The organism is Flagellimonas sp. L-11 (assembly GCF_056857735.1).
Map to the genome: position 1 here is coordinate 1 of NZ_JBSXNR010000074.1, position 57,671 is coordinate 57,671.

Sequence of the window (57,671 nt, forward strand, 5' to 3'; positions counted from 1 at the left end):
TGGATGGACAGCTTCCGATCGCTGCTCAACAGGTTCGATACGACGGTCGAAAGCTGGAAAGGGTTCAACTATCTCGCGTTCATCGTAATAGCTCTTAAAAAATTCAACAGGAAAAAGAAGAAAAAAGTTTAAACCACTTCATGTTTTTAAAATCAACTTAATCAGTTAAAATATCTTATGGAGCAGGATTTGTTTTAGTTGTCCTTTCTTTTGTTGATAGGATGGTTCCTCAGCCAAGTTATGGTCTTCTTCCGCATCTTTGGCTGTATAGCATAGCCTTTCTTGGGATTTTAACCGACACAAATGCAAAAGAACCTTCCACCGGAATTAAAATAAAAGGACAAAAGCGGCTTAAATCCAATTTAAATCCTTTCCTTTATTGTGCATTGCGGATAATGGACAATCAGTACTCCAATCCTTAAATATCAAGACAGCTTTCTCCCTATTAATTCCTAGTTCAGAAGAGGCTATTTCTTAGGTTATTTTTTGTTTGAATATTCATCTTTTTGATGCTTGCATGGCTAAAGTCCCTATATGCATTTCCAAGGATCAAACATATCCTTGGACAACAGGCCTATGTTTTAGATTGCCTGTAATTACATGAACCCTTAAAGCACAAAACATATGCTAAAAATTAAAATAGTTCCCGGTGAAAATATTGAAAGAGCCTTGAAAAGATATAGGAACAAGGTGCGGAACACCCAACAGTTAAAACATATTAGGGAAAACCAAAGGTTTACCAAAAAATCCAAAGAGAAAAGGGAAGAACTTGCAAAGGCCGTCTATAAGAATGAATATTTAAAAAGAAACGAGGAGTAATATTTATTATGGATAAAGATTTAAGCCTTGCCGTACTAATAGATGGCGATAACATTCCCTCCAAATATGTCAAAGAAATGCTGGAGGAAATTGCGAAATATGGAAACCCCAGCATTAAAAGAATCTACGGAGACTGGACCAAGCCAAGTTTGGTAAAATGGAAGGATGTCCTTCTTAAAAATGCGATAACACCTGTTCAACAATACGGATACACCACCGGCAAAAACGCCACGGACAGTGCGATGATCATAGATGCGATGGACATCTTGTATACCGGGAAGGTAAATGGTTTTGCCCTGGTGTCGAGCGACAGTGATTTTACGCGTTTGGCAATACGATTAAGGGAGGCCGGTATGACAGTTTTTGGAATTGGAGAACGAAAGACCCCAGATCCCTTTATAGTGTCCTGTGATAAGTTTATATACCTTGAAATATTACATAAAGCCCCTGTAGGCGATGCCAACGACACAGAAAAAAATAGCAAGAGTAAAATAGATAAGATCACTCCCAAAGTGATAGACCTTATCCTAACTACCATAGCAGATGTGGAGGATGAGGAGGGGTGGGCCTTTTTAGGTGAAGTTGGTACACTCTTGCAAAAAAAACAACCCAATTTTGATGCCAGGAACTACGGGTTCCGAAAATTGACCCCTTTGGTCAAATCCTTGAACCAAATTGAAATTGGCTCCAGAAAAAACCCAAAGGGCAATGGAAACTTGATTTACGTAAGGACGAAGTCCTAATGAGACAGATAAGCTATGAGACCACTTTCAATATCAAAACTGATAACAAACAGGGATACCCCATCGCTTACACGGTACTTAAACGACATAGCCCGTATCCCGATGATCACGGAAGATGAAGAGGTGGCTCTAGCTATACGAATAAGACACGGGGACACATGGGCCATGGAAAAATTAGTGTCTGCCAATTTGAGGTTTGTAGTATCCGTTGCCAAACAATACCAATCAAGAGGGCTTAACCTCCATGACCTTATCAACGAGGGCAATCTCGGATTGGTCAAAGCGGCTACAAAATTTGACGAGACCCGTGGCTTCAAATTTATTTCCTACGCGGTTTGGTGGATACGGCAAGGCATTATTCAGGCACTTTCCGAAAAATCGAGGATGGTTAGATTGCCCCTGAATAAAATAAATGTCATAAATAAAATAAAAAAAGCTTCTTCCCATTTTGAACAATTGCACCAAAGATCGCCCACCGCAGAGGAAGTATCGGAACTTATTGATTTCTCATTATCCGAGATTCAGGTTTGTATGCAGCACGTTTCATGGCCTATTTCAATGGACGAATCATTGCAAGTCGGGGATGGGGAGCTAAATCTGTACGACATTATTCCATCAAACCAGTTGGAAAGTCCTGAACAAAACATGATAGGCCAATCGTTACATGCCGAAATAGATGGTATTTTGAACATGCTGGATTACAGGGAAGCCTTTGTGATCAAAATGTTTTTTGGCGTTGGCAATAGCGAATCCATGGGAATTCAACAAATTGCTTTAGAGTTAAAACTGAGCGAGGAAAGAGTTCGACAAATAAAGGTAAAGGCTTTGTGCCGTCTAAGAAAATCTTCAAATATTGGGTTTTTAAAGGAATACATGGTTTGAACACCCTAACTCTATCAAGAGTCTTCAAAGACAAAACCTCCTTTTTAATTTTTGATTAGGAGGAATGGGGATTGGATTCCTTGGTACTGTCAGTATTTAGGTTAGTTTTTCTCAATTAGATAGGAAACAATGGTTTTGACACGGCTTCCTTTGGCACTTGTAAATTCGTAGAAATCGGAAAAACCGAATACACTCCCATCTTCCATCAACATTTCACCATTTATGGCGGCTTCCTTTCCGTGGGTGATTATGCTGTGAATTGTTAATTCGCACACTTTGTTTTGACGCATTTCCTGTAATACTGTTCTAAATTGCCCTTTTCCATTTACGGTTTTTTTTCCGACTAAAGTCCATGTGATATGGGTATCCAAAAACTCCACGGCCTTTTCTATATCGTTGGAGGCAAAATAGCAAGTAAGGTGTTTGACCAGCTCTTTTTTTGGGGCATTTCCACAGTCGGGCTTTATATTCAATTTCACTTTAGATGGATTATTGCAGTTATCAGTAGTCAATTTTAAGCAATTGTATTGTAATGGTCATGGAAATTAGATGTTCCATTGGGGGTATCAGTGCCCTTTACAGGGATTTCATCAGGTAAGATTTGTATATCCTCTTGATATTTTTTTACCAACTTAATAATTGGAGCAGTGTCCATTGTACTTCCTGCTGTGGCTACCCGAAGTATATTGTCACAATCTTCCAAATCAAAATTAATTTCACAAGAAGGAAATTCCTTTTGGAGTTTGCCCAAAAGGAATTCCGCTTTTTCAATAGTGGTTACCGAGGTACAAAACACCTCTACAATTGTTGTTTGTTGTCCATTGAAACTGTTGCCCATATTGCGGTTTATAAAATTGATGGGGTTACTAGCTTTGTGGATTATAGTTTACCATCCAGTGAATACCGAACTTGTCAACAAAACTCCCGAAATAATCGCCCCAAAATTGATTGGCCATTGGCATTTCAATTTCTCCTCCTTTTGATAGACCATTGAACAAACGGTCTGCCTCTTCCTTGCTCTCCGGATGAATGGAAATGTAGGAGTTATTGCCTTTTTTTAGGGAATGTCCCATGGAGGGAACAATGTCCGATGCCATTAAAATAGTATCGTTTGATAGTGGCAATGAGATATGCATGATGCGATTTTTCTCTTCTTCAGATAGTTTCTCGGCATCAGGGGCATCTCCCATTTTCATATTTGCTATAAAATCCCCGCCAAATACTGTCTTATAAAAGTTAAATGCTTCCTCTGCATTTCCGTCAAAATTTAAATACGTGTTTACTTTCATTGTTTTTGATCTTTAGTATTAATGTTTTTAAAAATTCATTGTTTGTAATATTTCTTTTGTACGTCATTCCGAATTCCTATCCATTGGGCAGTCAGTCAGGGTATTTATAAATCTCATTACACTGAAAATCAGATTACCCGGGCATTTTTTCCAGGTCCATATACAACATACTCCATCGGTGTCCGTCCAAATCTTCAAAACCAAAAGCGTACATCCAACCATCGGATTCACCAGGTTCGGCAAAGATTTTGCCACCGGCTTTTTGTACTGTTTTAGCCATTGTATCCACTTCCGATTTACTCTGGGCATCTATATTGATCAATACTTCCGTTCCTTTTTCGGTGTCACTGATTTCATTCTGCGCAAACCCTTTAAAAGTGTTCTCTGGAAATAACATCAACACAAAATTGTTTTCCCCTATATAGAAACTTCCCAAATGCTCGGCATTTTTATGCCTTGGGTTTTCTTTAAATCCGATGGCTTTAAAAAATTCCTTCGATTCTTTAATGTCCTTTACAGGTAGGTTCAACCAAATAGTTTTCATGTTTTTTAGTTTAAGTTATGTTCTCCGCCTGCTTGATGCAGGGATTATTTGTTCAAATTGCAGAAGAGGTTAAATAAGTGCCCATCCAAATCGGCGAAGACACCAACGTAATAACCGTTATCGTCGTAAAAACTTTTTCTGTCCTTCCTAGGGTCAAAACGAATGGTTCCCCCTATCTCTTTAACTTTTTCTATGCACTCGTGGATTTCTTCCTTGCTTTCCGCGGAGAGGGTGAACATAATTTCATTGCCTTGGCTTAGGTCGGACACCTCTCCTTCAAGACTTGTTTTTAGCTTTTCTTTTTTAAAAAAGTGAATAACAAACGCATCCTCTCCGAACAAAAAGCTTACCAAATCTTTTGAGGGAGTTCCGTTTTGCTTAAACCCCAATGCCAGATAAAACTCTTGTGTTCTTTCAATATTTTCTACGCCCAGATTTGCCCAGATTTGTTTAGGTGTCATTTTTTATGGTTTTAATGATTTGTTGTAGTTGATGGATGTGGCGCTGTGTATGTACGGTATTAAAGCCGATCCATTCAAGGCGGGTAAATGGCCCATATTCTGGGATTTCAAAATCCAGACAGGTTTTTGACAGGTCCATATTCTTGGAATTTGTATTGACCCATTGAATTTTCTCTTCCAAACTAGTAAGAAGACGTTTTTTGTCAATGGGGTCATTTGTTGGAACAATCGCTTTGGGCGAATCCATTTTGATGTCAAAATTTAAAAACAACGCACGTATTTCAGCTAGTTTTTGGTCTGGGGGGCGTTGGGTATCTTCAACTTCTCCCAGCAAAATTTTGGATACTTCGTATGATTTCTCCAAATGATCACCGACCTGCCCGGCGGTCCAACTATTTTTGGTGGGCTTTATATTGAGTTGCTCATTGGTCAACGAAGAGAGCAGCTCAATAAGCGTTGAGGTCGCGGTATCATACGCTTTTAAAATATTCCTGTCCATATTTTTTGCTTTGTACGTTAGCAGCACATTGCCACATTTAAAAGATTTGGCGCTTACTAAATTGAGTTGTTGCTGTTTCCCGGTTTTAAACAAAGGTGTTCCTTTTCCCAGCACCACAGGATTTACAATAATTCGGTATTCATCTATTAAATTGTGTTTTATAAATGAAGAGGCTATATTGGCCCCAGCGAACAACACCATGTCCTTCCCTGGTTTTTCCTTCTCTTTTTGTATTTCTTCGGTGACGTTTCCGCGAGCTATTCTGGCATTCATTTTTGCCTTTTGTAGGGTTGTGGAGAATACAATTTTGGGTGTTTGGTTCATTATGTCTGCAAATTCACCTTTTTGATCGGGCCAATAATCAAGCATCAACTCATACGATTTTCTACCATAGATAAAAGTGTCGATGGTTTGCAAAAAATCCATCATATAAGCTTGCATTTCATCATCCCAAACGTGCCAATTGATATCATTGTCCACCCCTTCAATATAACCGTCGATGGACACTAGCATAGATAAAATAACCTGTCTCATAACACTTGTTTTCTATTTAACAATCAAGGAGTTACCAAAGATATGTGTACTAATTTGTACTTTGGGGGTATATTTACGTCAATATAACGGGTTGATTACGACAGCAACTTAATATACCTTTGAATTAAAGTTAATCAATTGATTTTCAGCAAATGAAACATATATCGATACTTGTTCCAGAAGGCGATTCAAGCCTGAGCAATTTGGAGGCAACCTTTAAAATGTTCAATATGACCAATAGTGCCCTGCAAAGAGCGGGCAAAGCCCCAATGTTTGCCACTCACCTTGTGGGCGCACAAAAAACAGCGAGGTTAAGTAACGGGATGTTCAATATTATACCAAATACCACTATTGAAGATATAAAGAAAACCGACTTGATCATTATTCCTGCAATTCATGGTGATTACAAGGAGGTAGTTACTAAAAACAGTGCACTTATTCCTTGGATCAAAGATCAATATAGCAATGGTGCCGAAGTGGCGAGTCTGTGCATTGGTGCATTTATATTGGCAGGTACAGGTTTGCTCGATGGAAAGGAATGTGCCACGCATTGGCTGGCAGCAAGTGAGTTTAGGGAGATGTACCCCAAAGTAAATCTGGTGGATGATAAAATCATCACCGATGAGAACGGTTTGTACACTAGCGGGGGAGCCTATTCATCTTTAAACCTAAACCTTTATTTAGTGGAAAAGTTTGCTGGTCGCGATATGGCGGTGCTATCTTCAAAAGTTTTTGAAATAGACATAAGCCGTGTCAGCCAATCGCCTTTTATCATCTTCAAAGGGCAAAAATCCCATAACGATAAGGAGGTTTTAAGGGCTCAGGAATTTATCGAACAAAATTATCAAGATAAAATAACCGTTGATGAGCTATCCGATAAAATTGCGGTGAGCCGAAGAACTTTCGAGAGGCGTTTTAAAAAGGCTACCTCAAACACGGTTATCGAATACCTGAAGCGTGTTAAAGTGGAAGCTGCCAAGAAAGAACTGGAAAAAGGAAGAAAAACGGTCAACGAAGTAATGTATGAAGTTGGGTACAACGACCCCAAAGCGTTTAGGGATACTTTTAAGAAGATTACGAACATGACGCCATCAAAATATTTAAATAAGTACAGTAGGGCAGTTGCAATTTGATATAATGTAGCCTGTTGTGCATTTTGAAGGCTTCATACGCCAAAGGCCGTCAATTCCAGTGAAAATCCAAAGGGATTTTGCCTGCCGGCAAAGGCAGGTATCGAGAATCGGGTTTTGACCTGAAATTCTGGTTCTCGATACGATTTATTTTTTTTCGGCTTCAACTTCGCCCAACCACCGAAAATCACTCGAATTGACGAATGTCAATCATAATGCACAACAGGTAAAATACATTAAGAAGAATCCTTTCTTTTTCATAAGGATGAATAGCCGAACCGTTCAACTTTTCATTAAGGGTAATAATTCCATCTCTATTCAATTTCAGATTGACTAAGTATTTAGTAGATTTGAGAAGAAACCAACTATTCTACTAACTCATGACCTTAAAGCAACGCTCTTTTTATTTTCTTTTTACTTTTTTAGTAAGCTGTGTAACCTTAGCACAGGATTTCGAAGCATTACAATACCGAACCATAGGGCCCGCAAGGGGAGGAAGGGTAACCACCGTTACTGGAACAGCCATGCTCCCGGGGACTTTTTATTTTGGGGCCACTGGCGGAGGTGTTTGGAAAACAGATGACTATGGGACCACTTGGAACAATGTTTCCGATGGTTTCTTTAAAACACCCTCCATCGGCGCTATCGAAATCGCAGCCAATGATCCCAATATCGTTTATGTGGGAACAGGTTCCGATGGAATCCGTAGCAATATCATTTCAGGGAAAGGGGTGTACAAATCCATTGATGCGGGAAAAACTTGGGAACACATCGGATTGGAACATACAGGCCAGATCGGTGCCGTGGAAATAGATCCCACGAACAGCAACATTGTTTGGGTTGCTGCCATTGGAAATGCATTTAAACCCAACAAGGAACGTGGCATTTTTAAAACGACCGATGGAGGAAAAACATGGGAAAAGGTGCTTTATGTTTCCGAAGAAACAGGGTTCGCCGACTTGGAACTGCTCCCTGGTAACCCAAATGTTGTTTATGCTGCCGCTTGGAAGGCACGCCGCACACCTTGGACCATTGATTCGGGTGGAAAAAACAGCGAAGGCGGTATCTACAAATCAATCAACGGAGGTAAAGATTGGGAAAAACTGGAAAATGGTTTGCCAAAAGGGTTGATCGGTAAAATTGATTTAGCGGTTTCGCCAGCGGATTCAAAAATACTTTATGCCGTTGTAGAAGCACCAGGCGAAGATAGGGGATTGTATAAATCCGTAGATCAAGGAAAGTCATTTACACACGTTTCCGATGATGTGAGATTGGTGAACAGACCATTTTACTACACTAATATTGAACTGGACCCGACCAACCCCGATATCGTGTATTCCAATGCCAACCCATTGATAAAATCCATGGATGGAGGAAAAACATGGAAACGCATGAGTGTGCCCCACGGTGATAATCATGACATTTGGCTCAATCCGGACAACCCCGATTTATTGATCCAGTGTAACGATGGCGGGGCAAACGTTTCTCATAACGGAGGTAAAACATGGTCTACGCAGTACAATCAGCCCACGGCAGAGATCTACCAAGTTGCTGTGGATGACCAGTATCCATATTGGGTGTATGGTGCCCAGCAAGACAATACCACCTTGGCCATACCAAGCAGGGCGCCCAAAGCTACGACCACGCCCAACGAAAGCATTATGATGAATGTGGGCGGTTGCGAAACCGGTCCCGTGATCCCCATGCCGGGCAATCATTACATTGTTTATAACAACTGTAAGGGGCGCTTTAGCGTGTACAGCAAAAAAACGGGGCAAAGCCGCGAATATTCCATTGGTGCATCCAATATTTACGGACACAATCCTAAAGACTTAAAATATAGATTCCAGCGCGTAGCACCTATCCATGTATCCCCTTTTGATCCAGAAGTGGTGTACATGGGTTCTCAATTCTTGCACAAAACCAGCAATGGTGGCAAAAACTGGGAGATTATTTCCCCCGACCTTACGGCCAACGAACCCGACAAACAAGTTATTTCCGGAAATCCCATCACTCGCGATATTACCGGAGAAGAATATTACAGCACTTTGTATTCCATCAGGGAGTCAAAAATAAGCAAGGGCGTAATATGGACGGGCTCCAATGATGGGATTATTTCCATTACCAAGGATGGGGGCAAAACTTGGAAAAATGTTACGCCGAAAAAACTCCCCAAAGGAGGAAGGGTAGAGTCTGTGGAACCATCACAGTTCAATCCCGCCAAGGCTTACATTGCGGTGGATCGTCATTTATTGGGCGATGAAACACCTTACCTCTATAAAACAGAAGACTACGGTGAGAGCTGGGAGTTGATCAGTACCGAATCCAACGGAATCCCATCCGATTATACCGCAAGGGTTTTACGGGAAGACCCTGTTCGCGAAGGGTTATTGTATGCAGGTACCGAGTTTGGAATGTTTGTATCGTTTGATGATGGCGAGACTTGGAAAAAGTTTCAGCAAAACCTTCCGGTTACCCCAATTACTGATATTACGTTGTTCCGAGGAGATTTAATTTTGAGCACCATGGGGCGTGGTTTCTGGATTTTGGACAAGGTTACTACCCTTCAAGATGAGAATATTACACAATTGGGCGATACACCGGTGTTGTTCAGGCCTGATAATACCTACAGATACCAAACACCATGGGGCGGGGGCGATTTTCCAGAATACCCATCAACCAGCGTGATTATTGATTATTACCTCCCGTCTGACATTACAGAAGGGGTGAGTCTTCAAATTATGGATGCACAAGGTAAAGAGGTGGCAACCATTGTCAGTGATTCCACTAAATTGAAATCCACCACAGAAAAAGTGGAGGACATGAGCCTTAGCATGACCTTTGTTTACATGGATGAAAAACTGGAGACCAAAAAGGGCATCAACCGTTTTGAATGGAACCTGCAGCAAAAAGGAGCTTGGACAAAAAACAAGAAAAGACGCTACAAAAACGGGCCAATGGTATTGCCGGGAAAATATACCGCTAAATTAACGGTTGGTAACGAGTCTTTCGAGAAACCTTTTGAAGTGCTTATGGATCCTAGATTGGAAGAAGAAGGAGTTTATTTGTCAGACATGAAAGAGCAACAAGAGCTTCAGTTTAAGGTAATAGACCTATTATCGGATGCTAGACAACTTCAAGACAAGGTTGAGGAAAAAATTAAGGAACTGGAAAAAAACAATGCCACTGAATCCAGCTTAAAACAATACAAGGAAGCATTGAAACAACTCAAAAATGATGAGGGGGCCTATCCAGAAGTGGTAATGGTAGCCCAAATTTCGTATCTCTACTATATTTTAAGCGGTGCCGACAAAGTGCCGGGGCAAGAAGAAAAAGACAGCTATCAAGAGTTGTTGGCCCAATTCAATGAGCTTAAGCAAAAGGTTGTTCTGTAATTTAAAAAATTGTCAAAACAATCAGTACAATGTCAATTCGAGCGCAGTCAAGAATTTAATGATTGCTGTTAATCAATAGGTTTCGACTGCGCTCAACCTGACATAATGTATCTACGATCAATGCAGTTCCTCACAATGAAAACCTTGACTGTGCAGCAGTGAAGCAATGGATGGAGCCGTTACCCCTTGGGTCTCGACCCGGAGAATGTTGTCACAATCCTCCAGGTCAAAGTTCCAACACCCATCCTTGTTTACCAATTGGTTCAACAGGGGACGCAACTGCCTTACTTGCGATTCGCCCCAAACGGACGTCTTGAATACTAAAATAGTTTTCATCCCGGGTAAAATCTATCGTTCGTAGAAAAATGGAGGTTCAACTTCCAAGGCCCTCAAATAAACATACCCCTGACCGCGGTGGTGTACCTCATTGTCAATAAAATAAAAAATGGAAGACTGTACGGAACCTTCATACTGCCCAAAGAGTTTTACGTGTTCTTGAAAACGCTCCAAATCAATCTGGCTCCATAGTTTATTGATTTCCTCCGTATCCTGATCCCATTTTTCCAAAAACTGGGCCTTTGTGCTGCCGTAGTCCTTGTTTTCATCAAAATCACCGATTTTGCCCGAAACAATTTCGGTAAGTCCGGGAACGGCAATGGCAAAAAGTTCCTTTACCATTTCAGAAAAAGGGCGCATTCCACCAATACTGTAATTAAAGAACTCTTTTTCCGGAAAGGCTTCGATTACCCTTCGGGTAAGTGCTCTATGGCCTTGGTAATGTTCCAAAAATTGTGTTGGGGTAATCACTTGTGCTTCGGTTTGCTTTTTAGTGGTGTTTTCCATGATGCTTTGTTTTTTTAAGGTTTATTGTTTCTGAAACCAAAAGTATGAGGGGGATGTGACAGCCCTTTGTCAGCAGAAAAAAAAGAGTAGGAAAAAAGTTCATGACAAGCAGTTGTCACTCTGCCTGCCTAGTTTTGACATGGATTTAATAGTAAAAAATGAATCAAGATGAGCAAGAAAAGATCTCCCGTCCTTGGATTGAAATCCTATCTTTGGGAGATAGCTCACACAATTATGGGAATGGATACCGCAAAACGTTTTGATAGGATAGTTGCCATTTTAATACAGTTGCAATCCAAGCGGATTGTAAAGGCCCAAGAACTGGCAGACCGATTTGATGTGAGCCTACGTACCGTTTACAGGGACATTAGGACTTTGGAAGCCTCGGGCGTGCCCATTGTAAGTGAGGCAGGTGTGGGCTATACCATTATGGAAGGGTACCGTTTACCCCCGGTAATGTTTACCCGCGAAGAAGCTGGAAGCTTTGTGGCCGCTGAAAAACTCATGCAAAAGTTTACCGATAAATCCCTTGGGGCTTACTACGAGTCGGCCATGTACAAACTTAAATCGGTGTTGCGCGGAAAGGAAAAGGATTGGGTGGAAACCTTGGAGTCCCAGGTGTCCATAGTGCCGGGGCAGGTTTTGTTCAATGAAAAGGTGACCAATGCCCTTGAAATTTTGTTCGAGAGTATTGCAGAGCGGAAGCAGGTTTTTTTAAGATACGAATCATTACGGGAAGAAACCCCATCCGAACGTAGGATAGAACCCGTTGGACTTTTTCATGAAAATGGATTTTGGTACATATTGGGCTATTGTCATTTGCGGACAGATTACAGGCATTTTCGAACAGATAGAATTCACCGAATAGCTAGAACATCATTGGATTTTATGCTGGAACATGGCACTATTGATGAGCACCGGAAGAAAAGAGAGGAGGTCAGCAGAACAAAAGTGAAGATATTGGTCGATAAATCTGTGGCCAAGTATATTCGCAATCAAAGCAAGTACTATGGCCTAATTTCAGAAGAAGTCAAGGGAAAAGAAGTGGAAATGACCTTTATGACAACCGATTTGGAAAATGGCTTTGCCAGATGGTACCTGATGTTTGGGGATTATGCCAAGATTATTGAACCGGAAGCATTAAAAGAAAGAGTGGGCGATATCCTGAAAAAAAGCCAAGAAATGTTGTTCGCTTAATTTTAATAAAGATGGATTTGTTCACCAATCAAATAAACCCCGATAAGAATTGGTTGCCAAAAGATGGCGTGGTAAATTATTATGGCCCGATCATGAAGCATGAAGAAGCCAATCACTATTTTCAACAACTTTTTGATACCATTGCATGGAAGAACGATGTAGCCTTGATGTATGGAAAAAGAATTGAGACCAAGCGAAAAGTGGCTTGGTATGGCGATGAGCCTTTTGAATATACCTATTCCAATCACACCAAAAAAGCATTGCCTTGGACTCCAGAATTATTGAAGCTGAAGGAGCTTGCCGAAAAATTAACTAAAGAAACCTATAATTCATGTCTGCTCAATCTGTACCATTCCGGGGAAGAAGGCATGGCATGGCACAGCGATGCCGAGAAAGATTTGAAGAAAAATGGCGCCATTGCCTCCCTTAGTTTTGGAGCTGAACGTAAGTTTGCTTTTAAGCACAAAGAATCCAAGGAAAAGGTAGGGTTGACCCTCGACCATGGGAGCCTTTTAGTAATGAAAGGGAGTACCCAAAGCCATTGGCTCCATCGGTTACCGCCAACTAAGTTGGTGAAAACACCAAGAATCAACCTTACCTTTAGAACAATAGTGATGTAATGCCTTAATTACTTAAAACAAATTATTCTTTTTTTTATGAAAAATAAAGATCTAGTAACCTAGATACCCCATAAAATGAATAGTTTGCATACTTAAATTATAAAGCATTCGACCCCGTTCCTATTACTCAAGAAGAATAAATAAAAAAAACATAAAAACCTGAACAATGAAAAACACCTTTTTAATGCTTTTGGCCATTGGGACATTCTTAAGTGTTCAAGGACAAACCATTGACGTTATTTCGTATAACATTCGATATGACAACCCTGATGATGCCCCCAACAATTGGGACAACCGAAAGGAGTTTCTCATCTCACAGCTTAATTTCTACAATCCGGATGTATTTGGTATTCAAGAGGGGCTGATTCATCAAGTAAAAGAAATTGATAATGGTTTAAAGGACTACGCTTATTTTGGCGTAGGACGCGACCATGGTGATGAAAGAGGGGAGCACACGGCCATCTTCTACAACAAAGAAAGGGTGAAACTTATTGAACAATCTACTTTTTGGCTTTCCCTAACCCCTGATGAACCGTCCAAAGGATGGGATGCTGCTTTGCCCCGAACCTGCACCTACGGTATTTTTAAAAATAAAAGTGATGGCACCAAGTTTATGGCTTTCAATACTCATTTTGACCATGTTGGGGTGAAAGCAAGGGAGGAAAGTTCCAGGCTCATCCTCGAAAAAATAGAGGAATTGAACACCGAAAACCTTCCGGTGGTCTTGATAGGCGATTTTAATTTGGAAAGCAACAGTAGGGGTGTGCGGGTAATTTTGGGTAAAATGGCGGATGCACACATTGCTGCCGGGAATAATGCTTTTGGCCCTCAAGGAACTTTCAATGGCTTTGAATTCAATAAACCTGTGGAACGCAGAATAGATTATATTTTTGTTTCTGATAGCTTTGAGGTGCTTAAGAGTGCCATTTTGAGCGACTCCAAGGATACCCGATATCCCTCCGATCACTTGCCCGTTTTTGCGCGGTTAAAGTATTGAATCGAATCAAATGGTCAACACTTTTGATGACTTTTTTAATTGGTTTCAGGATGAATTACCCGCTTCTTATTTGTATTGATTTTAAGTAACTTGGGAAAAACTAAAAACAATGTTAATTTTTCACGGAAGTTTAATATAATATTCCATTTTGTTGCAAGAAATATTTAACTTCAAAAGGAATTAATCAACATCATGGCGAAATTTACACTTAACATCAACGGAACAAAGCAGGAGGTCGATGTGGATCCATCCACACCGGTACTCTGGGTTTTAAGAGACCATTTAAACTTGGTCGGAACAAAATACGGATGCGGAATAGCTCAATGTGGAGCCTGCACCATTCATTTGGATGGGACTGCTACGCGAGCCTGCATGACAACAATATCATCCGTAGGAAACTCCAAAATCACTACAATAGAAGGATTGTCAGAAGAAGGCGATCACCCAGTTCAAAAAGCTTGGCTGGAAGTCGATGTGCCCCAATGCGGGTACTGTCAGGCTGGTCAAATTATGACAGCTTCCGCTCTTTTGGAAAAAAACCCAAACCCAACAGACGAAGAAATTGAAATGGCCATGAACGGCAATATCTGCCGTTGTGGTACCTATACCAGAATCAAAAAGGCCGTAAAACTGGCGGCTAAATCATAAACCCATAAAACTAGTATAATGACACTTGTTAAGACAAAAATTGGACGACGGGCCTTTATTCGAAATACAGGATTGGCCAGTGGTGGACTTGTTATCGGGTTTAGCTGGTTAGCTTCTTGTAAAATGACTCCGGAGCAGGTAAATAGCCTGCCAGATGAGTGGTTTGAACTCAACGGTTTTCTCAAAGTAGGGGATAATGGTATGGTGACCATCATGTCGCCCAACCCCGAAATAGGTCAGAATGTAAAAACATCCATGCCTATGATCGTGGCAGAAGAGCTCGATATCGCATGGAAAGATGTATTGGTGGAACAAGCTCCATTGAACACCGATATTTTCACACGGCAATTGGCCGGTGGTAGTCAGTCCATCAGACAAGGATGGGAAAGTTTAAGAATGGCCGGAGCCACTGCAAGACACATGTTGAAAGAAGCAGCAGCACAGGCTTGGGGCGTTTCGGCAGATGAAATTACCACGAAAGATGGTGTGCTGACCCACGAAGCAAGCGGAAATTCCGCAGGCTATGGAGATATGGCGTCCGCTGCAACCGGTATTGAAGTGCCCGAAGAGGTACAGTTAAAAGACAATGGTAACTTCTCTATTATAGGTACGGATAAGAAAAATGTGGATGGTAAAAAGATAGTTACCGGTAAACCACTTTTTGGATTGGATGTGTATAAAGACGGGATGCTTACCGCCATGATCGTGCACCCGCCTGCTTTTGGTATGAAATTCAAGAGCATGAATGCAGAATCGGTAAAGTCCATGCCCGGAATAAAAGATGTTTTTCACTTTGAGGCATATCCCGAAGATGTAGAAAAACAATGGTCGGATGGAGGTGCTATCCCAGAACTGGTCGCCATTGTAGGCAACAGTACATGGGAATGTATGCAGGCCAAGAAAGCATTGAATGTGGAGTGGGAAGAAGTGTCCAAATTGGAAAGTACCTCTTACCATGAAGAAGCTCTTGCATCACTTTTGGAAAAAACCCAAGAAGAACCAGCAAGAAAGGATGGAGATGTGGAGGCAGCTTTTAAAAAAGCGGCAAAAATTGTTGAAAGTACCTATTCAGCACCCTATTTGGCCCATAATACCATGGAGCCCATGAACTTTTTTGCGCACGTTACCCCAGAAAAGGCGGAATTGTTGGGTCCAATACAGACTCCTGAATTTTTAGAACAGACATTGGTGTCCAGATTAGGTATGCCAGCAGAAAAGATAGATGTAATGATGACCCGCATGGGCGGAGGTTTTGGCCGTCGCTTATATGGAACTTTTGCAGTGGAGGCAGCAGCGATTTCCCAAAAAATGAATGCTCCGGTGAAATTGGTGTACTCTAGGGAAGATGATATGACCCAAGGTACCTACCGACCCTCTTACAAAGTAAAATACAAAGCGGGCTTGGACGAGAACGGAAACCTGATTGCTTGGCATGTGCGCGGAGCAGGTACCAACGATGACCTTATCTTTGAAAACCGTTTTCCTGCAGGAGCCGTGGACAACTATTTGGCTGAAAAGCACAGCTTGGAAACCAATGTGACCACTGGAGCATGGAGAGCACCACGTTCCAACTTTATTGCAGGGGCCGAACAAGCCTTTATGGATGAGGTGGCAGAAGCGGCAGGCAAAGACCCATTGGAATTTCGTTTGGAACTTTTCGATAGAGCCATAAACAATCCTGTGGGCGACCCAGAGAAAAATGATTATGACCCAGAACGTTATGCGGGAGTGCTGAAACTTGTCAAGGAAAAATCCAATTGGAACACCGAAACAGGCGAATCCCGTGGTGTAGCAGCATATTACTGTCATAATTCCTATGTGGCCCAAGTATTGGAATTGGAAAATGGCGGCGGCGATATACCGAGAGTTAGTAAAGTGACCTGTGCCGTGGATTGCGGTATCGTAATTAATCCATTGGCTGCAAAAAACCAGATTGAAGGTGGGATAGTAGATGGTATTGGCCACTCAATGTACAGTGCGTTGACTTTCGAGGAGGGTAAACCAGAGCAATCAAATTTTGATACCTATCGTCTCATGCGCAATTCCGAAGCACCCAAAGATATAGAAGTGCATTTTGTTGATAACGGCATTGATCCAACCGGTTTGGGAGAGCCTTCCTTACCACCTGTCATAGCCGCATTATCCAATGCATTGTACAAAGCAAAAGGAAGACGTTTCTACAAACAACCTTTCATTAATGACAAACCACCGTTAGTAGGTTAATCACATTGATTTAAATAATAGAGAGAAGCTGGTCAGTAGATGTTTTTTACTGGCCAGCTTTCGTTTACAATTACTTTTATTTTACTTTTTTTTATGTAACTATTTGATATTCAAAAAAATATGATCAATAAAAATTTTTGTAAAAAAAGTTGCAGTATTGGATTTTTAGTTATGTTTGCCCCATAAATGAGTCCACCGAATATGGACGCATTGCCTATAAGCTTTGAAGACTTTTTTCATGTTCGGGCTTTTGGGGATAAGAAAGTCTACCCAAAAAGCCGTCTTAAGATCAAGACACCGGATATACGGGCTGACTTTCGAAGAGCTATATCATATTGACCGTGATTTTTCACGGAATCCTTACTTTGTACCATATACCATTTTTGAATTTCGTATCTGAAAACATTGATTTTCAGGCCTCCTATTTTATTAATATCTTATAATACAATTACGAAATTTAAATGAAAACGAAATACATCGACTTAATCGAGCAAACCTATGATTTTCCCCAAGAGGAATTTCAGTTGGAAGACAATAAATTACAATTCCATGGAATAGATCTTTATGGTTTGGTGCAACGTTACGGGACTCCTTTAAAGTTTACCTATTTGCCCAAAATATCCGAGAATATCCAAAGGGCAAAGGGTTGGTTCAATACAGCTATCAAAAATCATAACTACCCAGGCAAATACCATTATTGTTATTGTACCAAAAGCTCACATTTTGAGCATGTTTTGAATGAAGCCCTTAAAAATGACATTCATATAGAGACTTCATCGGCTTTTGATATCAATATTGTTGAGCATTTGAAGAGTGCTGGCAAAATCACAAAAGACACCTATGTGATCTGTAATGGTTTTAAAAGGGATCAATACATCCAAAACATTGCAAAGTTAATCAATGAAGGCCATCGGAACTGTATCCCGATAATTGATAATTACGAGGAAATTAATTTGTTGGGCGAAGTAATTGATGGAAAATTCCAGATTGGAATCCGAATTGCCTCCGAAGAAGAGCCCAAGTTTGAGTTTTATACCTCTAGATTGGGTATCGGCTATAAAAACATAGTGCCTTTTTTCAATCAATCCATAAAACCCAACAAACAAGTTGAGTTGAAGATGCTTCACTTCTTCATTAATACGGGAATACGGGACACGGCATACTACTGGAACGAACTTTTAAAGTGCTTAAAGGTCTATATCAACCTAAAAAAAGTGTGTCCAACATTGGATAGCTTGAACATTGGTGGCGGTTTTCCGATCAAAAACTCCTTGGCCTTTGAATACGATTATGAATACATGGTAGACGAGATTATCCATCAAATTGCCCAGGCATGTCAAGAAGCAGGCGTGGAGCCCCCCAATATTTTTACTGAATTTGGAAGCTTCACCGTTGGGGAGAGTGGTGGAAACATTTACGAGGTACTCTACCAAAAGCAACAGAACGACCGAGAAAAGTGGAACATGATCAACTCATCTTTTATAACCACCATGCCAGATTCTTGGGCTATTAGCAAAAGGTTTATTATGTTGGCCATAAACCGTTGGAATGATGAATATGAGCGTATTCTTCTGGGAGGACTTACCTGTGATAGCGATGATTATTATAACTCGGAGCAGCACATGAACGCCATTTATCTTCCCAAATATAGAAAGGACAAGCCCCTTTACATTGGATTTTTCAATACAGGTGCTTACCAAGAAACCATAGGTGGTTTTGGCGGATTGCAGCATTGCTTGATTCCCCATCCTAAACACATTCTCATTGACAAAGATGAGGAGGGGAGTATAAAAACATCGGTATTTGCAGAGCAACAAACAGCTGATGAGTTTTTGTCCATACTGGGATATGAAAACAAAAAGTCCACAGATATATGGGTAGAGGCCGAAGATGTATCGGTACCAAGCAATAACTGAAAAAAGAATTATCAAAAAAAAATGAAAACAGAAAGAACATACGCCGATATTCCAAAGGAATACGGCACGGCCGAAAAAGCTAAAGTAGTATTACTGCCAGTACCTTATGATGGTACCAGTACTTGGGGAAAAGGAGCGGACAAAGGTCCAGAAGCCTTTTTGGAAGCCTCGGAAAATATGGAGGTTTACGATATTGAAACGGATAGCGAAGTTTATAAACAAGGGGTTTACTTGGCAGATGCCATAGAAGATTTTGCATCGCCCGAAACTATGGTAGCAGCGGTACACAAAACCGTTAAAGAGTACATCAACCGAAACAAATTGGTGACCATGATAGGAGGTGAACATTCCATTTCCATTGGAGCCATTAGAGCTTTTAACGAATGTTATGAGGGACTCACCGTACTTCAGATCGATGCCCACGCCGATTTGCGCAAAGAGTACGAAGGCACAAAGTACAATCATGCCTGTGCCTTGTATGAGGCCAACGAGACCACAAATTTGGTACAAGTAGGTATTCGCAGTATGGATCATGCCGAGACCATGGTGATGGACAGGGACAAGGTGTTCTTTGCCCACGAAATGGTTTCCGATGATTTTTGGATGGATTCCGCCCTCGATTTAATGACGGACAATGTGTACATCACTTTTGATTTGGATGCCTTTGACCCATCCATATTGCCATCAACAGGAACACCGGAGCCAGGCGGACTGTTGTGGTACGAAACTCTTGACTTTTTACGAAGGGTTTTTAAAGAAAAGAATGTTGTTGGTTTCGATATCGTGGAATTGTGTCCAAATGATGTTGATAAATCCTCCGACTTTTTGGCAGCGAAGCTCTACTATAAAATGTTGAGCTATAAATTTTTAGAAAACAAAGATTTTACGGAGTAAAGATTTGAAGCAAATACACTGCCTTCAAAAATTCCAAAAAACATAGTAATTATAATGAGTAACAAAGGAGAAATATCACAATTTATACAAAAATACTTTTTGCACTTTAACTCTGCCGCCTTGGTGGATGCGGCCAAAGGCTATGAAGAGCAATTGAACAAGGGGTCCAAAATGTTGGTTTCCTTGGCTGGGGCGATGAGTACGGCCGAACTGGGCAAAATATTTGCGGAAATGATCCGTACCGATAAAGTTCATATTATATCTTGCACAGGAGCCAATCTCGAAGAGGATTTAATGAACCTAGTAGCACACTCCCACTACAAAAGAGTGCCCAACTACAGGGATTTGACCCCACAAGAAGAGTGGGACCTTTTGGAAAAAGGTCTAAACCGAGTAACTGACACCTGCATTCCCGAAGAAGAAGCCTTTAGAAGGCTGCAAAAACACATTTACGACATTTGGAAAGAGGCCGAAGCCAATGGCGAACGTTATTTTCCGCATGAGTTTATGTACAAACTCCTGCTTTCGGGTGTTTTGGAGCAGTACTACGAAATAGACATAAAGGACTCTTGGATGTATGCGGCAGCTGAAAAGAACTTGCCCATTGTGGTCCCCGGTTGGGAAGACAGCACCATGGGCAACATTTTTGCCAGCTACGTGATCAAAGGAGAACTAAAGGCCAGTACTGTAAAATCCGGTATAGAGTACATGACGTTTTTGGCCGATTGGTATCAGAAAAACTCGGAAAACGGTATTGGGTTCTTCCAAATTGGTGGAGGTATCGCAGGAGATTTTCCTATTTGCGTGGTGCCGATGCTCTATCAAGACCTGGAACAGACAGAAACGCCATTTTGGAGCTATTTCTGCCAGATCAGTGATTCCACCACAAGTTACGGGTCATACTCCGGAGCCGTTCCCAACGAGAAAATCACTTGGGGCAAATTGGATATTGATACACCCAAATTTATTGTAGAATCAGATGCGACCATTGTGGCACCCCTGATTTTTGCTTATTTACTAAACATGTAGCCATGAGAAAAGGACAAATACCAGTTTTAAAACGAGTGATCGTAGACTACAAAAAGTTGGATAAAAACATGCTCAACCTTCTTGTGGAAAAATTTCCCGATGGATACGATGATGATGACATTGTTACCTACCGGAACGCCAATAATGAGGTAGTGGAGTGTGTTGAGGTTCGTACCGAAGACACCGCCTATTTGGTAAAAGTTAGCAAACGTTTGGTGATGGCCATGGAGGATTTTGATGATTCGGACAACGATGATAGCGAAGACTCAGATTTGGATACTGATGAGCTTGAGGCTTCGGAAGAAGAATGAATTCTTGATTTACATATAATCTTTTATCAAAATGGAATCAAAGGCAATGGCCCTGCACTTGGCAGCTAGTATCAATATTCCAGCTTGCAGGAAGGCTTTGGACAAGGAACTTGTTTATGGTGATAGGGATGAACTTTTTTATTCCGATGCATCATGTTACCTTTATGTCTTCAGATACGGTGTTATTTCCTTTTTTGGATACAGTGAAGCGGACATAAGCCAACTTTTGAGCGAAATCAAGCCCTTTTGCAAGGAATGGCGGGAATCTTACATCACCGAAACCATGGATATGGAATTGGTATCGGATCGGGAAGAAGCAATCATAGACCACGATAGGGTAATATTGCCGGAGTCCAATGTAGAAGGTATTCGTTTGGCATTGTTGCATTTGTCGCAATCTGTGGCTCTGGATTATTTTGAGGGGCTATCGGAAGAGGCCATGAAAGAAACCCGACAACACACCACATATTTGGAGCAAAAAGGAAAGTTGGACATAGGAGGGAAAAAGTTGAAAAAGCATATCGCCAAAGTATTGAACATTAACAATCAAATTTCCGAAAACCTCTATATTTTTGATTCCCACGAAGTAGTTTGGGAAGATTTGGAGCTCGACCGATTGGACAAAGGTTTAAAACAAATCTTTGACCTAAAGGAAAGGTACCGAAATATAAAGGAACAAGGCAATGTGATCAAGGAAAACCTCAGTCTGTTCATGAATATTATGGACCATAGGGAAAGTAGCAGGCTTGAGTGGATTATTATTATCTTGATTTTGGTAGAGGTTGTGGACCTGTTCATTATGCGATTAATCAGTTAAATACATATTTGTTTTGAACGATTTTAAAATTTTGGGCAGCGAAGAATGGTGCCAGTTTGATGATTTGAGAATTCCGGCCATAAAGGCCAGAGTAGATTCAGGGGCAAAAACATCATCCATCCAAGCCAGTAAGATTAAAATTTTTAACAAAGGCCTGGAAGAATGGGTACGTTTTGAGGTAAACCCGGTTCAAGACAATAGAAGTATATCCATCTTATGTCAAGCTAAATTGGTCGATGTGCGTAGCGTTAAAAGCTCGCAAGGTATTGCAGAGGAGCGTCCCGTAATCAAGACCAATGTAAATATTGCGGGCAATGTCTTTGAAATTGAACTAACCTTGGCCAATAGGGATACCATGGAGTATCGAATGCTGCTTGGTCGTGAGGCGATCAATGGACGGTATTTGGTGGATCCATCCCAAAGTTTTGTGCAAGGAGATATTTCCGATGAGGACCTTGAGCAAAAGTACCAACCCTTCACTACGGAGAAAAAAGGACTCCGATTGGGGTTGTTGGCAAGCAACCCCAATCTTTATAGCAACAAAAGAATTATTGAGGCAGGCGAGATGCGGGGCCATAAAGTGGTTTTTTTGAATGTGGAGCACGTTTACATGAAATTGGATGCCGCAACTCCGGAGATTAGGTACCGTGGCGGAAACATTTTGGATAAGTTCGACGCCGTGATTCCAAGAATTAAACCCGCCGTTACTTTTTACGGTTGCGCTCTTTTAAGGCAGTTTGATACGTTGGGGGTGTATTGTCTAAACTCTGCTGACTCCATTGGTAGGTCCAGGGACAAGCTTTTTGCGTCGCAATTGTTCTCCAAAAACGATATTCATATACCCACTACGGGCTTTGCCAAATCCCCGATGGATACCAAAGATCTTATTCGTATGGTAAGTGGTGCCCCACTCATAATTAAATTGTTGGAGAGTACCCAAGGAAAAGGGGTGGTCTTGGCCGAAACCAATAAAGCGGCGGAGAGTGTGATCAACGCTTTTAAAAGTGTACAGACCAACATTTTGGTACAAGAGTTCATCAAAGAAGCCAATGGACACGATATTCGTTGTTTTGTGGTGAACGGAAAAGTGGTGGCCTCCATGCAACGTACCGCAGAAAAAGGAGAGTTTAGGGCCAATATCCACCAAGGTGGGGCAGCATCAAAAGTTAAGATAACCCCAGAGGAGCGAAAATTGGCCATTAAATCTGCAAAGGTCTTTAACTTGGATGTTGCAGGGGTAGACCTTATCCGGTCTAACAAAGGCCCCTTGCTTTTGGAGGTGAATTCTTCACCGGGACTTCAAGGAATTGAAAATACTACCGGAAAGGATATTGCCAATGTGATGATAGAGACGATCGAGAAAAAATTGAAATATAAGCAATAAGGCTACTGATTTTACTCAATTATTTGAATTTTAAATAATTACCACATTTTAGATATATTTTCCTATACAAGGCTTCAAAAACACGAATATAAATTGAAAATGGGTATCCGTAAACGGAAAAGCCCCATTGGTTAATTGTACCCCTTCCAAATCAAAGGACAATAGTATGTTTGTTCCAGTTATCGCAAAGCTTTACAGCTTGAGTTAAAACCTTAAAATAGGATGGGGTGATTATAGGGTACTTTGTGTTCTTTACTTATTATCTTATTTATAACAAGATTTACGTTACTCCAAGAGGGTTTTTGAGGTTGAGCCCCTTGGTTGTAACAGTTTTCTATGAGCAAATTATGTTCCCATAAATTTAACCTACTTTTTCGGAAAGGAGTCGTTTTTTACGGCTCCTTTTTATTTTAGAAATATTCAAAGAGCTTTAATGGAAAAAATCATTCACAATTGTTCACATCTTTTAAGAAAACATAAAAACGGCATGGTGTAAGGTTTTGGACAAAAAACCTACTTTTGTAAAGTAACATTTCAGGAAGAAGATTTATGTCAGAACAAGTGGAAAGAATCAAAACATTGATCATTGGGTCGGGACCAGCAGGTTATACCGCGGCCATTTATGCCTCCAGGGCAGATTTAAAACCAGTAATGTACACCGGAATGGAGCCCGGGGGACAATTGACCACTACTACAGAAGTGGATAATTTCCCAGGCTATCCAGAAGGCATTGATGGACCAACCATGATGATACAGTTGCAACAACAGGCAGAAAGGTTCGGTACCGAGGTGAGAATTGGTATGGTAACCGCCGTGGAACTTAGTGATGAGGTTGGCGGAATACATAAAATTACCGTGGACGATTCCACCCAATTGGAAGCTGAAACCGTGATAATATCAACAGGTGCTTCTGCCAAATACTTGAATATACCAAGCGAGCAGCGATTAAGGGGCGGTGGAGTATCGGCCTGTGCGGTTTGCGACGGTTTTTTCTATAAAGGTCAGGATGTGGCCATTGTGGGAGCTGGAGATACTGCAGCTGAGGAAGCGTCCTATTTGGCCAATATATGCACAAAAGTGACCATGTTGGTTCGTAAAGACTACATGAGGGCTTCCAAAGCCATGCAGCATCGTGTAAATAGTTTGGACAATATTGAAATCCGATACAATACCGAAGTAGATGAAGTTTTGGGCGAACAGGTTGTGGAAGGTATTCGTGTGGTGAACAACCAAACCGGTGAGAAAGAGGAAATACCAGTTACCGGATTGTTTATCGCGATTGGGCATAAACCTAATACAGATATATTTAAAGGACAGTTGGACATGGATGAAACAGGCTACATAATTACTCAGCCAAAATCCACCAAAACAAACAAACCCGGTGTTTTTGCCAGTGGCGATGCACAGGATAAAATATACCGACAGGCGGTTACTGCGGCAGGAACTGGGTGTATGGCCGCTTTGGATGCGGAGCGTTACTTGGCCTTGGTAGAGAGCAAAGAAGTGTTGGCATCATAAATAGTAGTTTGTAAAAATGTAAAAGGCACTGAAACTTCAGTGCCTTTTTTGTTGATTGCAACTCAATCAATCCGCTTGTAATTTTCTGAAAAAGTTCTGTTGCCATCCGAGTCAACTGTAATTTGGCTGAATGTATTTTCTTTTAAGATGAGCTCAAATGTGAAGTTTCGCATGGTGTCCAGAGCTTTCATCATGTCGTCGTCACCATATTCTATAATCTCGATCAACGAGTTGTCCGTTACTTTGTAAGAACCATAACCAAACCTACCGTTGGGGTCGTCCGGTACATAGCGGGTCCACATAATTTTTTCTTTGGAATACATCTTAACCTGTCTGTAACCGTCAGATTTTATTATGGTATCTATAACATTTTCTCCGTCATAGTTGTAAAAACTTTGTAGTTCCCAAGTACCTTCAATCGATGGACTGCTAGGTTTTTGTCCATTAAAGCTTCCTATAACTAAAAAAACAAGAATAATAGTGAAAAGTAAAACTAATTTTTTCATAATGCCCTACTTTTAAAAGTGTTAGAGTATTTAAAAGATAGCAATAATTTTTGTAAAAATTAAGAATATAGACTTAAAATGCTAACATTTTGTCAAACTAAAGGGCTTTAGATCAGAGTTTTTTTAACCCTAAAAAGTATAGTTAAAAATGTCTTTTTTAAAATATTCACAAATGATTTAAGAATTATTGACTAAATCGGATAAATAATCACAAATAAAACATTTTTTAATGCAAATGTTTGATATGTAAAAAAAATTAAACAAATTTCGTGTCTATTAACACAAACTTTAGTAATGAAAAACATTTATTTGACAATTATTGCAGTGTTTTCTTGTGTTGCTGCATTTGGTCAGACCCTTACGGGTACAGTGTCCGACACTTCGGGTGTGCCTTTGCCCGGGGTGACCATTGTGGTAAGTGGCACGAACATCGGAACAACTACAGACTTTGATGGTAACTATTCCATTACCGCCTCTAGCGGGCAGATCTTGAGATTTTCTTATTTGGGAATGAAACCAAAAGAAGTTACCGTAGGTACGCAAAAGACTATCGATGTGTCTTTGGAAGAAGATGCAGAACAATTGGGGGAAGTTATTGTTACAGCTTTTGGTATATCCCAAGAAAAGAAGTCGTTAGGTTATTCGGCGCAGAGTGTTGATGCAGAGGCTATTGCCGACACAAAACAAACCAATCTCGTCAACTCTCTACAAGGACAAGTTGCAGGTGTGCAAATAACTAATTCGGGAGGTGCCCCGGGACAAAGTGCTAGAATCATCATTAGGGGAATCAATTCATTGGACCCTAGCGCAAACAATCAACCACTTTTTGTAGTGGATGGTGTGCCCATTGACAATTCGACTGTTGAATCCCCCAACACACCAAGGGGGCTTTCTAACAGGGCAGCGGATATTAATCCAGCAGATGTGGAATCCATGTCAGTGTTAAAAGGTGCCGCTGCAACTGCTCTTTATGGGGTGCGAGCTGCAAATGGTGCGGTAATTATTACTACCAAGAAAGGTAAAAAAGGTAAGGTAAGCATCAACCTTAATACTTCCGTCGGATTTGATGAACTCAATCGTTTGCCCAAGCTCCAAAAAGAATACGGACAGGGATTCAGTGGAGAGTACGATCCTTCAAGCTTTTGGCCTAGTTGGGGAGCGCCAATAGATCAGGTTGCCCAAACAGAACCAGGGCATAAGTACCAAGATAATTGGAATAGGGCATTTGATACAGGTGTGCGAACAGATCATAGCTTAAGTATTTCCGGAGGGGGTGAAAAAGCAACATTTTACGCATCCATGGGCCGGTTGGATCAAAAAGGGATTATTCCTTTCAGTAACTGGGACCGAACCACTGCAAAAATATCAGGAACAGTTACAATGAGCGAAAAATTCAATTTTGGTGGTTCCATAAATTATTCCAACTCTGGAGGAAATAGGGTTCCACATGATCGTTTTATGGAAAGAATGATGTATTGGGCAGAAACCCAAGATGTAAGGGATTATATAAATGAAGATGGAACCATGAAGACTTATGGGAATACCAATCCAATTTATGATGCTCGCTTCAGTACCTATGAGGACGATGTAAACCGGATTATCGGTAACCTTAACTTCAATTACAGCCCATGGGAGTGGTTGACCCTTTCGTATAGGATAGGTACTGATTTTTATAGTGATTCCAGAACGGAGATTACTCCAGGACCTAAAGGTATTGACGGTGAAGTGCCATTGAGTTCTGAAGGCTATTTGGAGGAGACACGGATAAACAGTAGGGATATTACTTCCAATTTTTACATTACCCTTAAAAATAAGTTTGGTGAAGATTTTACCACTACTTTGCGATTGGGGAACGATATATTTGAAAGAAAATATGATCGAATAACTTCAAGGGGAGAGGTTTTTATTATACCTGAGTTTTACAACCTCAATAATACAAGTAGGATATTTTCGGAGCAAGGAAAGAGTATAAGAAGATTGGTTGGTTTTTATGGTGATTTAATGTTGAACTATAAAGACTATCTGTTTTTGAATGTAACAGGACGTAATGATATTTCTTCAACATTGCCAAAGAACAATAATTCATTCTTTTACCCCTCCATTAATCTGGGTTATGTGTTTACAGAACATCTGGATGTCCCCACATGGTTCACTTTCGGAAAATTAAGGGCATCTTGGGCACAAGTGGGTAAAGATACAAACCCTCATGTATTGGGGGCAACATTTGTTTCACCAGACCATTTTCCACTCGGCGGTCAAGTTGGATTTAGCCGTAATAGTGAATTTGGTGACCCAATGTTAAAACCTGAATTGACAACTTCAATGGAGTTTGGGGCACAGCTATCCTTTTTTGATAGTCGATTGGATTTGGATTTCACTTACTATAAATCTAATGCAGAAGACCAAATTATACCAGTTCCTATTTCCGATGCTACAGGATTTTCTTCATACATAACCAATGCAGGGGAAATACAAAATAGTGGATTTGAATTTGTACTTGGAGCGGATATTGTTCGTAATGAGGATTTTACTTGGAAAGCGACCGCCAACCTGTCGGTGAACAACAATGAGGTAAAATCAATAAGGGAAGGTATTGATGAGATAGTAGTGGGCAACCAGTTTGGTTATGCCGGAAGTACTGTGACCATGAAATTGATAGAAGGAGAGGCCTATGGCAATTTATATGGTTCAAGCTATGAAAGATACGGAGCAAACGAAGAATCTATTTTTCTCCAACGTAATTTGCCGACGGTCATAGGGGATGATGGCTTTCCTGTCCGTAATGGAGATCAGCTCATACTCGGTAACGCCGTTCCAAAATGGATAGGAGGCCTAAGAAACCAATTTACTTATAAGGACTTTGAGTTGAGCTTTTTGGTCGATTTTAGGGCAGATGTTGATCAATATAACCAATTTGACAACTTTTTGTCAGCGTTTGGTAAAAATGAATATACTCTAGCCAGAAATGATTTTCGTGTTTTTGACGGTGTATTGGCCGATGGCACCCCAAACACCCAAGAAGTATGGCTTGGGCAAGGTTTGGGGCCAGATGGTAGGGATTATGGAGCAGGTTATTGGAGAAATGCATATAGAGGGGTAAGTGAGAATTTTGTGCAGGATGCGAGCTTTATCAAGCTAAGGAACATTTCGTTGGCTTATAACTTAAATGATAAGGTGCTTTCAAAACTGCCATTTACATCGATGAGGATTTCATTGGCGGCGAACAATATTATTTTATATTCCCCATGGGATGGGTTTGATCCTGAATCATTCTCCGCTGGAGCAGGCGGCAATGCCATAGGGTTCACAGGTCTTGGTTTTCCGGGAACCCAGAGCTATTTTCTAACGTTAAACTTTGGACTATAAAAACAGGAATGATGAAAATAACGAAAAAAATAGTGAGGAATTTAGGTTTGTTTTTGGTCTTGATGATGGCCTCATGCGATTCCTATTTAGATGTAAACGAAAACCCTAATAACCCTGAAGATGCCCCTATCTCGGGATTAATGATTAATAGTACCTATGAATCTGCAAAAAATATTTTTAGGGTAGGGGATATTACATCAAATTATGTACAGTATTTAGCTTCACCAAATCCAGCAAGCGCTTCTGATACCATGGAGCCTGTAAGTAACAACAATACTTGGTTCAATATATATAATGTGATGACCGATTTGACAGTATTGATTGAAAAAGCGGAAGAACAAGAGGCCAATCATTATAAAGGAGCTGCGCAAGTCCTAATGGCATTGAACCTAGGAATGGGTGTGGATATTTTTGGCGACATGCCATTTTCAGAAAGCTTTACTTTTGAAACTGTTACCCCTTCATACGATGATGATGAGCAACTTTATGCTATGATTATGGACTTTTTGGATGAGGGAATTAATAATCTCCAAGGAGAAACAACCGTTTCAATGGGAGAGGATGACTTTATATATCAGGGAGATACAACAAAGTGGATAGCCTTTGCCAATATGTTGAAGGCACGGTACATGATACATGCCAAAGAAACCTCCGATTACAGTGCTTCAGAAGTGTTGGCTGCCATCGATAATGGATTCCAATCCATTGATGATGATGCAAAGGTTGCTTTCTTTGAACAGGACATCAACCCATGGGCAGATGTTGCGAGGGATAATGCTGATCTTTTATTGGGAGGTTGGATATCCGAACAATTTATCCAAGCTTTGGATGGTACGTCCTATCCTGCGGTCGATCCTAGATTAGGACTAATGGTAGGTACAACAGATGATGATACCTTTGTTGGTACTGTAAATGGAGCCGGTAGGGGAAATGCTCCGGAGCAAGGAGCTAGGTCAACTTTAGTAGAAGATCAATATTATACAACTATAACTTCTCCAATACTTATAGCTACGTATAGCGAACAAAAGTTTATAGAGGCAGAAGCCGCGTTTGAAATTGACAAGAACAGATCTTACCAGGCTTATTTAGCAGGGATAAGGGCGCACATGGAAATGCTTGAGGTGCCACAAGAGGAAATCGACACATACCTTGCCGACCCTAGTGTGAGTATGGGAGAAGGAGCGTTTGCCCTCGAAGACATTTTTAAAGAAAAGTGGGTCGCTCTTTTTTTGCACCCAGAAACATGGAATGATGCTAGAAGGTTCGATTACCAGTATAAAGATATGGACGTGCCTGTTAATTTAAATCCAGATTTGAACGGTCAGTTTATAAGAAGATTGCCATATCCGGATAATGAAGTGAGCAGGAACGGACAAAATGTACCTGATGTAACTCTTCTTGACCGCATTTTTTGGGACGAATAAATTAACAGCAAATAATTAAACTATAATAAGGCCATCCAATCGGATGGCCTTTGTATTTGTATTGACTTTCTGCTCTTCGAACTTCAAAAAACATCCTGTTCCGTCAAGTATAAAAGTCCTTCGTCTTTTTGATTCAGAACACGCTTGGTGCGCAGATAGCGGTTGTAATTGTACGCATCAAAATTCTCAGCATTTTTGTCCATACTGCTGATATGGACATTGCCCGCAGAGTGGATAAATTCATTATTCCCAATCCACATTCCTACATGGACAACTCTTTCAGGAGTTGTATTTGTGGCATTTCTTCCAAAAAATAGCAAATCCCCTGGAACGAGCTTGTCAAACTCCTTTGAGTCATCTACCAAAATCCCTTCATGTATCTGTTGGGACGCATCACGAGGTATTATGATTCCGTTCATAAAATAAACGGTTTTGGTAAAACCACTGCAGTCTACACCCTTAATAGAGGTTCCTCCCCACAAATAGGGAACCCCTAACAAAGTTTTGGAGGTCTTAACCAAAGATTCCTTGGAAAGTTCTAAAGATGACTTCCAATCTTGGTAGGGTAAGGCTGCCGACTTTTTTATACAGGCCTCTTTGCCATCTGGATATTTTACCCTGTAAAAAGTACCTTCGTCCGCAACCAAGCTCAGGATATTCCCCGCTACTAAATCAGAAACTACTTGTGATGATTCATTCGCGCTAATGTATGAGTTACCATATATTTTGGTAAAGATCAATTTTTTTGAAGCTTGCCATGCATCAACCTCAGCTTTGTTCATTAACTCGATACCGCCGCTATCCACCCATCCCAAGTAGTTGTCCGGGGTTTGTATTTGATACCAGTTTCTTTCTTTTTGATACACATTGATGGGCATTCCCATAGTCCCTTGCGTAACCATTTCGGCCGAATGCGAAGGGTTAGACCTTAAATTGGCCACCGAAAGTTTGATGACACCATAAATTTTACCTTCCAAGTCAGAGCCAGGGAGTACTTCAATACTATCCGTATAAGTAATTTGTAGAGATTCCAATTCTTGATGCAGGGCATCCAGAGCGTCGGGCAGATTGGTTTTGCCCGTTAATGTATATCCTTTGGCATTCTCCTTTGATTGAATGTCAAAAAGAGCCACTCGCTTATCCGGGGCATAGGTTTCCCGAACGGAAGAAATCATTTGATCTATCTTATTTGGCTCTGTGCTTTGCTCTTTTTTACAGGCTGAAAAAATAAGGACAACCAACAAAAACAGGTAAACCCTATTATTTTGGAAAGATGGAAACTTCATAAAATAATAATGTTACTTTATTTAATGCTTGCAAAATAACCAATTTATGAGATATAATGATCAACCCAAGAGGGTGTTCAAACAATTGGTCAATTGTAGCACATCTTCTTTTTTATGATAAGCGCTCAAGACCAAACGGCTCACAATAGGCCCCTTGTCATCAGGATAATTGAAATTGGTAAAAACAAAACCACTTTTGTTTAAAGATGATACCACCTCTGTATTTTGGAATTCAAAAGTGGGATGTCCTTCCATATGGGTGAAAAAGGACGGTCTTTTTAGCATGGATTTAAAATAACGGTAGTTGTCCCTGAGTTTTTCCAAACGCTCCGAATATATTTCTCTGGCGTCCAACAGCGTTGCCATAAAAGCGGGAGATGCAGGGCTTGCCCCTCCATAAAAAGGAGTGGATTCCAACATTTGTATGTCCTTTTTATCACCAAAAACAGCCCCTGCCTGTATGCCCAATGCCTTGCCCAACGAACAACAAACCATAAGTTTGGCAGGTTTTAGTGCTTTGAGCATATTGAAACAACCATTCCCGTTTTCGCCAACAATGCCAAAACCATGGGAATCGTCTCCGATTAAAATCACCTTATCCAAAGAGAGGCTCCTTAAACTTTTGAAGTTTGGAAATTGTTCACCCGAAAAATCAATAGTGTCAAAAAGTACAACGGGCATCAGTTGGTTTTTGGCAATTTCTTTTGATACTAGCTGCTCCAATTCCACCCAACCTTTGGTTTCAATTACCCCTTTGGTGCAAAGTGCGGCATGGGCTTGTGGTGCGGCAATTACGGTATGTCCTTTCTCAATTAGGGTCTGAACCACCAATTGGGCCGCCAAGTAGCCAGAAGACATGGTCAGGCAACTTTCACTACCTGCCCAGTTGGCTAAATAGTTTTCGGTTTTGTTGTATATGTCCAGAAGCACATTGGATTTTCTTGAGGCGCCATAATGCATACCATACTTTGATACATTTTGAACAAACAAATCCTTAAAAGGGGGATGGTTTTGCAGTCCTAAATAAGCAGTTCCTCCAAAATATAAATGGGGTTTGCCATCAACTAAAATTTGTCTGTCCGGTATGCGATGTATAGAGTGGCCCATTACAGCAATTCTATGCCGCTACCGGGCAATTTTGGGAAAATTACTTTACCGTTTTCCAAAATCTCCACGCCTTTTGCAATATCACCTTTTAGGAGCATGGCACCATCCATGTCCACATAATCAAGCTGGGGCAAAAGTTGGGCAATGGCAGAAATTCCAACGGTGGACTCCGTCATACAGCCGACCATGAGTTGCAGCCCCAATTCCTTACCTTTTTTGATCATTCGCCTGGCAGGTGTCAGCCCTCCACATTTTGTCAATTTAATATTGATACCATGAAAATAAGGGCCACATTGCTCTACATCACTTTCCACAATGCAGCTTTCATCGGCAATAACGGGAAGTGCGGATTGTTCTTTAACAATGGCCATTCCCTCCCAATTATCGGCCTTCAACGGCTGTTCTAAAAATTCTACCCCCAGTTCTTTTAATAAAGGGGCATTTTTAATAGTTTCTTCTGGACCCCATGCACAATTGGCATCAATTCGAAAAATACTGTCCGTATGTTTTCTGAGTTCGCGTACAATGGCAACATCGTCGGAGGTTCCCAACTTAATTTTGTAAACGGGCCAAGGTTTTTCTTGGAGTTTGGCCACCATTTTCTCGATTGTATCAATACCAATAGTGTAATTGGTGATGGGGTACTTGTCCGTATTGGTGCCCCAAATTTCGTAAAGAGGTTTTCCTTTTAGTTTTCCATAAAGGTCGTTTGCTGCCAAATCCAAGGCGCAAAGGGTAAATTTATGGAGGTTGAGGGACTCTAAATGTTCGTAAAAGTTTTCAGGGGTGTCAAAGGTGTACCCTTCAATTTGATTTCTGACAGCTTCTATTTCGGCCATCATCCCCTCAATGGTTATTTTATAATAGGGGTTGGAGGTGGCTTCGCCATAACCTGTTTTACCATCAAGCGACAAACAAACAATCAGGGTGTCCTGTTCATCCCTGGATTCTCTGGAAATGGTGAAAGTGTGGGCTAGTTGAAGTGTATATTTTTTTAGCGTTATCTGCATGGGATGTTTTAAATTGAGTCACGCTAAGATAGGATTTCGGATAAACTTATTGGAGCATGTTTAAAAAGAATTCAATTGGCTAAAAATTGCCCTTTTGCATCCATTTTTTTACCTTTTATCCTTCCGTAGCCCTGCTATGCAACTCAAAAAAGTCTTCAACTGGGCACAAAATGCCTAATTTTCGCTACAATCAATCCTTTTTAAATATGCTCTAAAAACAAAAGCCCACTGAAAAATCAGCAGGCCTTTGCATATGTAAAGGGAATTGGATTAATATTTACGAACGCTTCCCGAAACGGATTTTTTGGTCTGCACACTTGCCTCGCCTGTATATTTAATATCCGCTCCGCTGCTTGCGTCTGCCACCAAGGATTCCGAAACATTTACGGAAATATCGGCACCACTGCTGGCATCTGCGTTGCATCTTTTTACCATCAAATCCTGTGCTTTAATATCCGAACCACTACTGGCATCTGCAAACAGTGCATCTGCCTGTCCAGAAACCTTGATGTCGGCACCGCTACTGGCATCTGCAGATACTTCGCCCGCCACAACCTCTACATGTAGGTCGGCACCACTACTGGAGTCAAGTTCAATGTTTTCTGCCTTTATCACATTTTGGGCGATAAGGTCGGCACCACTGGAACTTTCCAATGCCGTAATTTCTGGTAGGGTCACATAAACGTTCTTGGTGGCTCTTCCAATGTTTTCAATGGCATGGATTTTAAGTCTTCCATCCTTAATATCGGTTCCGATAAGGTCAATAATGTTCTCATCTGCCTCTACCGAAATGTTGAAATCGGAGCCTTGCGTTACGAATACATCAATTCCTTCGGAGGCGGATACGATGTCAAAATCCTCTTTTACATCACGGCTTTCTTCTACGATTTCGCCGTTGCCTGTTTTTCCATTGCCGAAGTTCATATCCATCATGCATGAGGATGCAAATAGAGATAGGAGCGCGGCGATTGCTAATCTTGCTAGTGTTGTCATGATTGTTGTTTTTTATGCTCAGCTTGGTTGAGTATCTCTCAGCTAGACTGGGCATCTATTATTGATTGATTTATGATTTAGTTGTGATCGATACTGAAATTTATCAGCCTAAATGTCCTGTTTTATGTGTGTTATTGGAATTTAAAAATGCTCAATTGTAGAAAATCGTTCCCCAATTGTAATTTTTGGTTTATGCCTTTTCCCTTTTCCTTTATTTATCTGCGCTTTATTACACCACCATTTGATATATCCGACTTGATTATAGGTTGACCTGTATAAAAAATAGTTCCTCCATCCTTTACTGTGCCGTTAAGAAGTGTACCAACTTGTGCGGTTACTTTTCCACCTCCGTAGACGATGGCGAACAGGGAATCAACAGGTGTTGATGCCATTTCAAGATTTCCTCCACTTTTTACAGTGCATTTGAGAATTTCTATTGGGGCAAAACCATCCTTTATTTTGAGCGACCCGCCCCCACTTAACTGAATATCATCAAAATTTGGAGTCCCAATATGGATTTCAACATGGCATTTGTCTGAATGGTTGTCCTTGCTCGAAATGTGTAAGGCTTTCGATGAAACGGCGACATCGATCTTTTCCACACAACTTTTTTTACCTTTCAACTGCAATTTGGTTGCCGAAGTAGGGTGCAGATAGATGTTTCCTCCAGTGGTAACAATCAAACTGTTAAAAGGTGGGATAGATCTCTCTTCTTTTACAACATCTTTGTTCCCGGAAGAAGAATTGTCTTGTGCTTTGCAGGATGGTACAGCAATGAGACTTAACAGAATTATGGGTAATGAAATAAACTTTATCATGTTGATTTTTTTTATAGGATTACAGGGTACTGACCTGTCTAGTTTTTTGCTTTGACTTTTACCCCATCCTCGTTGATCTTCATCTCAAAGGAATCTTGATTGTCTTTAATGTCGATGTCAATACCATCTTCGTTGATTATGATTTTACCATTTTCATTGGAATCGTCATCCAAATCGGTGCAATCCAAACATTGTAGCTCACCATCTTCATCCATCAACCAGTGTTGTCCGGCAATACCACTTCTGTAGTAGCCTTGGTCATTATCAATACCGCGACCAATGTACCTGCTTGTGGAATCGTCAAAATAAACGGTTATGGATGCAGGAATGTAAATAGTTATGGTTACCTCTTGGTTTCTGGCCTTATTGGATGTTGGCGTGATTAAATACTCGTCCAACAAAATTTCATTGCCATCAATTTCGTATCCGTATTCAATGTTTCTGGCGCGGTCACGAGCTGCTAACGTTGAACTTCCATCAGCATCTTTTCTGATATTGATTTTGATGGAATCGGTATCCGACTTTCTGATTTTGATATCAACTTCGTCGGACATCAGCACACGGTTGTCATTTTCATCATAACCAAAGGTCATCCTTCCAAAATGAATATCATCCCTGTCATATTCCATGTAAGCATCTTTCATTGTAATAATCAAGGTGTCGGAAGGAATTTCCAAAGCCGGTTCGGTCCTATCGTTTACACTTCCAGTATAAGAGAACTCAGCAGCTTGGCGTATTCCAAATACAATCAACAGTCCTACGGAAATCAACCAAAGCCCCAAAAGGGAGAATTTGGCGATATTCCCGATGGATTTTAGATTGTTTACCAAAATCTTCAATCCCAAATAGAGCAGGAAGAAGAACGGAATACCAACGGCAAAGAACAGTAAGATGGATACTACCCATACAGGCGCCCCGGAAGTGTTTACTATTTCATAGAAATCTATTCCAGGTACATGTACTGCATCGAACATGCCCACGGTGAACAGTCCAAAGAACAGCCCCACCAATGTGGATGCACCGATGATGATCAATAGGATACCTATGAACTTGCCGAATACCTTAAAGAGGAACAGAATAATGTCCCCGATGGTATCAAAAAAGGTCTTGGAGCTGCTTTTGACCTTGTTGCCCACTTTATCGTAGTCAACACTTTTTACTTTTTCCGCAACATCATCAAACCCCTCTTTAACTTTGCGTTCTATATTGCTGATGTTGACGGGCTCCCCCCGCATATCCAATTTTTGGGAGGTTGTGGCGGCTTCGGGCACCAAAATCCAAAGTAGGATATAGGCGATAAGTCCAAAACCACTGGTGAAAACGGCCAATAGAATAAATATGAGTCTAACCCATAGCGCGTCTATGCCCAAGTAATGCTCCAGACCGGCACATACACCACCAATATATTTATGGTCTATGTCCCTGTACAGTTTTTTGCCTTTCCCGGTAGATTCAGTATAGGCCTTTTTGGGTTCGTCCTCAAAAATGTCCTCGTCCACCATGTAATCTTCGGGTTGCCCCATTACATCGATTACCTGGTCAACTTCCTTATGGGTGATCACTTGCCGTTCGTTCTCCATTTTCTCAAGGAAGAGTTCGGCGATCCTAGCTTCTATATCGGCAATGATTTCATCGCTTCCCTTGGTACCTGAAAAGGAACGTTTTATGGATTCCAAGTACCGTCTCAGCTTGTTATACGCATCGTCGTCTATATGGAAGAGCGTATTTGCTAAATTTATATTTACTGTCTTGTTCATTTTTTGATTTTATTTTGTGTTGGTTACCAGATTCACTGCGTTTCTAAGTTCGTCCCAGGTGCCATTGAGTTCGTTTAGGAACAGCTGGCCTGTTTCTGTAAGGGCATAATATTTACGGGGAGGCCCCGATGTGGACTCTTCCCAACGGTAGTTGAGCAATCCCGCGTTCTTTAGCCTTGTGAGCAAAGGGTATATGGTACCTTCCACTACTAACATCTTTGCGTCCTTTAAGGCCCCCAGAATTTCTGAGGCATATTTGTCGTCATCCTTTAGGATGGACAGGATGCAATACTCCAGAACCCCCTTGCGCATCTGTGCTTTTGTGTTTTCTATGTTCATAATTTCATGGTTCTATTAAATTAACTGTTCGTTTTTGTACTGCCAAACTTTCTTTGGCAACGTTCCCACTCCATTCCCCCGAATTGGGCAGGGGAGTGGAAAACGGTTCTTTGATTGATGATTGATGATTTTTTTCGTTTTTTGATTGATGGTTAAACTCCGATTTTTTTGATTGATGAATGATAAAATATTGAGGAGGTGATTAAGCTCCTATTGATTGATGATTATAATTTTTCTTTTTTAGCTTCGTCCACAACGGCATTGTTTTCAATAATCTGCATTTTGGTTATTTCACCTTCACCGGTTTGTATAAATTTAAAGCGAACATCTCTTTCCTTCATAAAAAAAGTGTTTTCGGATTGTGGATAAAGTGTGGCTTGCATTTTTTCTGATGATAATAATAGATTGCCAGCATCTTTTCTGATTTGAACAGACCCTACCTGTGGAGATGTGTAACTACCTTCATATTTGTCCAATATTTGTTGAGATACCGAAACCTCCTTTATAGGTTCTGAGTTTTTCATTAAATGATGATTGTAGCTCAACTCCCTTTTAATTTTCCATTCGCCGTCCTTTAGCACCCAAACATGTGTGAACTTGGCAATATCTCCTTTCTGATATTCATTTCGATTATTTAGAAACTCAAACCTGTGCACTCCATGTTGAATGGCTCCGTACAGTTCCTCGCCTTTATATAAAGGATATACTTCCAAACTTCCGTCCATCAAAATTCGTTTGGAATATTGGGGTGCTTCGGGGTCTTTTTTTTCACAATTTTCTCGTGTAGGCTGCAAAAAGGCTTCCCTTCCATCGGTGAAACCTCCTTTATCATGATAGAATTCGAAATCCTCCGTGAACAAAGATTCCATGGTATCTACATCACATCGGTTAAAAGCGGCATCGAACAACAGACTGTCCTTGGATTTTAATACTTTGTATAATTCTGAGTCCTTTGCTACTTGTCCATGTACCGAAACGGCAAGGATTAAGGTGAAAATTCCAAATATGTATCTAAAATTGCTCATTATTTGATGAATTTAATGGTGAATGGATATTTAAAATATTCCCCCTCATTGGTTCTGATGGTGGCCAAAATCGTAAAAACAATGTTCACAATGCCCAAGGCAACCTGCAAAAATCCAGATATTCCTACGGGCCAAATAAGTCGTCCCAACCTAAAATCGTCACTATCTAAATGAAAGTTCAGATTGTTTAGGTCGCTCAAGTCGTGGAACCCAAAAAAGTTCCAATCGAACAGGTCTGGCCAAAATCCGATAAAGAATGGAATAGTGATCAAACCTGCCACAATGGAATAGAGCAACATGCTAATTTGAAAATTAAGTGCTTGTTTACCATTGTAATCCACAAACTCATGTTGTTTTTTATTGGCGGTCCATAAAATCAGGGGAAGTATAAAATTCCCAAAGGGGATAAAGTACTTCGAGAACATGGACGCATGGATGATTGCGGATAAATTTCGTTCGTGTTTGGTGATTGTAGTTGCCATTTTCTGATTGATGTTTTTGATTGTAAAGGGGTAAACCTATTAGCTTACCATGCAAATATATATCCAAAAGATGGTACTATGCAAAGCAAAGTACTATAATTTAACATAAAATTAACAATAATACATATCATCTTTTTACCTATTTTTAGGAGATTATAAATACAGGATATGGCACTTACACCCAGTAAAATCAATACGTTTACATTTATGAAACTTCCTTCCGCATGGTGGTGTGGGGTAAGGCTTAAGTATATTGATGACAAAAAGGCAATCACCTCGGTAAAGCATAAATGGGTGAATCAAAATCCGTTTAAATCCATGTTTTGGGCCGTGCAGGGGATGGCTGCTGAGCTAAGTACGGGTGCATTGGTGATGAACGAGATCCAAAAGAGCGGAAAGAAAATCTCTATGCTCGTGGCTAACAACAAAGCCACCTTTACCAAAAAAGCTACGGGCAGAATCAACTTTGCTTGCGAGGATGGCGAACAGATTGCCGATGCAATAAAAAAGACCGTGGAAACTGGTGAGGGACAAACGTGTTGGATGAAATCCGTAGGGGTCAATCAAGATGGGGTGGAAGTATCCACTTTTCATTTTGAGTGGACGGTCAAGGTGAAGGAATAGTTATGGCTAAAGGTTAATGGTAAAAGATAAATTTTGAATTGGAAAATAATTGCGAAGCATATCTACTTCTTTATTTAACTATTTTATTAATTATTCAAGAGAATAGATATTTCAATTCTTTTCCTGCCATTTGTTCAGTCTTTGAGAAAACGTAATTGAATATTGATTTTTATCGATTTTTTATTCAATCAAATATTGAAGTAATTTTTTCCTTTTAGTTTTCGATACTTAACCGTAATTCCATCTTTTTCGACTGTCAATAGGTCTGGACCAGTAAAATGAATTTTTCCTGTTTTTTCAAAACTTGAATCTAATTGAGATGGAAATAATGTACTGTTTTTAATTTGATAAGTTCCTGCAGGGTTAATTCCCAAATTCATAGATATACATAGTGGAATCACTGATATAGATTTCTTGGTATATTACCTCATATTCTCTATGTTTCTGAATTTGCCAATTTCCTAGGATGTCTTTTTCGATTTGTGACTGGGCGATATAGCTTTGGGTTAGAAAGAGTATAGAGAGAATGATTTTAATTTTTTTTCATACTATGAGAATTTCCTGAAATTATTGTCGCTTAAATATTTTGAATTAATTTTTAAAATTCTTGACAAATCAAATACAACTAATAATGTAACAAAATCTCTTATTTATAAACATATAAAAAGAAATCAAAAAACATCAATAACAAATGAACGCACACGAAATTGACTACCACATTTATGGCGAAGAAATGCAATATGTGGAAATAGAACTGGACCCACAAGAAGCCGTTGTTGCCGAAGCCGGCAGTTTTATGATGATGGACACCGATATTAAAATGGAAACCATCTTCGGGGACGGTTCCAACCAAGATACTGGGGTATTGGGCAAATTGTTCTCCGCAGGTAAACGTCTGCTCACGGGCGAGAGCCTTTTTATGACCGCTTTCTTGAACATTGGTCAAGGTAAAAAACTTGTGAGTTTTGCTTCGCCTTATCCAGGTAAAATTGTTCCCATAGATCTCTCCGAAAAAGGAGGGAAGTTTATTTGCCAAAAGGACGCCTTCCTATGCGCCGCTAAAGGCGTTTCCGTGGGCATTGAGTTCTCCAAACGCTTGGGCCGTGGGTTTTTTGGAGGCGAAGGCTTTATTATGCAAAAGTTGGAAGGTGACGGAATGGCCTTTGTGCACGCTGGTGGAACCATGGCGAAAAAAACATTGGCACCTGGAGAGACCTTAAAAGTTGATACAGGCTGTATTGTTGGTTTTTCCCAAACTGTGGATTATGATATTGAGTTTGTGGGCGGCATTAAAAATACTGTTTTTGGTGGGGAGGGACTTTTCTTTGCTACGCTACGTGGTCCGGGAACCGTTTATATTCAATCTTTGCCGTTCAGTAGGTTGGCCAGCCGAGTTTGGGCCGCTGCACCCCATGGCGGCGGAAAAGATAAAGGTGAAGGAAGTATTTTGGGCGGTATCGGTGATTTGTTGGATGGAGATAATAGGTTTTAGGTGCTGGATGTCAGATGTCAGAAATCTGAATTCCGATATCTGGAGTCTGAAAAAATCACTTCTTTTGCGCATATGAATTTCAACGACCTGTTCCATTTTCTAGAAGAACTTCAAAAGAACAATAACAAAGAATGGATGGATGCGAACCGCAAATGGTACAAATCCCTTCGCAACGATTTTATCGCTTGGTTGGATGATTTGGATTTGACCATGGCACAACTCCATGACGATTATTACCCAACTCCAGGCAAAAAGGGCATCAACAGAATCAATAATAATTTAATGTTCCATCCGAATAAACCTATCTACAAAGACCATTTGGGTGCAGGGTTGGACAAAGCGCCCAATTCCGCCGATTTTTATATTGAAATTGGACTAAAACATTGCTTGTTGGCAGGCGGTCGATGGCGACCTGACTCCAAAACGCTTCGCAGTATCCGAGATGCCATTGATTATAATGGTGAGGAATTGCAGCAGATTCTGGACAAACCATCCTTCAAAAAAATGTTTGGCGGCTTATATGAGGACGAGAAATTGGTGTCATCCCCCAAAGGGTTTTCCAACGACCATCCGCATATTGAATTGTTGCGCAACAAAACCTTCGCGGTGGAGTACAAACTGACAAAAGCAGACGTGCTGAATCCTGATTTCAAAGAAAAAATCGTCGAGGTTTACAAAGAGATGCTTCCCTTTCGACAATATTTAAACCAAGCGGTTACCGTTTAGTCCAGCTCATCTGAAGCCTTGATCAATCGGGCAGAAAGATCGGGACGCTCCATATCGGGGTCGTATGGGAACATGGGTCTAATGATTCTTTTATGGCCCAAACGTTCCAAATCTTGGTCCACGCCACCTGGGGTCAAGGCCATGACCCAATCTCCTCGCATATTGTAAAGTTCTGGAACCAAATACCCAATTTTAATGACTATAATATCCGTTTCACTGGGGGTAAGCCCCAAATCGGTAAAATCGGATTTTCTGTGGTAGGGTTTCCTCTTTTTGGTCACAATCACATGGGCATTGTCCACTTTCACCACAACCTCGGTTTCTGCATGTACATCGCCATGTTTTATGGCAGTAACTTCTCCCGTTAACATAAGGGGTGGAGCATATCTATCGTCAATCTCGGCACCAACAGGGGCGCTGACTTTCCCTCCAACACCCACTTTTACGGCTTCTTCTACCAATTTAGGGCCTGGGATTGAGGCATAAATCAAAGATTTGCCATCTGTTTTATGAAACTCCTCCCTTTTTAAGAGTTCCGTCAAGGTCCAAGTAACATCACCTGCACCGCCAGCGGTAGGGTTGTCGCCCATATCACTGATCATAAATGGTTTTTTGTCACTGGCAAGGGCAAGTTCCAATGCTTCTTCGTAAGATTTTGTCGGGGCGACGAATTCAAATTCGTTACGGACATCCCAAAAGCTATTGGCCAACTTTTCAGCACCTTCGGTTACTAGCTTTTTATCATCCCCTATAGCCATAACCACGGCGTGGTTTCGGGGTTCATCGGCCCATGCGTAGCCAATCCAAATAGCTGCATCGATCACACCTTCTTGTTGCTCCACTTCGGGAACTTGGGCATACAGACTTTTTCCGGGTTCCACGCGGGTGCTGGTTTTTTCTCCCGGCAATAGGATGGGTACGGGAACCCAGGCTTTGTATTTTGGCTTGCCCTTACCGTTTTCGAGTCGGGACACCAAGTTTTCAACGGCTCGCCTTCTGGATTCTGTGGCATCTTCATGGGGTGCCATGCGGTAACAGGTAATCAAGTCGGAGTGCCGCGCCAAACGTTTGGATACATTTCCGTGGAGATCCATGGAGGTCGAAATCAACACATCGGTCCCCACAACTTCTCGAATACGTTTGATGAGGTCACCTTCCGGGTCGTCCAAGCCCACCACACTCATGGCTCCATGAATGTCAAAGAAAAGGCCGTCGTACGGCATGTTTTCTTCCAACATCGTCAATGTTTTGCCCACCAAGGATTCGTAGGCTTCACGGGTAACCGTGCCTCCCGGCAATGATTTCCCCACTAAAGTGGGAACCCATTCGGCTCGTTTCCTCAAAGATGAATCCGCTTCCATAAACGGATAGCGATTAAATATGGAATCTCCGATTTTGGGGTGAAACGCTTCTTTATGGGTAAGGGCTGGCGAAAACGTACTGGACTCAATTCCAAGGCCGGCAATAGCGATTCGGGGCAGTTTTTTTTCGGTGGCTTTATCACAACTTATTAGAATAGCAAAAAGTAATAGAAGGAGTAAGGGGTTACGCATAATATTGGGTTTGGTCGGTTTTCATCAAAAAACATAAATATCGACATAATAATATTGATGTCAAAAGTGATTGCAGTAATTCAGGATGATAAGTGGATAAGCTTGTATATTTAACCAAAACTTTTTCATTTTGGCTAGCAACAGAATCAGAAATATGCAGCGGGAACTACTATCGGACAACTGGTATTCCCTTGAGAAAATAACTTTTGAATATTTACGGGACGATGGCGTTTGGGAAAAACAAATCCGAGAAGCATACGACCGTGGCAATGGTGCCGCCATACTCCTTTATAATGTTGAAAAAAGAAAGGTTGTGCTTACCAAACAGTTTCGTATGCCCACGTATGTGAACGGTAATGATGATGGGATGATGATCGAGGTATGTGCGGGACTTTTGGAAAAGGGCAATGCCGAAGAGACCATTAAAATGGAAGTAGAGGAGGAGACGGGTTATAAAATTGATAAGGTGGAAAAGGTTTTTGAAGCCTACATGTCACCCGGTTCGGTAACGGAAATCCTTCATTTTTTTGTTGGGGAGTATAAAGATGCCATGAAAGTAAGCGATGGCGGCGGCGCGGCGGATGAAACCGAAAATATTGAGGTGTTGGAACTTGATTTTAAAAAAGCCATTGCCATGATGCAAAACGGTGAAATAAAAGATGCCAAGACCATAATGTTGTTACAATACGCCCAAGTCCAGAGAATTATGCATCAGTAATTTTCGTATAGATTCTTTAAGGTAGTATACATGGTTTCCCTTATTTCTGATGATGGCACCCGAAAATGATTGTTCATAAAACTAAAGATGAGCAATTTGCCCGATTTGGTCTTCACGTAGCCGCTCAAATTATAGTTGTTGCCCACGGAGCCCGATTTGGCAAATAGGAACGGCTCCGTTGTGTGGTCTTCCCATTCTTGGACCGTATTGTTGGGTCCCCACATCGGAAATATCCCAAAAAGACGTTCTTCCTGTACTTCTTCATATAGTTTTTGAAGAATTTGAACAAAGGAACGGGGCGTAAACAAATTATAACGGGAAAGTCCGGACCCATCTACCCAGCGCGGTTGATGTTCCAAGTCCTTTAAATGATTGTTCAACATAAAATCTATGGCTTTTTCGGTGCTCAAGGTATCGGATAGTGTGGCCGAGGCCGCCATTAATAATTGTTCTGCCAAAAAGTTATCGCTCTTAAAAAGCATACGCTTAAAAATAGAGTCGGTTTCTATTCCATACAAGGTTTGCTTCTCTCCAGATGGAAAATGTGGGGTCAAAGCAATTTTTTTCCCAAGGGCTGTCTCAAGTAATTCTTTGGTCAAATTTTCACTGGCCATAAAAGGAATTTCCAAAGTGTCCTGTTCCGTAGAAGAGATATAAAACTTGTTGTGGAACTCTTTTCTTTTTAAAGTGGTGTCCTTGATTATGGTTTTATGGAAGAATGTTTTTGGAGAAACTTCCAATCCATTGTTGCTGGAAATGGTAGCTACGTTGCCGTAAAGGGGCAAAGTGGATTTTTCGGGCGAAAAATAAGTGTCGTAATCTTCCCAGGCCCAACCGGGCCCATAACGGGGTTCGCTGTGATTTTTGGTGTAAAGGGCAATGGTCTCCTGATTTTTTAACCAAGCTATTGCTGTGCTGTCGTTAAAATAGGGGTGCAGCCATGATGGGTCACCGGTACCTTCAATAAATATCGTGTCTTGGGTCACTTTATACTTTAGGGTGGGAATGTATTTGGGAAGTAACTTTAGACCTGTATATAAAGTTACAATCTTTGTGTTGCTGGCAGGGGTAAAGTATTTGTCGCCATTGTGATTATAGATCTCTTCTTTAGTATTGGCATCAATAATTACAAGGCCATGGAAAGAATTTTTCAGGCTGTCGCCCTCAATATTCGAGTTCAGTGTTTTTTTGATGGGACTACATCCGGTCAATAAAAAAATGACGATAAAAACATTGAAAAACAGTGGTTTATATAATTTTACTTGTGATTGGCTCATATAGGCTCTTGGTCAATTTTAACAACAAGATATTCAATTTTTAACTGAAACTTAGGTTTTTTAAACGTGTTTTTCACTAATTTAGAACACAACCTTTTACATTCAATTTAATCAAATTATTATGCCTAGAGCTATGTTAGATTACACCAAAACAATCCTTCAAAAGGTGAGTTTTGATGTTAAACTCTTTGCTAGGGAACTTCAGAAAGCTATTTCTAGATTATTGCCAAGTGAAGTGGAAGAGCTTAGAATCTGGTTACAATTTTATCTTGTGGACAAGCCAGAGTTACAATCAACATTAGTATTATTAAAAGTATAAACACTAACTAAGAGCCGCTTTTTAGCGGCTCTTTTAATTTTTGGCCAAGGGGCTGATTATTTTCACATCCTGAAAAGCAATCGCACCACGGACTATGCTGGAAATAACCTCTCTTAAGGCATCGGTTATCTGTATTTTTAATTCGCTTTTATGGTAAATTAAACTTATCTCTCGCGCTGGGGTAGGTTTTTGAAAGGATTTTAGGTTTGTTCTCTTGTCCGTTTCTAAGTGTAGGGTGTTCAAGTAGGGCAATAGGGTCATTCCCATGCCTTCATCTGCCAAACTGACCAAGGTCTCAAAACTTCCACTCTCAATTTTAAAATGGTCCCCATGCCGGTTTTTGGAGGCCTTACAAAGATTGATGACGCCTTCCCGAAAACAATGCCCATCTTGCAACAAAAGAATATCATTTACATCCAGATCATCCATCATTAACTCTTCCTGTGATCCCAAACGATGATTTTTTGGGACGTAACCTACAAATGGCTCATAATATAATGGACGTTCTTTGATAAACTCAATTTCTAGGGGTGTTGCAGCAATTCCAGCATCCAAATGACCGTCCAAAATATTCTTGATCATGGTTTGTGTGGATTGTTCCTTTATAATCAGGTTTACCTTAGGGTACTTTTTTATAAAAGCATTTAGGAACATGGGGAGCAATGTGGGCATTACCGTGGGTATTATCCCCAAGGTGTAATCTCCCCCAACATACCCTTTATCTTGATCAACAATGTCCTTTATTCGTTCTGCTTCGGCGACAATGTTCTTTGCTTGGGCTACAATTTTTTCTCCAACCTCGGTAATGGATATGGGTTTTTTGCCCCTGTCGAAAATGAGGACACCCAGTTCGTCCTCCAATTTTTGTACCTGCATGCTTAAGGTGGGTTGGGTAACAAAACTCTTTTCCGCGGCAAGGGTAAAGTTTTTGTGCTCGGCAACAGCTAACACATATTGAAGCTGGGTTATGGTCATTCAATTATAAGTTTAGGACATAAAAGTATAAAAAACCATTAGGTTAGTCTATAGAAAAGAAAGAATCCTAAAAGCAAGGGGAAATCAAAACAAAAAAACCTGCACGAAGCAGGCTTTTCAATGATTGATGATATTTTTTGACTAAAACCGTATGTTCATTTCCAAATCCTCATCGCCAACGGTAAACAGGGCACTTTTAAAATCCGGTGGGCCCATGGTCATTTCGTTGCCGGACATCCCGTAGCTTTCCTTTGGCATCCCGTTGGACTGATAATCCATTCGGTTGTTTTCGTTGGCATCGTGCAGGGCCATAATGGCGTAGGTGCCTGGTATTACGTTGTTTAACTTTAAGATTACTTTTCCGTTTTCAATGGTACTTTCCAAGTTTTGTATGCCCGGGCCTTTCATAAAAGTTTCGGTGGTGTGCAGGCTGGCAAGTACTTTTCCTTCATCACTGGTTACGTTGTCGATGGTAACGGTAATAGCTACATTGGTTTTTTCTTGCGCCATGGCAATAATGCTTACAAAGAGGAAACTTAAAGCTAGTGTAACAGTTTTCATACTATTTGTATTTGATGTTTTGTTTGCCCCAAAATTCTGGGAGAAGACTCTTATAAAATATTTCAATGGACCGAAATGTTTATTTTTTGGAGTGAATCGCAAAAGCAAATAGGCCATTTCAATTTAGTAGTAAAAAACTACAATTGGGTATTTCGTTTTGGTTTGGCAAAGGGTGGAAAGGGAGATTTGTGGCATCAATCAAAACGAACAGTCATGAAAATCTTCATCAATCTAATCACTTTATTAATGTGGACGGGAGCTGCTTTTGCCCAACAAGCCATTACGGGGAAAGTAACCGATGCTAAAAACACCCCCATCGAAGGTGCTAACATTTATCTTGAAGGTACCTACGATGGCGCTTCTTCGGATGCCGACGGCAATTTTAATTTTGAAACAACTGAAGAGGGAATGCAGACCTTGGTTGTTTCCATGTTGTCCTACGAGCCCCACTACGAGGCTGGCGATGTTTCCTATTTTAAGGATTTGCATATTAAGTTGGTAGCGTCCGTCAACTCTTTGTCGGGGGTCACTTTAACGGCCGGAACCTTTGAGGCGGGCGATAATTCCAAGGTTTCGGTACTTAAACCGTTGGATATTGTTACCACGGCAGGGGCAGCGGGCGATTTTGTGGCTGCTTTGCAAACACTGCCAGGAACCACAACGGTAAACGAGGACGGTCGTTTGTTTGTACGGGGAGGTACTGCAGGTGAAACGCAGGTCTTTATAGATGGTCTTCGTGTTTTTCAACCGTTCAACGCCACCCCCAATAATACACCTACCCGTGGCAGATTCTCACCATTTCTTTTCAAGGGAATTTCCTTTAGCACCGGAGGGTATTCGGCAGAGTATGGACAGGCATTGTCCAGTGTACTTTTGTTGAACACTGCGGATGTGCCGTTACAGGAGAAAACGGATATCTCCATAATGAGTGTTGGAGGTGGAGTGGGGCATACAAAGATTTGGGGCGACCAATCGCTCAGCATCAATACATCTTACATGAATCTTGCCCCTTATGAGGCTTTGATTCCATCAAACCAAGGTGTTCGTTGGGACAGTCCGTACGAATCCATTTCCGGTGAAGCTGTTTTTAGAAGCAAAGGAGAGATAAGTATGTTTAAACTGTACACGGGATTTAACCACACCAACTTGGACATTGAGCAGGAGGATATCAATTTTGATGATTATGTTCAGTTCCGTTTAAAGAACAACAACCTGTACTTTAATTCATCTTACAAATATTTTTTCGCTAACGATTGGAGTCTCACCTCTGGTGCTTCTATTGCATGGGACACCAATGATATTGGTATACAGGAAGACAAAGTCTATGCAAAAGAAACTTCATCACATATCAAGATAAAGGCACGTAAAAATTTTAGTAATCGGTATGATTTGAGTTTTGGGGCGGAATATTTCAATACCAATTATGACGAAAATTATACCGATGTTGATGTGGATGAGTTCAATAGTGGTTATAACGAAGGCTTATGGGCCGCTTTTGTAGAATCAGATATTTTCCTGAGCAACAAGTTCGCCATGAAGTTAGGTGTCCGGGGAACGCACTGCAGCTTGCTGGATGGGTTTAAAGTATCGCCAAGGATGTCTTTGGCCTATAAGCCGGGAGAGGATGGGCAGTTTTCTTTGGCCTATGGCGATTTTTATCAGAGACCGCTTACCGAAGTGGTTAAGTTCACCCAAAATTTGGACATGGAGAAAGCATCGCACTATATCCTCAATTATCAATATATCAATAATGGAAAAACTTTTAGGACCGAGGTATATTATAAGGATTATGACCAGTTGGTAAAGTATGATACGGATGCACCACAGTTCAATTCCGACTACACCAATTTGGGAGGCGGGTACGCCAAGGGCATCGATGTTTTTTGGAGAGATAGCAAGAGCATTGAGCATTTAGATTACTGGGCTTCCTACTCTTACTTGGACACCAAGAGGGACTACAGAAACTTTCCCGAGAAAGCCACTCCTAACTTTGCGCCAAAACATAATGTATCATTGGTCACCAAATATTGGGTGGATAAGCTAAGATCCCAAGTCGGACTTTCTTATTCGTTCGGTTCCGGAAGGCCGTACCATAACCCCAATACATCTGGTTTTATGACGGAAAAGACAAAGTCTTATAACAATCTCAGCTTCAATTGGGCCTATCTTATCGACCAACAAAAGATTTTGTATTTCTCGGTGAGCAATCTATTGGGTTTTAATAATGTGAGCAATTATCAATATGCAGAAGTTCCGGATGCCAACGGAGTATTCAATAGAAGAGCAATAACCCCACCGGCCGACAGTTTCTTCTTTGTTGGATTTTTCTGGACCACAAGCTCGGGTGGCAAGAGCAACCAGCTGGACAATTTATAGGCTATTGCTGCATTTTAAGGTAATAATCCACGGAATGTTTCCCAGAACCATAAACAATAAAGAAGAGGGTAGCTAATAAAACAATGGTGGCCAACATGAGGTTGTTGGTGTCCATTTCGCCCAAAAAATTAGTAAGAACGGCACCCAAAAGTATGGGAAGCTGAGCAATGCAGGCCCATCTAGTCAGCAATCCTACAACTATAAGAATACCACCAACAAAATGAGCGGGAGCTATATAATGCAGAATGAACATGCCCCCCGGTACTCCTTCAAAAGGACGTGCCATTCGCTCCATTTCCGTAAAATTGGTCATAAACTCGATTCCCTTGACAAAAAAGATGATGCCAAGCATAACTCTGATCAAGTCCAAAAGGAGATACGTATGCGCATTTGCCCATTTATTGAGCGATTTTATTAGAGCCATGGCAATGAGGTTTAAGGTTTGACACTATAAGATACTCATTTTTAATGATATAGTAAATAGGTGGTCGTTTAAAACCTTGTAAAATTGTAAGACAGTTACAAACCTAGCATGGGCTGTACTAGGCAGTGGTTATTGTCAGCTCCATTTGAATATCGCTACGGGCGTAGGGTGACGAAATTTTGGTCATTTCTTTAAAACCTAATTTTTTGTAAAGCGATAGGGCCGGGGTCAATTTTCTATTGCTTTCCAGAAATATTTTTTTGGCTCCCAACTCTTTGGCTTTATCAATAATGTGCTGTCCCAACAATTTGCCTATACCTTTGCCTTGTGCTTTAGGTGAGACGCCCATTTTAGACAGTTCAAAATCGTAACCATCATATTGGCAAGGAATTAAAGCACAAACCCCCACCGGTTCTCTATTTATTAAAGCAACCGCAATATATCCACCCTTGTCCAAAATATATTCTTTGGGATGGTGGAGTGCAACTCGGTCCATTTCCTCCATCTGAAAATATTTGGTAATCCATTCCTCATTTAGGCTCCTAAAAGCATCTTTATAAGTTTCAGAATAGGGGATAATGGTGAAAGACGCATCCATGCTAAGGGATATTTTGAATTTTATTGTCAAAAATAAATTTAATCCCAGAACATTTTATAAACTGAAATTCAATTTTTATGAATTCAAACTGCTTATCTATCAATCCAATAGACCGTTCAACGAAAAAATTACCTGTTGGGCGATAAAATATGTAGATTTACATTTTATTAGTCTTAAAATTCTTACAAGTCCCAAATCTTGCTGAATGACAATAGTAAAAACATATTAGCCTGACCAATCAGGAAATTAACCTACAAATTCCAATCGGCTATGGAGATAAAAATACCCCCGTTTCCCCAAATCACATTTCCGCCCCAATTTGAACGCTATGTTTATGCGTTATTGATTTTTGTTTTTCTGGGTTTCCCGTTACAGGCCCAAGAAGAAAGTAACCCCTATGTTAGTTACGATGTACCATTTCAGAATTTGTTGAAGTTCAACCGTTTTTTGATCAATCCTACCTTTTCATCAATACGTGAGGACAAATCATACGTAAACTTCTTTCATCGGAGCCAAAGTGCTGATTTTGATAACAACCGCCAAAATTATTTTTTGAGTTACAGCGGTAGGTTAAACGATAGGGTTGGACTCGGGTTTAGCCTCTACAACCAGCAAGAAGGAGTCATTTCCAATTTAGGAGTCATGGCCAATTATTCCCACGGTATCCAGTTGGGAGAAGAGAGTAGCTTAACCTTTGGGGTGAATATCCCTTACTATGTAACTGGCTATGATCCTAGTAGAGCGGTAACTCAGGGAGAAGATCCCATTTTGATGGAAGCTGAGGAAAGCTCTGTAATATCGTTTCAGCCAGGCCTTAACCTTAGTTTGGGCAAATTCGACTTTGGAGTGTTCGCCCAAAATTTGGTGGATTATAATTTAAGGTCAGGAAAATCCCTGAGCAACCTAAATCAAAAAACCTTTTCAGGTCATGTACAGTTTGTTAAGGAGTTGGAAAATGGAAGAGGTGTTTTTGAGGATGGGAGATTAATGCCCCTGGCACGAGCACGATTTGAAGGGAGTGAAGACCCTATCTTTGGAGGAGGGATTATTTTGGATCTTCCCAAATTGGGTTGGATTCAAGGTGGATACGACCAATTTTATGGTGCATCGGCCGGTACTGGATTCAATTTGAACCAACGATTGTCCTTTGGCTATAATTTTGAAAAAAGCTTGAACAGTAGCATTGCCAACCTTGGTGTAACCCACGAAATTTCAATTGCTTACTCTTTTGTTCCCAATCTTTCCAAAAACACATTTGTTTCCAATGACGATGAAACAAAAAAAGCGATTGAAAATACGGCAGTCGCCGAAGCAAGTGATGAAACCGAAAAAGCGAAACAACCTGGTAGACTGGATGAAGAAACCACTTTGCGCCCTTCCAATAAAGAGGACAGGGCCTATTGGGAGGAGCGTATTGCGCAATTGCAGGAGCAGCAAGAAGATAGTTACGCTGTAATTGACGACCTCCTTTACAAAATAGATTCCATGAAACAGAGTAGGGAACAGGAAATGGAAAAACGTTTCGAGATGGTTATGCGAATTGTGAAAAGGCACAACGGAGATGAGATTCCCGATATTGAAACCAAAGCCCAAAAGCTGTACTTGGCGGACAACAAGGATTTGGACTCCGTTTACAATGAAATTGAAACTTCGACTGCGCAGGCTCTTGCAGATAACTCCAAATCCGTCACCAAACAATCCAATAAGAAAAGTGAGGGTTCTTTTCATGGAGGAGCGTTTAAGCCCATTGAAAAATATATTGACCTTGATGGGGTAGGGAAAGGGCACTATATTGTGGCCAACGTTTTCAAAAATGAGACCTACCTAAAAAACTTTATGAAAGAACTGAAAAGCAAGGGATTGCAGGCACAATACTTCAAGAATCCTGATAACGGTCTCAATTATGTTTACTTGGCAAAGTATGAAGATAGCGAAACGGCCCATGCTGCCTATCAATCAATGATGAGAGGTAAGTATCAGGACGAAATTTGGATCATGCATGTTGAGAATCCAAAGTATTCCAATTGGGCAGATACTAACTTTGAAGATATCGAATAACCCACTAAGAGGTTTTACCTTTCATGTGCTGGGCAATGCCTTGACTTCCCGGGTCTGGGCGTTCCTCAAGCTCATATATTATTTTGTGGTGGTCATTGGCTCGGGTCTGGGATAGTTTGTAAGTAGCCTGTATATCCGATACCTCCACTTTAAAACCCACGACTCCTTTTACTTGGTACAAGGTTTTTGGGGATAAGTTTTTAAGAGAAATCGGGTTTTTGGAAGCTTTCTCGTACTTGTCCACCAATCTGTGCATGGATTGCATGGTTTCCTCTTCGTTCAAAATCTTTAAGTTCCCATACACATGCACCGCTATATAGTTCCAAGTAGGTACTTCCTCCTCTTTATACCAAGAAGATGAAACATAGGCATGCGGGCCATTAAAAATGCACAGAACTTCTGCTTCGTCCGAAAAATTTTTCCATTGGGGATTTGCTTTGGCAATGTGCCCCACCAAAATATCATTCCCGTTTTCGTCGGTCTCCAGTTCCAAAGGAATATGGGTGCCCCACGGTTTATTGTCAACAATATTGATTAAGATGGCAAAGCTGTTGTTTACCAGAAAACCTTTGATTTCCTCAATGTTTTGATTGTTGTAGTGGGGTGGAATGTACATGGATTGCTTCAATTTTTAACCGTTTGCTAAAGTATAAATAATCAACTACCTAGAGGCAAGCCCACGAGGTATTCAAACGAAAAAAGGTCAATTTATTTCGATGTAGAGCGTCGCTAATAAAACCCTCAACCAGGGATTAAACGAGCTTTTTAAAACATAAGCGCATTACAATCCATCTCCAAATATGTACAGTTCGGTAATCCTTCTTTTTAAAATTGTAGTTCCTGATTCATTTTTGTGGCATCAATAATCAATGCGCAGTCAAGATGAGAGATACTCAGTCAAGCTGAGCATAAATAAGCGACAGTCATGAAAAATCTGATTTTATCAATCTTATTAATGGGAGCCACCTTTGTCAACGCACAAGACCGTTACGCAAAGGGTATGGAAAAGGCATTTGAATTATGGCAAGACCAAAAGATGGTGGAAGCATCAAACCTTTTTGAACGAATAGCCACAGCGGAATCGGACAATTGGTTGCCGTATTACTATGTTTCTCAAATAAACACCATAATCTCATTCGGGGAAAAGGATGAAGAAAAACTAGGAAAACAGCTCGAAAAAGCCAAAGAATTTATAGATGTGGCCAAAGCCATTTCACCAAATAACCCTGAGATATTGATTCAGGAAGCACTCATCAATACAGCTTGGATTGCCTTTGATGGTGTCACATATGGGATGACACTGTCACAAAAAAATGCACAACTCTATCAAAAAGCAATGGAACTGGCCCCTAACAACCCCCGGGTTATCCTTTCCAAGGCAGAGTGGGATATGGGATCGGCAAGATACTTTGGCAAGGACACTGTACCCTATTGTAAGGATGTGGAAAGAGCCTTGGAACTTTTTGCTACCTTTAAATCCGAAACACCGTTTTACCCTACTTGGGGAGAAGAAAGAGCGAAAGAGGTTTTGGCGAACTGTGGTAAATAGAAAAGGATGAAACTCTTAATAAGGGAACTTGTAAGGGCGTTTTTAGTGGGGGTGGCCATTTACATGGTCTTACTCATTATTTTCTTTGTTAAGGGGTGGGACCTTACTTTTCAAGAGCTTTGGACAGAGTTTTGGGAGAGTATGGTTTTTTCTGTGATCATTTATATGCTCAACTCTGCGTCCTTTATCATTTTGATGCGGAAGTATGATAAACGACTTTTTACAAAAAAATATATAGGCTATGGTTTTTTGGGCAATGTTATAGCCTCGATTATCGGAATTGGTATTTCCAGGTTTGTCCTGGGGGTGCTGGTATATAAAAAATCAATAGATCAATTTTTGGCAGAAGAGCGCACGGAGTATTATGTAAGCTCTTTTTTAATTTCCATGGCAGTGGCCGTTTTGTTCTATGCTGCTTATTACTACAAATATTACAAAGAGAAGCAGGTAAAAGAACAGAAGATCATAGCAGGATCGGCATCTGCCCGTTTCGATGCTTTAAAAAACCAGTTGGACCCCCATTTTTTGTTCAATAGCCTCAATGTTTTAACCAGTTTGATAGATGAAGACCCACATCAGGCCCAAAACTTTACAACATCACTGTCCAAGGTTTATAGGTATGTGCTGGAGCAGAAAAATAAGGACCTGGTTACCGTGGATGAAGAACTGAAATTCGCCAAAACCTACGTAAGACTTCTAAAAATGCGTTTCGAGGATAGCATCATCTTCGATATTCCGGATAGCTGTTCCCAACCTGAAGCTAAAATTGTGCCGCTGTCCCTACAACTATTGCTGGAAAATGCCGTAAAACATAATGTGGTCACTTCATCCAGGCCGTTGCACATCAAGGTTTTTGAACAACAAGGCATGTTGGTTGTCAGCAATAACCTTCAGGAAAAACAAGTGGTGAAAAAAAGTAGCGGGGTCGGATTACAGAATATAAAGCAACGCTACCGTATTTTAACCGACCGTGAAATGGTTGTTAAAAAAACACAGTCGGATTTTAGTGTGTTTCTGCCCATGCTCACCCAAAAATATACCGTATTGGAGACCCAAGAGAGTTATATTGAAGAAAAGCGGTACGTAAAGGCCAAAGAGCGGGTAAAGGCAATTAAGGAATTTTACGGCAATCTTATGGCCTATTGTGTTGTGATTCCCTTTTTGTGGTGGCTCAATTTTAGAACAACGGATTTTCTTTGGGCATTTTTTCCAACATTTGGCTGGGGGTTCGGTGTGCTTGTCCATGGGATGGAAGCCTTCGGTTATAACCCACTTTGGGGCAAGCGCTGGGAAGAGCGCAAGATTAGAGAGCTTATGGATAAGGATGATTTTTAGAATTTAGATGTCGGATGTCGGATGTCAGTTCGAGCTGTCATCCTGAGCGCCCGCCTGTCGGACGGGCAGGCAGTCGAATGGGCAGTCGAAAACTCTTGCTTGGCTAAGTTCAAGCTCAAGTGTCAAGTCCAAGCATCAAGCTCAAGTTCAGGTATCAAGTTCAATTAAAATGGTTTCGTGTAGTTTTCATCAAACCTTTTTGCCTGCTCTTCCAAACCCAAAACCTTAAACCCCAACACCACAATTCATCCCAATAAATGTACAGTTCAGGAATTCATTTTTCATTAAGGGAGTTGCTATGCCGAATTTAGCAGTGTAATCAAAAATCAAAACCGAACAGTCATGGAAAACGCAACAGAACTTCGATATGCCAAAGCCAAGGAGAAGGTGGAATGCATCAAATCTTTTTACTACAATCTTACAGCTTACCTAATTGTGATTCCTTTACTGGTATATATCAATTATAGCACTACAAGTTTCCCATGGATTATTTTTCCGGCCGTGGGATGGGGTCTCGGACTAATAGGTCACTGGATGTCGGCTTACGGACACAATCCCCTTTTTGGAAAAGAATGGGAAGAGCGTAAGATTCAGGAACTTATGAACGATAAAGAATTTTAATAATGAGTATTTTTAACTGCAACATCACATCAAATTCGAATACCATGGAAAATACCGATAAAGAAAACAAGTACATGCGGGCAAGGGAGCGCGTGGACGAGCTTAAAAAGTTTTACGGAAACCTGACTTCCTATGTTTTGGTGATCTCAGGATTGGCGCTGATCAATTATTTTACCACCGGTTTTGGCTATATGTGGTTTTTGTGGGCCGCTTTTGGGTGGGGTATCGGTATTGTTTTTCATGCCATTAAAACTTTTGACCTTAACCCGTTTTTTGGAAAACAATGGGAAAAGCGCAAGATAGAGAAGATTATGCGCGATGAAGAACAGAACAATAAATGGAAATAATCATGGAAAACTTTAATAAGGAAAAATACAATAAAGCCAAGAAAAGGGTTGAAGAACTAAAAGGCTTTTATATACACTTGGCCATTTATGTGGTAATAAACACCTTTATTTTGATCAATATCTCCCTAAGGTCAGATAGTTTTTGGCAATGGGAACATTTTATCACATTGGTAGCTTGGGGGGTGGGAGTGTTGTTCCATGCATCCAGAACCTTTGGGTTCAACCCCATGTTGGGCAAGGATTGGGAAGAGCGTCAAATCCAAAAATATATGGATGAGGACAAAGAGGAAATGAACAAGTACAAGTAAAATAATGACAGATAGAGACATGGCCAGAGAGGCCGCTAACAAGCGAGTTCAGGAACTCAAAGGCTATTATAGGCATATCGGCATATTTGTAATCGTAAACGGTACTTTGTTGTTGCTCAAATTGGGTGTCCTGACGTCCTTTTTACCCGAGACCTTTCCAAAGGAATCCTATTACTACGATTGGATCAATGCCAACATCCTGATATGGGGAGTGATTTTGGCCGTCCATTCAATCATTGTATTGCGACACAGGTTCACTTTTTTCAAAAAATGGGAAGAAAGACAGATTCAAAAATATATGGACGAGGACAAAGATCATGTTGATAAATACAGATAAGAAAATAATAGGTAGAAAGTCAGTTGTTATATTTTAGAGAGCAGTAGGCAATAAAGTATCTAACCAAAAAACAATTAACGTAAAAAATGAATGTCCTGATCATTGAAGACGAAAAACCAGCGGCAAGACGATTGTCCAGATTGCTTTCGGAATTGCAAATTGAGGTCTCCACCATGTTGCATTCCGTTGAAGATTCCATTGCTTGGTTTCAAGATAATCCCCACCCCGATTTAATCTTTTTGGACATTCAATTATCCGATGGGCTTTCGTTCGAAATTTTTGATGCGATCGAGGTGAAAAGTGCCATCATTTTTACCACCGCTTATGACGAATATGCGCTCCAAGCTTTTAAGTTAAATAGCATTGATTATTTACTGAAACCAATAGACGAAGAAGAGCTGGAAAGTGCGGTGAAAAAGTATCAAAATTTTAAGCCCGAAAATCGTAGAATACCGATTGATTTTAACGACATAAAAAATCTTTTGATTAACCCTTTGGAGAGGGAATACAAAAAACGATTTACGGCCAAGGTCGGACAACATTTAAAAATTATAAACGCCGATGATGTGGAATGTTTTTATAGCGAAAACAAAGGAACCTATGCGGCAACTTCGGATGGAAGAAATTATTTGTTGGACACTACTTTGGAACAGTTGGAGGAGGAGTT

At 40.7% G+C, this 57,671-nt stretch carries 59 protein-coding genes and 1 pseudogene (1 of these 60 running past the window's edge); 34 read left to right on the forward strand and 26 right to left on the reverse strand.

Going from position 1 to position 57,671, the window contains the following annotated elements:
* The 4 genes and pseudogenes from AC13CC_RS14870 to AC13CC_RS14885 all read left to right on the forward strand — a co-directional run.
* Positions 1-132, forward strand: a pseudogene (locus AC13CC_RS14870) (IS5 family transposase); the annotation flags it as partial.
* Positions 133-624: 492 nt separating this feature from the next.
* Positions 625-819: a small ribosomal subunit protein bS21 gene (locus tag AC13CC_RS14875; RefSeq protein ID WP_014031530.1), complete on the forward strand. Its 195-nt coding sequence runs from the start codon at positions 625-627 to the stop codon at positions 817-819.
* Between the two features lie 8 nt (positions 820-827).
* Positions 828-1,562 (forward strand): NYN domain-containing protein, encoded by a 735-nt coding sequence (locus AC13CC_RS14880; RefSeq protein ID WP_326278735.1) that lies wholly within the window; start codon positions 828-830, stop codon positions 1,560-1,562.
* A gap of 15 nt (positions 1,563-1,577) precedes the next feature.
* A complete protein-coding gene (locus AC13CC_RS14885) occupies positions 1,578-2,444 on the forward strand; it encodes a sigma-70 family RNA polymerase sigma factor (protein ID WP_482877439.1) in 867 nt (288 codons plus the stop codon).
* Positions 2,445-2,545: 101 nt separating this feature from the next.
* Here AC13CC_RS14885 and AC13CC_RS14890 read toward each other — a convergent pair whose 3' ends face one another.
* The 6 genes from AC13CC_RS14890 to AC13CC_RS14915 form a co-directional block, all read right to left on the reverse strand.
* Positions 2,546-2,923 carry a nuclear transport factor 2 family protein gene (locus AC13CC_RS14890; RefSeq protein WP_326278737.1) on the reverse strand — a complete coding sequence of 126 codons (378 nt, stop codon included), beginning with the start codon at positions 2,921-2,923 and terminating at the stop codon, positions 2,546-2,548.
* Between the two features lie 35 nt (positions 2,924-2,958).
* Positions 2,959-3,282: a hypothetical protein gene (locus AC13CC_RS14895; protein WP_293164392.1), complete on the reverse strand. Its 324-nt coding sequence runs from the start codon at positions 3,280-3,282 to the stop codon at positions 2,959-2,961.
* 28 nt (positions 3,283-3,310) lie between these two features.
* Positions 3,311-3,733 (reverse strand): VOC family protein, encoded by a 423-nt coding sequence (locus AC13CC_RS14900; RefSeq protein ID WP_326278739.1) that lies wholly within the window; start codon positions 3,731-3,733, stop codon positions 3,311-3,313.
* A 133-nt stretch (positions 3,734-3,866) separates the two neighbouring features.
* The gene (locus AC13CC_RS14905) at positions 3,867-4,277 is read right to left on the reverse strand and encodes a VOC family protein (protein WP_482877442.1); all 411 of its coding nucleotides are present in this window, start codon (positions 4,275-4,277) and stop codon (positions 3,867-3,869) included.
* 44 nt (positions 4,278-4,321) lie between these two features.
* Entirely contained in the window at positions 4,322-4,738 is a 417-nt protein-coding gene (locus tag AC13CC_RS14910; protein ID WP_326278741.1) for a VOC family protein, read from the reverse strand.
* Positions 4,728-5,771, reverse strand: a complete 1,044-nt coding sequence (locus tag AC13CC_RS14915; RefSeq protein ID WP_482877443.1) for a dihydrofolate reductase family protein — start codon at positions 5,769-5,771, stop codon at positions 4,728-4,730. Before AC13CC_RS14915 ends, AC13CC_RS14910 begins: the two co-directional genes overlap by 11 nt.
* Positions 5,772-5,923: 152 nt before the next feature.
* Between AC13CC_RS14915 and AC13CC_RS14920 the strand changes: the two genes are divergently transcribed.
* On the forward strand, positions 5,924-6,904 hold the full coding sequence (locus tag AC13CC_RS14920) for a GlxA family transcriptional regulator (protein ID WP_326278743.1): 981 nt from the start codon (positions 5,924-5,926) through the stop codon (positions 6,902-6,904).
* Positions 6,905-7,281: 377 nt separating this feature from the next.
* Positions 7,282-10,296: a VPS10 domain-containing protein gene (locus tag AC13CC_RS14925; protein ID WP_482877445.1), complete on the forward strand. Its 3,015-nt coding sequence runs from the start codon at positions 7,282-7,284 to the stop codon at positions 10,294-10,296.
* 117 nt (positions 10,297-10,413) lie between these two features.
* Here AC13CC_RS14925 and AC13CC_RS14930 read toward each other — a convergent pair whose 3' ends face one another.
* Entirely contained in the window at positions 10,414-10,632 is a 219-nt protein-coding gene (locus AC13CC_RS14930; RefSeq protein ID WP_326278745.1) for a hypothetical protein, read from the reverse strand.
* A gap of 12 nt (positions 10,633-10,644) precedes the next feature.
* Entirely contained in the window at positions 10,645-11,139 is a 495-nt protein-coding gene (locus AC13CC_RS14935) for a DinB family protein (protein ID WP_482877447.1), read from the reverse strand.
* Positions 11,140-11,373: 234 nt separating this feature from the next.
* Between AC13CC_RS14935 and AC13CC_RS14940 the strand changes: the two genes are divergently transcribed.
* The 12 genes from AC13CC_RS14940 to trxB all read left to right on the forward strand — a co-directional run bounded on the left by AC13CC_RS14940 (position 11,374) and on the right by trxB (position 24,693).
* Positions 11,374-12,336: a helix-turn-helix transcriptional regulator gene (locus tag AC13CC_RS14940; RefSeq protein ID WP_326278791.1), complete on the forward strand. Its 963-nt coding sequence runs from the start codon at positions 11,374-11,376 to the stop codon at positions 12,334-12,336.
* 11 nt (positions 12,337-12,347) lie between these two features.
* Entirely contained in the window at positions 12,348-12,956 is a 609-nt protein-coding gene (locus tag AC13CC_RS14945; protein ID WP_482877449.1) for an alpha-ketoglutarate-dependent dioxygenase AlkB family protein, read from the forward strand.
* 166 nt (positions 12,957-13,122) lie between these two features.
* Entirely contained in the window at positions 13,123-13,953 is an 831-nt protein-coding gene (locus AC13CC_RS14950) for an endonuclease/exonuclease/phosphatase family protein (RefSeq protein WP_326278748.1), read from the forward strand.
* 192 nt (positions 13,954-14,145) lie between these two features.
* Complete coding sequence (locus AC13CC_RS14955; protein ID WP_326278749.1) at positions 14,146-14,601, forward strand: (2Fe-2S)-binding protein; 456 nt, start codon at positions 14,146-14,148, stop codon at positions 14,599-14,601.
* Between the two features lie 18 nt (positions 14,602-14,619).
* A complete protein-coding gene (locus tag AC13CC_RS14960; RefSeq protein WP_482877451.1) occupies positions 14,620-16,824 on the forward strand; it encodes a xanthine dehydrogenase family protein molybdopterin-binding subunit in 2,205 nt (734 codons plus the stop codon).
* Positions 16,825-17,285: 461 nt separating this feature from the next.
* Positions 17,286-18,740 carry an arginine decarboxylase gene (locus AC13CC_RS14965; RefSeq protein WP_482877453.1) on the forward strand — a complete coding sequence of 485 codons (1,455 nt, stop codon included), beginning with the start codon at positions 17,286-17,288 and terminating at the stop codon, positions 18,738-18,740.
* Positions 18,741-18,761: 21 nt separating this feature from the next.
* Positions 18,762-19,634 carry an agmatinase gene (gene speB / locus AC13CC_RS14970; RefSeq protein WP_482877455.1) on the forward strand — a complete coding sequence of 291 codons (873 nt, stop codon included), beginning with the start codon at positions 18,762-18,764 and terminating at the stop codon, positions 19,632-19,634.
* Positions 19,635-19,688: 54 nt separating this feature from the next.
* Entirely contained in the window at positions 19,689-20,663 is a 975-nt protein-coding gene (locus tag AC13CC_RS14975; protein ID WP_326278753.1) for a deoxyhypusine synthase family protein, read from the forward strand.
* 2 nt (positions 20,664-20,665) lie between these two features.
* Positions 20,666-20,974: a hypothetical protein gene (locus AC13CC_RS14980; RefSeq protein ID WP_163625719.1), complete on the forward strand. Its 309-nt coding sequence runs from the start codon at positions 20,666-20,668 to the stop codon at positions 20,972-20,974.
* Positions 20,975-21,005: 31 nt separating this feature from the next.
* Positions 21,006-21,791 (forward strand): RMD1 family protein, encoded by a 786-nt coding sequence (locus AC13CC_RS14985; RefSeq protein ID WP_326278754.1) that lies wholly within the window; start codon positions 21,006-21,008, stop codon positions 21,789-21,791.
* A 13-nt stretch (positions 21,792-21,804) separates the two neighbouring features.
* Positions 21,805-23,175: a 30S ribosomal protein S6--L-glutamate ligase gene (rimK, locus tag AC13CC_RS14990; RefSeq protein WP_163625717.1), complete on the forward strand. Its 1,371-nt coding sequence runs from the start codon at positions 21,805-21,807 to the stop codon at positions 23,173-23,175.
* Positions 23,176-23,724: 549 nt separating this feature from the next.
* Positions 23,725-24,693, forward strand: coding sequence for a thioredoxin-disulfide reductase (gene trxB / locus AC13CC_RS14995; protein WP_482877457.1), 969 nt, complete (start codon positions 23,725-23,727; stop codon positions 24,691-24,693).
* A 62-nt stretch (positions 24,694-24,755) separates the two neighbouring features.
* Here trxB and AC13CC_RS15000 read toward each other — a convergent pair whose 3' ends face one another.
* Entirely contained in the window at positions 24,756-25,199 is a 444-nt protein-coding gene (locus tag AC13CC_RS15000; RefSeq protein WP_326278756.1) for a hypothetical protein, read from the reverse strand.
* A gap of 294 nt (positions 25,200-25,493) precedes the next feature.
* Between AC13CC_RS15000 and AC13CC_RS15005 the strand changes: the two genes are divergently transcribed.
* Positions 25,494-28,565: a SusC/RagA family TonB-linked outer membrane protein gene (locus AC13CC_RS15005; protein WP_482877459.1), complete on the forward strand. Its 3,072-nt coding sequence runs from the start codon at positions 25,494-25,496 to the stop codon at positions 28,563-28,565.
* Positions 28,566-28,573: 8 nt separating this feature from the next.
* Entirely contained in the window at positions 28,574-29,989 is a 1,416-nt protein-coding gene (locus tag AC13CC_RS15010; RefSeq protein ID WP_326278758.1) for a SusD/RagB family nutrient-binding outer membrane lipoprotein, read from the forward strand.
* Positions 29,990-30,072: 83 nt separating this feature from the next.
* Here AC13CC_RS15010 and AC13CC_RS15015 read toward each other — a convergent pair whose 3' ends face one another.
* The 9 genes from AC13CC_RS15015 to AC13CC_RS15055 all read right to left on the reverse strand — a co-directional run bounded on the left by AC13CC_RS15015 (position 30,073) and on the right by AC13CC_RS15055 (position 38,806).
* The gene (locus AC13CC_RS15015) at positions 30,073-31,275 is read right to left on the reverse strand and encodes a C40 family peptidase (protein WP_482877462.1); all 1,203 of its coding nucleotides are present in this window, start codon (positions 31,273-31,275) and stop codon (positions 30,073-30,075) included.
* A gap of 60 nt (positions 31,276-31,335) precedes the next feature.
* The gene (locus AC13CC_RS15020; protein WP_326278760.1) at positions 31,336-32,382 is read right to left on the reverse strand and encodes a pyridoxal phosphate-dependent aminotransferase family protein; all 1,047 of its coding nucleotides are present in this window, start codon (positions 32,380-32,382) and stop codon (positions 31,336-31,338) included.
* On the reverse strand, positions 32,382-33,392 hold the full coding sequence (locus AC13CC_RS15025; protein WP_482877464.1) for a dipeptide epimerase: 1,011 nt from the start codon (positions 33,390-33,392) through the stop codon (positions 32,382-32,384). The genes AC13CC_RS15020 and AC13CC_RS15025 overlap by 1 nt, the downstream gene beginning before the upstream one ends.
* 270 nt (positions 33,393-33,662) lie before the next feature.
* Positions 33,663-34,385: a head GIN domain-containing protein gene (locus AC13CC_RS15030; protein ID WP_326278762.1), complete on the reverse strand. Its 723-nt coding sequence runs from the start codon at positions 34,383-34,385 to the stop codon at positions 33,663-33,665.
* 215 nt (positions 34,386-34,600) lie between these two features.
* Positions 34,601-35,203, reverse strand: coding sequence for a GIN domain-containing protein (locus AC13CC_RS15035; protein ID WP_482877466.1), 603 nt, complete (start codon positions 35,201-35,203; stop codon positions 34,601-34,603).
* A 38-nt stretch (positions 35,204-35,241) separates the two neighbouring features.
* Positions 35,242-36,960, reverse strand: coding sequence for a PspC domain-containing protein (locus AC13CC_RS15040; protein WP_482877468.1), 1,719 nt, complete (start codon positions 36,958-36,960; stop codon positions 35,242-35,244).
* A 9-nt stretch (positions 36,961-36,969) separates the two neighbouring features.
* Positions 36,970-37,299: a PadR family transcriptional regulator gene (locus tag AC13CC_RS15045; protein WP_014031488.1), complete on the reverse strand. Its 330-nt coding sequence runs from the start codon at positions 37,297-37,299 to the stop codon at positions 36,970-36,972.
* A gap of 224 nt (positions 37,300-37,523) precedes the next feature.
* Positions 37,524-38,324 (reverse strand): nuclear transport factor 2 family protein, encoded by an 801-nt coding sequence (locus AC13CC_RS15050; protein ID WP_326278765.1) that lies wholly within the window; start codon positions 38,322-38,324, stop codon positions 37,524-37,526.
* On the reverse strand, positions 38,324-38,806 hold the full coding sequence (locus AC13CC_RS15055) for a DUF4870 domain-containing protein (protein ID WP_326278766.1): 483 nt from the start codon (positions 38,804-38,806) through the stop codon (positions 38,324-38,326). Before AC13CC_RS15055 ends, AC13CC_RS15050 begins: the two co-directional genes overlap by 1 nt.
* Before the next feature lie 168 nt (positions 38,807-38,974).
* On the opposite strand from AC13CC_RS15055, the gene AC13CC_RS15060 reads away from it, so the two are divergent.
* Entirely contained in the window at positions 38,975-39,430 is a 456-nt protein-coding gene (locus tag AC13CC_RS15060; protein ID WP_326278767.1) for a DUF4442 domain-containing protein, read from the forward strand.
* 188 nt (positions 39,431-39,618) lie between these two features.
* Here AC13CC_RS15060 and AC13CC_RS15065 read toward each other — a convergent pair whose 3' ends face one another.
* Positions 39,619-39,810 carry a hypothetical protein gene (locus AC13CC_RS15065; protein ID WP_482877470.1) on the reverse strand — a complete coding sequence of 64 codons (192 nt, stop codon included), beginning with the start codon at positions 39,808-39,810 and terminating at the stop codon, positions 39,619-39,621.
* A 311-nt stretch (positions 39,811-40,121) separates the two neighbouring features.
* On the opposite strand from AC13CC_RS15065, the gene AC13CC_RS15070 reads away from it, so the two are divergent.
* Together AC13CC_RS15070 and AC13CC_RS15075 are read left to right on the forward strand one after the other, a co-directional pair.
* Positions 40,122-40,922 carry a TIGR00266 family protein gene (locus AC13CC_RS15070; RefSeq protein ID WP_482877471.1) on the forward strand — a complete coding sequence of 267 codons (801 nt, stop codon included), beginning with the start codon at positions 40,122-40,124 and terminating at the stop codon, positions 40,920-40,922.
* Positions 40,923-40,994: 72 nt separating this feature from the next.
* Entirely contained in the window at positions 40,995-41,648 is a 654-nt protein-coding gene (locus tag AC13CC_RS15075) for a DUF2461 domain-containing protein (protein ID WP_326278770.1), read from the forward strand.
* Here AC13CC_RS15075 and AC13CC_RS15080 read toward each other — a convergent pair.
* Positions 41,645-43,201 (reverse strand): M81 family metallopeptidase, encoded by a 1,557-nt coding sequence (locus AC13CC_RS15080; protein WP_482877472.1) that lies wholly within the window; start codon positions 43,199-43,201, stop codon positions 41,645-41,647. The two genes, AC13CC_RS15075 and AC13CC_RS15080, sit on opposite strands and share 4 nt — an antisense overlap.
* 130 nt (positions 43,202-43,331) lie before the next feature.
* Between AC13CC_RS15080 and AC13CC_RS15085 the strand changes: the two genes are divergently transcribed.
* Positions 43,332-43,919, forward strand: coding sequence for an NUDIX domain-containing protein (locus AC13CC_RS15085; RefSeq protein ID WP_482877473.1), 588 nt, complete (start codon positions 43,332-43,334; stop codon positions 43,917-43,919).
* Here AC13CC_RS15085 and AC13CC_RS15090 read toward each other — a convergent pair.
* Positions 43,913-45,196, reverse strand: coding sequence for a D-alanyl-D-alanine carboxypeptidase (locus tag AC13CC_RS15090; protein WP_326278773.1), 1,284 nt, complete (start codon positions 45,194-45,196; stop codon positions 43,913-43,915). The genes AC13CC_RS15085 and AC13CC_RS15090 overlap by 7 nt on opposite strands.
* Positions 45,197-45,317: 121 nt before the next feature.
* Between AC13CC_RS15090 and AC13CC_RS15095 the strand changes: the two genes are divergently transcribed.
* On the forward strand, positions 45,318-45,515 hold the full coding sequence (locus AC13CC_RS15095; RefSeq protein WP_293164260.1) for a hypothetical protein: 198 nt from the start codon (positions 45,318-45,320) through the stop codon (positions 45,513-45,515).
* Positions 45,516-45,548: 33 nt separating this feature from the next.
* On the opposite strand, the gene AC13CC_RS15100 is transcribed toward AC13CC_RS15095, so the two are convergent.
* Complete coding sequence (locus AC13CC_RS15100; protein WP_326278774.1) at positions 45,549-46,490, reverse strand: LysR substrate-binding domain-containing protein; 942 nt, start codon at positions 46,488-46,490, stop codon at positions 45,549-45,551.
* 141 nt (positions 46,491-46,631) lie between these two features.
* Positions 46,632-47,051, reverse strand: a complete 420-nt coding sequence (locus AC13CC_RS15105; protein ID WP_482877475.1) for a DUF2141 domain-containing protein — start codon at positions 47,049-47,051, stop codon at positions 46,632-46,634.
* A gap of 213 nt (positions 47,052-47,264) precedes the next feature.
* On the opposite strand from AC13CC_RS15105, the gene AC13CC_RS15110 reads away from it, so the two are divergent.
* A complete protein-coding gene (locus tag AC13CC_RS15110) occupies positions 47,265-49,427 on the forward strand; it encodes a TonB-dependent receptor (protein WP_482877477.1) in 2,163 nt (720 codons plus the stop codon).
* A 1-nt stretch (position 49,428) separates the two neighbouring features.
* On the opposite strand, the gene AC13CC_RS15115 is transcribed toward AC13CC_RS15110, so the two are convergent.
* A complete protein-coding gene (locus AC13CC_RS15115; RefSeq protein ID WP_326278777.1) occupies positions 49,429-49,851 on the reverse strand; it encodes a DoxX family protein in 423 nt (140 codons plus the stop codon).
* A 118-nt stretch (positions 49,852-49,969) separates the two neighbouring features.
* Positions 49,970-50,449 (reverse strand): GNAT family N-acetyltransferase, encoded by a 480-nt coding sequence (locus AC13CC_RS15120; protein ID WP_326278778.1) that lies wholly within the window; start codon positions 50,447-50,449, stop codon positions 49,970-49,972.
* 270 nt (positions 50,450-50,719) lie between these two features.
* Between AC13CC_RS15120 and AC13CC_RS15125 the strand changes: the two genes are divergently transcribed.
* Positions 50,720-52,507: a PorP/SprF family type IX secretion system membrane protein gene (locus AC13CC_RS15125; RefSeq protein WP_482877479.1), complete on the forward strand. Its 1,788-nt coding sequence runs from the start codon at positions 50,720-50,722 to the stop codon at positions 52,505-52,507.
* Positions 52,508-52,511: 4 nt separating this feature from the next.
* On the opposite strand, the gene AC13CC_RS15130 is transcribed toward AC13CC_RS15125, so the two are convergent.
* Positions 52,512-53,123, reverse strand: coding sequence for an FMN-binding negative transcriptional regulator (locus AC13CC_RS15130; protein WP_482877481.1), 612 nt, complete (start codon positions 53,121-53,123; stop codon positions 52,512-52,514).
* A gap of 309 nt (positions 53,124-53,432) precedes the next feature.
* Here AC13CC_RS15130 and AC13CC_RS15135 point away from each other — a divergent pair, with 309 nt between their 5' ends.
* The 7 genes from AC13CC_RS15135 to AC13CC_RS15165 form a co-directional block, all read left to right on the forward strand.
* Positions 53,433-54,056: a tetratricopeptide repeat protein gene (locus AC13CC_RS15135; protein ID WP_482877483.1), complete on the forward strand. Its 624-nt coding sequence runs from the start codon at positions 53,433-53,435 to the stop codon at positions 54,054-54,056.
* Between the two features lie 6 nt (positions 54,057-54,062).
* A complete protein-coding gene (locus tag AC13CC_RS15140; RefSeq protein ID WP_326278782.1) occupies positions 54,063-55,391 on the forward strand; it encodes a 2TM domain-containing protein in 1,329 nt (442 codons plus the stop codon).
* 342 nt (positions 55,392-55,733) lie between these two features.
* Entirely contained in the window at positions 55,734-56,012 is a 279-nt protein-coding gene (locus tag AC13CC_RS15145) for a 2TM domain-containing protein (RefSeq protein ID WP_482877485.1), read from the forward strand.
* A 44-nt stretch (positions 56,013-56,056) separates the two neighbouring features.
* A complete protein-coding gene (locus tag AC13CC_RS15150) occupies positions 56,057-56,359 on the forward strand; it encodes a 2TM domain-containing protein (RefSeq protein WP_239057419.1) in 303 nt (100 codons plus the stop codon).
* A 2-nt stretch (positions 56,360-56,361) separates the two neighbouring features.
* On the forward strand, positions 56,362-56,667 hold the full coding sequence (locus AC13CC_RS15155) for a 2TM domain-containing protein (RefSeq protein WP_326278784.1): 306 nt from the start codon (positions 56,362-56,364) through the stop codon (positions 56,665-56,667).
* Positions 56,668-56,671: 4 nt separating this feature from the next.
* Complete coding sequence (locus AC13CC_RS15160) at positions 56,672-57,004, forward strand: 2TM domain-containing protein (protein ID WP_482877486.1); 333 nt, start codon at positions 56,672-56,674, stop codon at positions 57,002-57,004.
* Between the two features lie 86 nt (positions 57,005-57,090).
* A protein-coding gene (locus AC13CC_RS15165) for a LytR/AlgR family response regulator transcription factor (protein ID WP_326278785.1) crosses the window boundary here: on the forward strand, positions 57,091-57,671 show its 5' portion. 175 nt of this gene lie beyond the right edge of the window; the window shows 581 of its 756 coding nt (coding positions 1-581); it begins with the start codon at positions 57,091-57,093; the stop codon falls past the right edge of the window.

Coding starts and splice junctions, on each gene's coding strand:
- AC13CC_RS15100 (WP_326278774.1), bottom strand. CDS start 46,490: ATGACCATAACCCAGCTTCAATATGTGTTAGCTGTTGCCGAGCACAAA.
- AC13CC_RS14945 (WP_482877449.1), top strand. CDS start 12,348: ATGGATTTGTTCACCAATCAAATAAACCCCGATAAGAATTGGTTGCCA.
- AC13CC_RS15065 (WP_482877470.1), bottom strand. CDS start 39,810: ATGAATTTGGGAATTAACCCTGCAGGAACTTATCAAATTAAAAACAGT.
- AC13CC_RS15050 (WP_326278765.1), bottom strand. CDS start 38,324: ATGAGCAATTTTAGATACATATTTGGAATTTTCACCTTAATCCTTGCC.
- AC13CC_RS15120 (WP_326278778.1), bottom strand. CDS start 50,449: ATGGATGCGTCTTTCACCATTATCCCCTATTCTGAAACTTATAAAGAT.
- AC13CC_RS14895 (WP_293164392.1), bottom strand. CDS start 3,282: ATGGGCAACAGTTTCAATGGACAACAAACAACAATTGTAGAGGTGTTT.
- AC13CC_RS15090 (WP_326278773.1), bottom strand. CDS start 45,196: ATGAGCCAATCACAAGTAAAATTATATAAACCACTGTTTTTCAATGTT.
- AC13CC_RS15075 (WP_326278770.1), top strand. CDS start 40,995: ATGAATTTCAACGACCTGTTCCATTTTCTAGAAGAACTTCAAAAGAAC.
- AC13CC_RS15105 (WP_482877475.1), bottom strand. CDS start 47,051: ATGAAAACTGTTACACTAGCTTTAAGTTTCCTCTTTGTAAGCATTATT.
- AC13CC_RS14920 (WP_326278743.1), top strand. CDS start 5,924: ATGAAACATATATCGATACTTGTTCCAGAAGGCGATTCAAGCCTGAGC.
- AC13CC_RS14900 (WP_326278739.1), bottom strand. CDS start 3,733: ATGAAAGTAAACACGTATTTAAATTTTGACGGAAATGCAGAGGAAGCA.
- AC13CC_RS15140 (WP_326278782.1), top strand. CDS start 54,063: ATGAAACTCTTAATAAGGGAACTTGTAAGGGCGTTTTTAGTGGGGGTG.
- AC13CC_RS14925 (WP_482877445.1), top strand. CDS start 7,282: ATGACCTTAAAGCAACGCTCTTTTTATTTTCTTTTTACTTTTTTAGTA.
- AC13CC_RS15145 (WP_482877485.1), top strand. CDS start 55,734: ATGGAAAACGCAACAGAACTTCGATATGCCAAAGCCAAGGAGAAGGTG.
- AC13CC_RS14940 (WP_326278791.1), top strand. CDS start 11,374: ATGGGAATGGATACCGCAAAACGTTTTGATAGGATAGTTGCCATTTTA.
- AC13CC_RS15010 (WP_326278758.1), top strand. CDS start 28,574: ATGATGAAAATAACGAAAAAAATAGTGAGGAATTTAGGTTTGTTTTTG.
- AC13CC_RS14880 (WP_326278735.1), top strand. CDS start 828: ATGGATAAAGATTTAAGCCTTGCCGTACTAATAGATGGCGATAACATT.
- AC13CC_RS15055 (WP_326278766.1), bottom strand. CDS start 38,806: ATGGCAACTACAATCACCAAACACGAACGAAATTTATCCGCAATCATC.
- AC13CC_RS14980 (WP_163625719.1), top strand. CDS start 20,666: ATGAGAAAAGGACAAATACCAGTTTTAAAACGAGTGATCGTAGACTAC.
- AC13CC_RS14935 (WP_482877447.1), bottom strand. CDS start 11,139: ATGGAAAACACCACTAAAAAGCAAACCGAAGCACAAGTGATTACCCCA.
- AC13CC_RS14950 (WP_326278748.1), top strand. CDS start 13,123: ATGAAAAACACCTTTTTAATGCTTTTGGCCATTGGGACATTCTTAAGT.
- AC13CC_RS15160 (WP_482877486.1), top strand. CDS start 56,672: ATGACAGATAGAGACATGGCCAGAGAGGCCGCTAACAAGCGAGTTCAG.
- AC13CC_RS15045 (WP_014031488.1), bottom strand. CDS start 37,299: ATGAACATAGAAAACACAAAAGCACAGATGCGCAAGGGGGTTCTGGAG.
- AC13CC_RS15005 (WP_482877459.1), top strand. CDS start 25,494: ATGAAAAACATTTATTTGACAATTATTGCAGTGTTTTCTTGTGTTGCT.
- AC13CC_RS14875 (WP_014031530.1), top strand. CDS start 625: ATGCTAAAAATTAAAATAGTTCCCGGTGAAAATATTGAAAGAGCCTTG.
- AC13CC_RS15130 (WP_482877481.1), bottom strand. CDS start 53,123: ATGTACATTCCACCCCACTACAACAATCAAAACATTGAGGAAATCAAA.
- AC13CC_RS15015 (WP_482877462.1), bottom strand. CDS start 31,275: ATGAAGTTTCCATCTTTCCAAAATAATAGGGTTTACCTGTTTTTGTTG.
- AC13CC_RS15095 (WP_293164260.1), top strand. CDS start 45,318: ATGCCTAGAGCTATGTTAGATTACACCAAAACAATCCTTCAAAAGGTG.
- AC13CC_RS15000 (WP_326278756.1), bottom strand. CDS start 25,199: ATGAAAAAATTAGTTTTACTTTTCACTATTATTCTTGTTTTTTTAGTT.
- AC13CC_RS14955 (WP_326278749.1), top strand. CDS start 14,146: ATGGCGAAATTTACACTTAACATCAACGGAACAAAGCAGGAGGTCGAT.
- speB (WP_482877455.1), top strand. CDS start 18,762: ATGAAAACAGAAAGAACATACGCCGATATTCCAAAGGAATACGGCACG.
- trxB (WP_482877457.1), top strand. CDS start 23,725: ATGTCAGAACAAGTGGAAAGAATCAAAACATTGATCATTGGGTCGGGA.
- AC13CC_RS15080 (WP_482877472.1), bottom strand. CDS start 43,201: ATGCGTAACCCCTTACTCCTTCTATTACTTTTTGCTATTCTAATAAGT.
- AC13CC_RS15125 (WP_482877479.1), top strand. CDS start 50,720: ATGGAGATAAAAATACCCCCGTTTCCCCAAATCACATTTCCGCCCCAA.
- AC13CC_RS15060 (WP_326278767.1), top strand. CDS start 38,975: ATGGCACTTACACCCAGTAAAATCAATACGTTTACATTTATGAAACTT.
- AC13CC_RS15135 (WP_482877483.1), top strand. CDS start 53,433: ATGAAAAATCTGATTTTATCAATCTTATTAATGGGAGCCACCTTTGTC.
- AC13CC_RS15030 (WP_326278762.1), bottom strand. CDS start 34,385: ATGACAACACTAGCAAGATTAGCAATCGCCGCGCTCCTATCTCTATTT.
- AC13CC_RS15110 (WP_482877477.1), top strand. CDS start 47,265: ATGAAAATCTTCATCAATCTAATCACTTTATTAATGTGGACGGGAGCT.
- AC13CC_RS14965 (WP_482877453.1), top strand. CDS start 17,286: ATGAAAACGAAATACATCGACTTAATCGAGCAAACCTATGATTTTCCC.
- AC13CC_RS15035 (WP_482877466.1), bottom strand. CDS start 35,203: ATGATAAAGTTTATTTCATTACCCATAATTCTGTTAAGTCTCATTGCT.
- AC13CC_RS15150 (WP_239057419.1), top strand. CDS start 56,057: ATGGAAAATACCGATAAAGAAAACAAGTACATGCGGGCAAGGGAGCGC.
- AC13CC_RS15040 (WP_482877468.1), bottom strand. CDS start 36,960: ATGAACAAGACAGTAAATATAAATTTAGCAAATACGCTCTTCCATATA.
- AC13CC_RS14985 (WP_326278754.1), top strand. CDS start 21,006: ATGGAATCAAAGGCAATGGCCCTGCACTTGGCAGCTAGTATCAATATT.
- AC13CC_RS14960 (WP_482877451.1), top strand. CDS start 14,620: ATGACACTTGTTAAGACAAAAATTGGACGACGGGCCTTTATTCGAAAT.
- AC13CC_RS14915 (WP_482877443.1), bottom strand. CDS start 5,771: ATGAGACAGGTTATTTTATCTATGCTAGTGTCCATCGACGGTTATATT.
- AC13CC_RS15070 (WP_482877471.1), top strand. CDS start 40,122: ATGAACGCACACGAAATTGACTACCACATTTATGGCGAAGAAATGCAA.
- AC13CC_RS15115 (WP_326278777.1), bottom strand. CDS start 49,851: ATGGCTCTAATAAAATCGCTCAATAAATGGGCAAATGCGCATACGTAT.
- AC13CC_RS15020 (WP_326278760.1), bottom strand. CDS start 32,382: ATGGGCCACTCTATACATCGCATACCGGACAGACAAATTTTAGTTGAT.
- AC13CC_RS14885 (WP_482877439.1), top strand. CDS start 1,578: ATGAGACCACTTTCAATATCAAAACTGATAACAAACAGGGATACCCCA.
- AC13CC_RS14905 (WP_482877442.1), bottom strand. CDS start 4,277: ATGAAAACTATTTGGTTGAACCTACCTGTAAAGGACATTAAAGAATCG.
- AC13CC_RS14930 (WP_326278745.1), bottom strand. CDS start 10,632: ATGAAAACTATTTTAGTATTCAAGACGTCCGTTTGGGGCGAATCGCAA.
- AC13CC_RS14975 (WP_326278753.1), top strand. CDS start 19,689: ATGAGTAACAAAGGAGAAATATCACAATTTATACAAAAATACTTTTTG.
- AC13CC_RS15155 (WP_326278784.1), top strand. CDS start 56,362: ATGGAAAACTTTAATAAGGAAAAATACAATAAAGCCAAGAAAAGGGTT.
- AC13CC_RS14910 (WP_326278741.1), bottom strand. CDS start 4,738: ATGACACCTAAACAAATCTGGGCAAATCTGGGCGTAGAAAATATTGAA.
- AC13CC_RS15025 (WP_482877464.1), bottom strand. CDS start 33,392: ATGCAGATAACGCTAAAAAAATATACACTTCAACTAGCCCACACTTTC.